Annotated in this window: 60 protein-coding genes (2 of these 60 running past the window's edge); 34 read left to right on the top strand and 26 right to left on the bottom strand. The window is 55.1% G+C overall.

Annotation, left to right across the window (positions count from 1 at the left end; all coding sequences use genetic code 11):
- Positions 1–354, top strand: partial view of a sugar phosphate isomerase/epimerase family protein gene (locus tag BCM02_RS35620; protein ID WP_148927538.1) — the 3' end only. It extends 498 nt beyond the left edge of the window; only the last 354 of its 852 coding nucleotides appear in the window; its start codon lies off the left edge, out of view; its stop codon occupies positions 352–354.
- Positions 355–469: 115 nt separating this feature from the next.
- Positions 470–829, top strand: coding sequence for a response regulator (locus tag BCM02_RS02960; protein ID WP_148927537.1), 360 nt, complete (start codon positions 470–472; stop codon positions 827–829).
- A 106-nt stretch (positions 830–935) separates the two neighbouring features.
- On the opposite strand, the gene BCM02_RS02955 is transcribed toward BCM02_RS02960, so the two are convergent.
- Both BCM02_RS02955 and BCM02_RS02950 read right to left on the bottom strand, forming a co-directional pair.
- Complete coding sequence (locus BCM02_RS02955; protein ID WP_148927536.1) at positions 936–1,592, bottom strand: class I SAM-dependent methyltransferase; 657 nt, start codon at positions 1,590–1,592, stop codon at positions 936–938.
- Positions 1,589–2,563 (bottom strand): CgeB family protein, encoded by a 975-nt coding sequence (locus tag BCM02_RS02950; protein ID WP_187433992.1) that lies wholly within the window; start codon positions 2,561–2,563, stop codon positions 1,589–1,591. Before BCM02_RS02950 ends, BCM02_RS02955 begins: the two co-directional genes overlap by 4 nt.
- Positions 2,564–2,776: 213 nt before the next feature.
- On the opposite strand from BCM02_RS02950, the gene BCM02_RS02945 reads away from it, so the two are divergent.
- The 3 genes from BCM02_RS02945 to BCM02_RS02935 are packed head-to-tail and all read left to right on the top strand — an operon-like array spanning position 2,777 to position 4,669.
- Positions 2,777–3,811 (top strand): glycosyltransferase family protein, encoded by a 1,035-nt coding sequence (locus tag BCM02_RS02945; protein ID WP_148927534.1) that lies wholly within the window; start codon positions 2,777–2,779, stop codon positions 3,809–3,811.
- 37 nt (positions 3,812–3,848) lie between these two features.
- A complete protein-coding gene (locus BCM02_RS02940; protein ID WP_148927533.1) occupies positions 3,849–4,448 on the top strand; it encodes a DUF2642 domain-containing protein in 600 nt (199 codons plus the stop codon).
- A 23-nt stretch (positions 4,449–4,471) separates the two neighbouring features.
- Positions 4,472–4,669 (top strand): hypothetical protein, encoded by a 198-nt coding sequence (locus BCM02_RS02935; protein ID WP_148927532.1) that lies wholly within the window; start codon positions 4,472–4,474, stop codon positions 4,667–4,669.
- A gap of 16 nt (positions 4,670–4,685) precedes the next feature.
- Here the strand turns inward: BCM02_RS02935 and BCM02_RS02930 are convergent, their stop codons facing one another.
- Positions 4,686–5,975: a glycosyltransferase family 2 protein gene (locus BCM02_RS02930; protein ID WP_187433991.1), complete on the bottom strand. Its 1,290-nt coding sequence runs from the start codon at positions 5,973–5,975 to the stop codon at positions 4,686–4,688.
- 259 nt (positions 5,976–6,234) lie between these two features.
- On the opposite strand from BCM02_RS02930, the gene BCM02_RS02925 reads away from it, so the two are divergent.
- Together BCM02_RS02925 and BCM02_RS02920 are read left to right on the top strand one after the other, a co-directional pair.
- Entirely contained in the window at positions 6,235–8,340 is a 2,106-nt protein-coding gene (locus BCM02_RS02925; RefSeq protein WP_148927530.1) for a transglycosylase domain-containing protein, read from the top strand.
- A 224-nt stretch (positions 8,341–8,564) separates the two neighbouring features.
- Positions 8,565–9,290 carry a 3-ketoacyl-ACP reductase gene (locus BCM02_RS02920; protein WP_425466149.1) on the top strand — a complete coding sequence of 242 codons (726 nt, stop codon included), beginning with the start codon at positions 8,565–8,567 and terminating at the stop codon, positions 9,288–9,290.
- Positions 9,291–9,420: 130 nt separating this feature from the next.
- Here the strand turns inward: BCM02_RS02920 and BCM02_RS02915 are convergent, their stop codons facing one another.
- Together BCM02_RS02915 and BCM02_RS02910 are read right to left on the bottom strand one after the other, a co-directional pair.
- A complete protein-coding gene (locus tag BCM02_RS02915) occupies positions 9,421–10,131 on the bottom strand; it encodes a DUF977 family protein (RefSeq protein ID WP_148927529.1) in 711 nt (236 codons plus the stop codon).
- A complete protein-coding gene (locus BCM02_RS02910) occupies positions 10,112–11,740 on the bottom strand; it encodes an ATP-binding protein (RefSeq protein ID WP_148927950.1) in 1,629 nt (542 codons plus the stop codon). Before BCM02_RS02910 ends, BCM02_RS02915 begins: the two co-directional genes overlap by 20 nt.
- A 225-nt stretch (positions 11,741–11,965) precedes the next feature.
- On the opposite strand from BCM02_RS02910, the gene BCM02_RS02905 reads away from it, so the two are divergent.
- The 7 genes from BCM02_RS02905 to BCM02_RS02875 all read left to right on the top strand — a co-directional run bounded on the left by BCM02_RS02905 (position 11,966) and on the right by BCM02_RS02875 (position 17,841).
- Complete coding sequence (locus tag BCM02_RS02905) at positions 11,966–12,976, top strand: Bug family tripartite tricarboxylate transporter substrate binding protein (protein ID WP_425466148.1); 1,011 nt, start codon at positions 11,966–11,968, stop codon at positions 12,974–12,976.
- Positions 12,977–13,047: 71 nt separating this feature from the next.
- Positions 13,048–13,509 (top strand): tripartite tricarboxylate transporter TctB family protein, encoded by a 462-nt coding sequence (locus BCM02_RS02900; RefSeq protein WP_148927527.1) that lies wholly within the window; start codon positions 13,048–13,050, stop codon positions 13,507–13,509.
- 13 nt (positions 13,510–13,522) lie between these two features.
- Positions 13,523–15,049 (top strand): tripartite tricarboxylate transporter permease, encoded by a 1,527-nt coding sequence (locus BCM02_RS02895; RefSeq protein ID WP_148927526.1) that lies wholly within the window; start codon positions 13,523–13,525, stop codon positions 15,047–15,049.
- Positions 15,050–15,094: 45 nt separating this feature from the next.
- Positions 15,095–15,352 (top strand): HPr family phosphocarrier protein, encoded by a 258-nt coding sequence (locus BCM02_RS02890; RefSeq protein ID WP_148927525.1) that lies wholly within the window; start codon positions 15,095–15,097, stop codon positions 15,350–15,352.
- Positions 15,353–15,385: 33 nt separating this feature from the next.
- The gene (locus tag BCM02_RS02885; protein ID WP_148927524.1) at positions 15,386–16,801 is read left to right on the top strand and encodes an NAD-dependent malic enzyme; all 1,416 of its coding nucleotides are present in this window, start codon (positions 15,386–15,388) and stop codon (positions 16,799–16,801) included.
- A 115-nt stretch (positions 16,802–16,916) separates the two neighbouring features.
- The gene (locus BCM02_RS02880) at positions 16,917–17,195 is read left to right on the top strand and encodes a hypothetical protein (RefSeq protein WP_148927523.1); all 279 of its coding nucleotides are present in this window, start codon (positions 16,917–16,919) and stop codon (positions 17,193–17,195) included.
- 103 nt (positions 17,196–17,298) lie between these two features.
- The gene (locus BCM02_RS02875; RefSeq protein ID WP_425466139.1) at positions 17,299–17,841 is read left to right on the top strand and encodes a hypothetical protein; all 543 of its coding nucleotides are present in this window, start codon (positions 17,299–17,301) and stop codon (positions 17,839–17,841) included.
- 88 nt (positions 17,842–17,929) lie between these two features.
- Here BCM02_RS02875 and BCM02_RS02870 read toward each other — a convergent pair whose 3' ends face one another.
- Positions 17,930–19,006: a branched-chain amino acid aminotransferase gene (locus BCM02_RS02870; protein ID WP_148927521.1), complete on the bottom strand. Its 1,077-nt coding sequence runs from the start codon at positions 19,004–19,006 to the stop codon at positions 17,930–17,932.
- A 127-nt stretch (positions 19,007–19,133) separates the two neighbouring features.
- On the opposite strand from BCM02_RS02870, the gene BCM02_RS02865 reads away from it, so the two are divergent.
- Entirely contained in the window at positions 19,134–20,048 is a 915-nt protein-coding gene (locus BCM02_RS02865; RefSeq protein WP_148927520.1) for a LysR family transcriptional regulator, read from the top strand.
- Positions 20,049–20,146: 98 nt separating this feature from the next.
- Complete coding sequence (locus BCM02_RS02860; protein WP_148927519.1) at positions 20,147–20,905, top strand: hypothetical protein; 759 nt, start codon at positions 20,147–20,149, stop codon at positions 20,903–20,905.
- Positions 20,906–21,019: 114 nt separating this feature from the next.
- Here BCM02_RS02860 and BCM02_RS02855 read toward each other — a convergent pair whose 3' ends face one another.
- Entirely contained in the window at positions 21,020–21,820 is an 801-nt protein-coding gene (locus BCM02_RS02855; RefSeq protein WP_148927518.1) for a 3'-5' exonuclease, read from the bottom strand.
- A gap of 149 nt (positions 21,821–21,969) precedes the next feature.
- On the opposite strand from BCM02_RS02855, the gene BCM02_RS02850 reads away from it, so the two are divergent.
- A complete protein-coding gene (locus BCM02_RS02850) occupies positions 21,970–23,187 on the top strand; it encodes an MFS transporter (protein ID WP_148927517.1) in 1,218 nt (405 codons plus the stop codon).
- A 271-nt stretch (positions 23,188–23,458) separates the two neighbouring features.
- Positions 23,459–24,343, top strand: coding sequence for a L,D-transpeptidase family protein (locus tag BCM02_RS02845; RefSeq protein ID WP_246183165.1), 885 nt, complete (start codon positions 23,459–23,461; stop codon positions 24,341–24,343).
- 81 nt (positions 24,344–24,424) lie between these two features.
- Here the strand turns inward: BCM02_RS02845 and BCM02_RS02840 are convergent, their stop codons facing one another.
- Entirely contained in the window at positions 24,425–25,618 is a 1,194-nt protein-coding gene (locus BCM02_RS02840; protein ID WP_148927516.1) for a ParB/RepB/Spo0J family partition protein, read from the bottom strand.
- 252 nt (positions 25,619–25,870) lie between these two features.
- Here BCM02_RS02840 and BCM02_RS02835 point away from each other — a divergent pair, with 252 nt between their 5' ends.
- From BCM02_RS02835 to BCM02_RS02820, 4 genes are all read left to right on the top strand, one after another.
- Positions 25,871–26,215: a hypothetical protein gene (locus BCM02_RS02835; RefSeq protein WP_148927515.1), complete on the top strand. Its 345-nt coding sequence runs from the start codon at positions 25,871–25,873 to the stop codon at positions 26,213–26,215.
- 62 nt (positions 26,216–26,277) lie between these two features.
- Positions 26,278–26,478 (top strand): hypothetical protein, encoded by a 201-nt coding sequence (locus tag BCM02_RS02830; protein WP_148927514.1) that lies wholly within the window; start codon positions 26,278–26,280, stop codon positions 26,476–26,478.
- A gap of 427 nt (positions 26,479–26,905) precedes the next feature.
- Positions 26,906–27,997, top strand: coding sequence for a glucosaminidase domain-containing protein (locus BCM02_RS02825; protein ID WP_187433990.1), 1,092 nt, complete (start codon positions 26,906–26,908; stop codon positions 27,995–27,997).
- Positions 27,998–28,232: 235 nt separating this feature from the next.
- Positions 28,233–29,420, top strand: coding sequence for an MFS transporter (locus tag BCM02_RS02820; protein ID WP_246183164.1), 1,188 nt, complete (start codon positions 28,233–28,235; stop codon positions 29,418–29,420).
- Here BCM02_RS02820 and BCM02_RS02815 read toward each other — a convergent pair.
- Both BCM02_RS02815 and BCM02_RS02810 read right to left on the bottom strand, forming a co-directional pair.
- Positions 29,417–30,001: a class I SAM-dependent methyltransferase gene (locus tag BCM02_RS02815; protein ID WP_148927512.1), complete on the bottom strand. Its 585-nt coding sequence runs from the start codon at positions 29,999–30,001 to the stop codon at positions 29,417–29,419. The two genes, BCM02_RS02820 and BCM02_RS02815, sit on opposite strands and share 4 nt — an antisense overlap.
- A gap of 156 nt (positions 30,002–30,157) precedes the next feature.
- On the bottom strand, positions 30,158–30,364 hold the full coding sequence (locus BCM02_RS02810; protein ID WP_148927511.1) for a DUF1657 domain-containing protein: 207 nt from the start codon (positions 30,362–30,364) through the stop codon (positions 30,158–30,160).
- Between the two features lie 140 nt (positions 30,365–30,504).
- On the opposite strand from BCM02_RS02810, the gene BCM02_RS02805 reads away from it, so the two are divergent.
- From BCM02_RS02805 to BCM02_RS02785, 5 genes are all read left to right on the top strand, one after another.
- Positions 30,505–31,365: a DUF421 domain-containing protein gene (locus BCM02_RS02805; RefSeq protein WP_148927947.1), complete on the top strand. Its 861-nt coding sequence runs from the start codon at positions 30,505–30,507 to the stop codon at positions 31,363–31,365.
- 39 nt (positions 31,366–31,404) lie between these two features.
- Complete coding sequence (gene spoVAC / locus BCM02_RS02800) at positions 31,405–31,863, top strand: stage V sporulation protein AC (protein WP_425466147.1); 459 nt, start codon at positions 31,405–31,407, stop codon at positions 31,861–31,863.
- Between the two features lie 7 nt (positions 31,864–31,870).
- The gene (spoVAD, locus tag BCM02_RS02795; protein WP_148927509.1) at positions 31,871–32,893 is read left to right on the top strand and encodes a stage V sporulation protein AD; all 1,023 of its coding nucleotides are present in this window, start codon (positions 31,871–31,873) and stop codon (positions 32,891–32,893) included.
- Positions 32,893–33,258, top strand: coding sequence for a stage V sporulation protein AE (gene spoVAE, locus BCM02_RS02790; protein ID WP_148927946.1), 366 nt, complete (start codon positions 32,893–32,895; stop codon positions 33,256–33,258). Before spoVAD ends, spoVAE begins: the two co-directional genes overlap by 1 nt.
- Before the next feature lie 312 nt (positions 33,259–33,570).
- The gene (locus BCM02_RS02785; RefSeq protein ID WP_187433989.1) at positions 33,571–34,881 is read left to right on the top strand and encodes a YncE family protein; all 1,311 of its coding nucleotides are present in this window, start codon (positions 33,571–33,573) and stop codon (positions 34,879–34,881) included.
- A 177-nt stretch (positions 34,882–35,058) separates the two neighbouring features.
- Here BCM02_RS02785 and BCM02_RS02780 read toward each other — a convergent pair whose 3' ends face one another.
- Positions 35,059–35,844, bottom strand: a complete 786-nt coding sequence (locus BCM02_RS02780) for an alpha/beta hydrolase (protein ID WP_148927507.1) — start codon at positions 35,842–35,844, stop codon at positions 35,059–35,061.
- Positions 35,845–36,223: 379 nt separating this feature from the next.
- Here BCM02_RS02780 and serC point away from each other — a divergent pair, with 379 nt between their 5' ends.
- Positions 36,224–37,315, top strand: coding sequence for a 3-phosphoserine/phosphohydroxythreonine transaminase (gene serC, locus BCM02_RS02775; protein ID WP_148927506.1), 1,092 nt, complete (start codon positions 36,224–36,226; stop codon positions 37,313–37,315).
- Positions 37,316–37,435: 120 nt separating this feature from the next.
- Positions 37,436–38,428, top strand: a complete 993-nt coding sequence (locus BCM02_RS02770; RefSeq protein WP_148927505.1) for a serine hydrolase domain-containing protein — start codon at positions 37,436–37,438, stop codon at positions 38,426–38,428.
- Between the two features lie 10 nt (positions 38,429–38,438).
- Here the strand turns inward: BCM02_RS02770 and BCM02_RS02765 are convergent, their stop codons facing one another.
- The gene (locus tag BCM02_RS02765; protein ID WP_148927945.1) at positions 38,439–38,813 is read right to left on the bottom strand and encodes a glyoxalase superfamily protein; all 375 of its coding nucleotides are present in this window, start codon (positions 38,811–38,813) and stop codon (positions 38,439–38,441) included.
- Positions 38,814–39,141: 328 nt separating this feature from the next.
- Between BCM02_RS02765 and BCM02_RS02760 the strand changes: the two genes are divergently transcribed.
- Together BCM02_RS02760 and BCM02_RS02755 are read left to right on the top strand one after the other, a co-directional pair.
- Positions 39,142–40,104 carry a D-alanyl-D-alanine carboxypeptidase family protein gene (locus tag BCM02_RS02760; protein WP_246183163.1) on the top strand — a complete coding sequence of 321 codons (963 nt, stop codon included), beginning with the start codon at positions 39,142–39,144 and terminating at the stop codon, positions 40,102–40,104.
- 71 nt (positions 40,105–40,175) lie between these two features.
- Complete coding sequence (locus BCM02_RS02755) at positions 40,176–40,979, top strand: AAC(3) family N-acetyltransferase (RefSeq protein WP_148927943.1); 804 nt, start codon at positions 40,176–40,178, stop codon at positions 40,977–40,979.
- Positions 40,980–41,389: 410 nt separating this feature from the next.
- On the opposite strand, the gene BCM02_RS02750 is transcribed toward BCM02_RS02755, so the two are convergent.
- Entirely contained in the window at positions 41,390–42,643 is a 1,254-nt protein-coding gene (locus tag BCM02_RS02750; protein ID WP_148927504.1) for an MFS transporter, read from the bottom strand.
- A gap of 59 nt (positions 42,644–42,702) precedes the next feature.
- Complete coding sequence (locus tag BCM02_RS02745) at positions 42,703–43,689, bottom strand: LacI family DNA-binding transcriptional regulator (protein ID WP_148927503.1); 987 nt, start codon at positions 43,687–43,689, stop codon at positions 42,703–42,705.
- A gap of 272 nt (positions 43,690–43,961) precedes the next feature.
- On the opposite strand from BCM02_RS02745, the gene msrA reads away from it, so the two are divergent.
- Positions 43,962–44,948, top strand: coding sequence for a peptide-methionine (S)-S-oxide reductase MsrA (gene msrA / locus BCM02_RS02740; protein WP_148927502.1), 987 nt, complete (start codon positions 43,962–43,964; stop codon positions 44,946–44,948).
- 58 nt (positions 44,949–45,006) lie between these two features.
- Here the strand turns inward: msrA and BCM02_RS02735 are convergent, their stop codons facing one another.
- Positions 45,007–45,606 carry a hypothetical protein gene (locus BCM02_RS02735; RefSeq protein ID WP_148927501.1) on the bottom strand — a complete coding sequence of 200 codons (600 nt, stop codon included), beginning with the start codon at positions 45,604–45,606 and terminating at the stop codon, positions 45,007–45,009.
- A 291-nt stretch (positions 45,607–45,897) separates the two neighbouring features.
- Between BCM02_RS02735 and BCM02_RS02730 the strand changes: the two genes are divergently transcribed.
- Positions 45,898–46,398, top strand: a complete 501-nt coding sequence (locus BCM02_RS02730) for a hypothetical protein (RefSeq protein WP_148927500.1) — start codon at positions 45,898–45,900, stop codon at positions 46,396–46,398.
- Positions 46,399–46,697: 299 nt separating this feature from the next.
- Here BCM02_RS02730 and BCM02_RS02725 read toward each other — a convergent pair whose 3' ends face one another.
- From BCM02_RS02725 to BCM02_RS02690, 8 genes are all read right to left on the bottom strand, one after another.
- Positions 46,698–47,075, bottom strand: a complete 378-nt coding sequence (locus tag BCM02_RS02725) for a hypothetical protein (protein WP_148927499.1) — start codon at positions 47,073–47,075, stop codon at positions 46,698–46,700.
- 166 nt (positions 47,076–47,241) lie between these two features.
- A complete protein-coding gene (locus tag BCM02_RS02720; RefSeq protein WP_148927498.1) occupies positions 47,242–47,436 on the bottom strand; it encodes a hypothetical protein in 195 nt (64 codons plus the stop codon).
- Positions 47,437–47,498: 62 nt separating this feature from the next.
- Positions 47,499–48,071 (bottom strand): GNAT family N-acetyltransferase, encoded by a 573-nt coding sequence (locus BCM02_RS02715; protein WP_148927497.1) that lies wholly within the window; start codon positions 48,069–48,071, stop codon positions 47,499–47,501.
- A gap of 238 nt (positions 48,072–48,309) precedes the next feature.
- Positions 48,310–49,155: an AraC family transcriptional regulator gene (locus tag BCM02_RS02710; protein ID WP_148927496.1), complete on the bottom strand. Its 846-nt coding sequence runs from the start codon at positions 49,153–49,155 to the stop codon at positions 48,310–48,312.
- Positions 49,156–49,443: 288 nt separating this feature from the next.
- A complete protein-coding gene (locus BCM02_RS02705; protein ID WP_148927495.1) occupies positions 49,444–50,040 on the bottom strand; it encodes a DUF4304 domain-containing protein in 597 nt (198 codons plus the stop codon).
- A gap of 205 nt (positions 50,041–50,245) precedes the next feature.
- The gene (locus BCM02_RS02700; RefSeq protein WP_148927494.1) at positions 50,246–50,701 is read right to left on the bottom strand and encodes a hypothetical protein; all 456 of its coding nucleotides are present in this window, start codon (positions 50,699–50,701) and stop codon (positions 50,246–50,248) included.
- A 47-nt stretch (positions 50,702–50,748) separates the two neighbouring features.
- Positions 50,749–51,216, bottom strand: coding sequence for a hypothetical protein (locus BCM02_RS02695; protein ID WP_148927493.1), 468 nt, complete (start codon positions 51,214–51,216; stop codon positions 50,749–50,751).
- Positions 51,217–51,406: 190 nt separating this feature from the next.
- Positions 51,407–51,946 carry a HEAT repeat domain-containing protein gene (locus tag BCM02_RS02690; RefSeq protein WP_148927492.1) on the bottom strand — a complete coding sequence of 180 codons (540 nt, stop codon included), beginning with the start codon at positions 51,944–51,946 and terminating at the stop codon, positions 51,407–51,409.
- A gap of 338 nt (positions 51,947–52,284) precedes the next feature.
- Between BCM02_RS02690 and BCM02_RS02685 the strand changes: the two genes are divergently transcribed.
- Positions 52,285–53,508, top strand: coding sequence for an IS110 family RNA-guided transposase (locus BCM02_RS02685; protein WP_148927491.1), 1,224 nt, complete (start codon positions 52,285–52,287; stop codon positions 53,506–53,508).
- A 167-nt stretch (positions 53,509–53,675) separates the two neighbouring features.
- Here the strand turns inward: BCM02_RS02685 and BCM02_RS02680 are convergent, their stop codons facing one another.
- The 3 genes in view from BCM02_RS02680 to BCM02_RS02670 are tightly spaced (each overlapping or abutting the next) and all read right to left on the bottom strand, a layout consistent with a single transcriptional unit that may run on beyond the window.
- Positions 53,676–54,146 (bottom strand): hypothetical protein, encoded by a 471-nt coding sequence (locus tag BCM02_RS02680; RefSeq protein ID WP_148927490.1) that lies wholly within the window; start codon positions 54,144–54,146, stop codon positions 53,676–53,678.
- Positions 54,115–56,241: a site-specific integrase gene (locus tag BCM02_RS02675; protein ID WP_148927489.1), complete on the bottom strand. Its 2,127-nt coding sequence runs from the start codon at positions 56,239–56,241 to the stop codon at positions 54,115–54,117. The genes BCM02_RS02680 and BCM02_RS02675 overlap by 32 nt, the downstream gene beginning before the upstream one ends.
- A protein-coding gene (locus tag BCM02_RS02670; protein WP_246183162.1) for a tyrosine-type recombinase/integrase crosses the window boundary here: on the bottom strand, positions 56,242–57,024 show its 3' portion. Its footprint extends 576 nt past the window's final position; the window shows 783 of its 1,359 coding nt (coding positions 577–1,359); the start codon falls outside the window, past its right edge; its stop codon occupies positions 56,242–56,244.

The following is a 57,024-nucleotide window of genomic DNA, read 5'->3' as shown; positions in this document are numbered from 1 at the left end:
AACTTTAAGGCATTAACGATTCGTGCCGTTAACGGCGTTGAACTCGTCCGGAATGCCGAAGGCAAGCTTGGTTATATTACGGATTTCGGCAATTATCGCGGAGAAGGCAAGTTCGAGGAGATCGCGATGACCGCGCCGCTAAGCCAATCGGTCCACGTGAAGGCGCAGGACGATTCGGATGGGCGACCGGACGCCGATGAACTCCGGCGCTGCCTGGATGTCGCGCATCGCAGCGGTTTCGACGGCGCGTACGTGCTAATTTACGACGGTCCGGGCGACATGTGGCAGGGCTTGGAACGGCTACAACCGCTGGTGGAACCGTATGTCGCGGGTGAGCGCGGCGCCGGTAAATAACGCGTCCTTCAGCAAAATGTGGAAGCTTGGACAGCGTACAATTTTCACCCGCATTCCGGTTACACTAGTCCCAAACAAACAACATGACACTTCATCTCAGGGGGAACGGGAACATATGGCGAAAATATTAGTCGTCGACGACGCAGCTTTCATGCGGCTCATGCTGAAGGACATCTTGACGAAGGGCGGACATGAAGTCGTCGGCGAAGCGGAGAATGGCCTAGTCGCGGTCGAGCGGTATAACAACCTCAAGCCGGATTTGGTCACGATGGACATTACGATGCCGGAGATGGAGGGCATTGACGCCGTAAAGGAAATCCGCAAAACCGATCCGTCCGCCCGCATCGTCATGTGCTCCGCAATGGGTCAGCAAATGATGGTCGTGCAAGCGATTCAAGCCGGCGCGAAGGACTTCATCGTCAAGCCGTTCCAGCCGGACCGCGTGCTGGATTCGGTGAAGAAAGCGTTAGGTTAACGGAGAAGCCGCGTTATTCTTGGTTCGCACCGTCTATCGTATACAGCTCGAACAGGCACCTGGACATCGTCCGGGTGCCTGTTCGCGTTATGCCGCGCCTTGCTCGCTAGTCTTTGCGGAGTACAGCGCGGAAGCAATAGATGCCGCCCCACATGGTCGTATAGACCGCATTCGCCGGCAACGCGAAATCCGTCTCTCCCGCGAAAGCCAAGCCTGCCTGCTCCATATGCCGCTGGAACCGGCCGAGATCGATGTGCGGGTAATCGAACGTGAGGATGATTCGTCCGCCAGGACGCAGCACTCGCCGAAATTCAAGCAGCGCCGTCAGCTGGTCGGCTTCGGGCATCTCCTCGAGCACCGAGATGCAGAAGACTTTGTCGAAGTAGTCGTCCGCGTAAGGGAGCTGCATCAAGTTGCCTTGTTTCAGCCTGACAAGGGGCAAATAGCGAGACTCGACCAATGCCGCGACGTCGGGTCCGAACCAGCTGCCGGCGATCTCCGCGAGCAGGCCTTCCGGCGAGGCGATCAGCGGGTTCAAGTCGCAGGCATGCGCTTCGCGCGCCGCCGTGCCGACATAGAATTTGAACGGATGGACGATGCCCGCGGCCGCATCGAGCACGACGTCTTCGCTGCCGACGAATTGCTTGGCCCATTCATATTCATACAGCCGGCTCCACCAGACGTCCGGGAACCTGTACAGCAGCACGTCGCTGTTCGGATCGTCGGTCGTGAAGAACCGGGAGCGGTTCAAGTCTTCCGTCATCGTCCGTTCACCTGCTTTCCGTGTAATTGCGCCAGCTTGGCTTCAATCTCCCGCGCGCGGTGCGCATACGTGTGATGGGCGTAGACGAATTCCCGGCCTTGCCGTCTGATGCGCTCTGCTTCATCCGGATGCGATTGATAATACCGGTACAACTCCACCGTCTCCTCGGCCGAAGTGGACCATACAAGATGCTTATGGTTATCGAACATCGCCTCCATCGCCGTCGTATGCTGCGTGAAGAACAAGCCGCCGCAACCCAGCACCTCGAAGCTGCGCATCGCTTGCATCGTCCTCGAACCGTTAATGCTGTGTAAGCCAAGCACGAATGGGGTGGACGCGCACAAATCCGGCCAGTGGATATAGCTTAAGTATCCTCGATACAACGCGGGATCGATCGTATAGGAAATTCGGCCATTAATCCAATTCTCGTCTCCGTAAAAGGCGATCGGATAGCCGGCGGCAAGCAGCGGATCGATCATGATCGCAAGTCCCGCCTTGCGATTGGCATGCGCTTCGTAATTGTTGCCGACGAACGCGAGCTCATGACGGAATTCCGGCCGATACCGCCCGGTAGCGTGGAACGACGGATTACAGGCGAACGGGACGCAGATCGCCTCGACGCCATTCGGCGCATAGACTTCCCGCAGCCATTCCTCGCAGGTGGTCAGCGTCAGTATCGAAGCCCGTCCATAAGCGAGGGAAAGGTTGGACGCGACCGGATCCTCGATGGCCCAATATAGATGCGGAACGCCGCATTCTTCGATTAGGGGAAGCAGCAGTTTCTCCCTACCGACGCCGCCTTCGGTCAGCAGATAGTCGGGCTTGAAGTCCGCGATGCGTCTTCGGATCCCATCCGGATGATTGTCTTCGGGCGGAAGGATGTCGGTCACCCAGCCGATGTCGCGAAACCCCGGCGCCAGGCCGAACGAAATAATCGGCGCCCAATTCAAAAATAAAATCCTCAGGTCCATCCCTCCCTCATGCGAACGAATCGCGAATGTCCATAGCCATTGTATGTTTCTCGGTTCGAGTTGACTTGGCCATGGCCCCAGGCGGCGAAAATGCCGTATTTGCCTACCCGGGACATAGGCGGACAGCCTGCTAGGTGGATGCACAGTCGCATGCCGGCTCTTCCTCATATCGTGTAGAATCCCAGAAAATGTCGTAGAGGGGGCTTAGGCTCAGTGGATACCGCCATCACCATCGTTTATCCGCCCGCGATCGATTACCGGTTCATGCATCAGCGTCCGCAGCAAATGATGAAGGCGTTCGCCCAAGCCGGCGCGAACGTCGTGTTCATCAATCCGGCGGATTTATATGAACAGCAGGAACCTGTCTTTTATCCGTTCGAGGAGCTGCCTAACTTCGTCGTCATCCATCGATCGGTCGACTTCAAGCCTTTCGTCAAAGGGCGATTGGTGTTTTGGTGCGCCGTGAACCAAGGCTGGTTCATCGATTGCTACGATCATGATCTGGCCGTCTTCGACTCCTGCGATCTGGCCAAAGGCGAATTCTCGGCCTGGAAGGACGTCGTTCCGGTCATGGAACGCAAGACGCAGTTGACCTTCGCTTCTGCCGAGGCGATCTACCGCGAGCACGCGGAGCGGGGAATCGCGACGGTGCTGCTGCCGAACGGAGCGGATTTCGCGCATTTCAAGCCGGCGGAGAAGCGGCTTGCGCGTCCGGCGGATCTGCCCGATACGGATGGACGGCCGCTCGTCGGCTATTACGGCGCGGTATCGGCTTGGCTTGATGTCGAGTTGATTTACGCGGCGGCGGAGCGGTTCGACGTCGTCGTCATCGGCGCAAGCCCGCTCTATAACCGGGATATCCGTCATCGGAACGTAACCGTGCTGCCGATCAAGGATTACCGGGAACTGCCCGCTTATCTCAGCTGGTTCGATGCGGCGCTCATTCCGTTCCTGCTCACCGAGATGATCGAAGGATGCGATCCGGTCAAATTCTACGAATATATTTCCGCGGGCAAACCGGTCGTCGCCTCGGACATGACGGAGCTGCGAAAGTTTCGTTCGCTTGTCTATACGGCCAATACGGCTACGATTGCCGACGTCACGGCCCGGGCGATCGCGGAGGATCATCCGATACGCGTCCGTTGGCGGCAGAAGCACGCGCAGCGCAATTCGTGGCTCAGCCGGGCGCGCGTGGCGCTCGCTCACATTCAAATGAAGCTTGATTTGGCGAAACCCAGCATCCGTTAAAACTCATTCTATTAATTGGCGAGGAGTGACATCGGTCATGGCTACACCGGAAGGAAAGGAACGGCCGGCATTATCCGCCGGCGAATTGAAGCGATACACGCTGCAGCGGAGCGAAGGGAGAGCCGTGGTTGGAACGGTGGTCGCCCGAGGCATCTCCGTCAAAGCGAAGCGCAGAAGACAGCGCGCGCTCTCGTGGAAACGGGCGCTAAACCGTTTGCGCGGCCAAGCGCTGCAATGGATAAAAGACGTCAGCGATTCCGTGGAAAGTCTGACGAAATCCGTCTCCGGCCTGACGGCTCACGCCGTTCGCGCCGGCAACGAGATCACCTCGCTGCACAGACGAGTGGACGCGCTCGACTTGGAAGAGGAGGCCTATGCCGCGCGGATTACCGGCGAGCTGGCGGTCATCCAAAATCGGCTGGGGGTGCTGGCCCGGGAGGTCGCGGCGCTGACGCCTCGGGAGACGGTCATCGCCAATTTGCTTCAGTCCCGGATTAACACGGCGATTATTATCGAGACGGATGCCGGCCCGGTCGCGGGGACGCTCATCGAGGTCGGCGTCGATTACGTCGCGATCGCGGAAGCATCCGGCGCGGTCGTGTTGATTCCCACGAGTCAGATCAGCTCATTCCAGTAAGAAGGATAAGGAGGAGAAGGAGAATGGATTTTCTATCGGCGCTTACCAGATATGTCGGGCGCAGGGTGGAGGTATTCCAAACGACGCAATACGTGAGCGGGATTCTCATTGGCGTCGGCGATGGATTCTTCCACATTCAAACGAGCGGTACGGCCTATGGCGGAGAGCCGCCGACGACGATCAGCGCCGCGAGAACGGAATTGGTGCGCATCATCGCATAGCCGATTATTAACCCGGTCAGCGCATGATTTCGCTCTCGGCCCAGCGTCGCCATTGCTCATAGCGCGAGCCGCCTTGGCGCGAGCTGCTTCCTTCTCGGATCCGTCGATGATAGAGCGGTTGATCGACGTAGGCGCTGCGGTACTGCCTAGTCATCGCGACCAATATGCCGATATCCTCGAACCAGCGGCCATCGAACGGATCATCGACGCGCCAGCCGCCTCGTTCTCTCAGCGCGGCAATGTTGTAGGCGCGGACCGCAACCGTCTCGCCGCTTCGAATCAGCCGAGCGGGGTCGAGCTGGCGCGCCTCGAGGCTGCGTCCCGCATAGATCAGCTCGCCGCCCGGACGTTCGCGCCAACGGTGATGGCCCGAGTAGATTACTTGCGGCGCGGACGATTCGGAACGGATGGCGAACGCCAGCTGATCCAGACATTCCGGGGTCAGCCAGTCGTCGGCGTCCAGTTCGACGAGCCATTCTCCGGAAGCATGGGCCAATCCGGTGTTCAACGCTGCGGATTTGCCGCGATTAACAGGGTGGGCGAGACGTTTGATTCGCGGATGCTCGCGAACCATCGCCAGCACCGCCGCCGTGTCATCCCGGGAGCCGTCGTCCACGAGAACGAGCTCCCAGCGGTCATTCGTCTGCGTCATTACGCTGCGAATGGCCCCTTCTACATAGCGCGCTTCATTGTATACGCAGAGTACGACCGAGAACAACGGCGCGCGTTTGGGTTCGCTTCGTTCGGGCGGGCGGGCGAAAACGAGCGGAGCCGCGGCGAGATCGGCTTCGTCGGAGCGGCGCCATCGCGGTGGTCTGACGGGCGAAGGCGCCCATGACGAGCCGTCCCATTCCGGCCATTGCCACGACTGAGCACCGAGCGCGTTCGCCAGCAAAGGGAGCGCATACCGTTCAAGCGGGAACGAGCGGCGATCGGGAAATCCGTTGAATTCTGAACCGGAGACGGCCGAGGAGCGCCATACGATGGGTCCCCGAAGCTTGATTCGCAGCTCATCTTGGCCGTCATTCGCGCGAACTACCGGCAGTGCGCCGGCAGCCGTGTCCGGTAATCGCAGGACAAGCTCCTCCAGCCGCGCGCCGAAATCCATCGCAAGCCGTTCGCCGGCCAGCAACGTGACGAACCATTGGCAGGGCTGGCTCCTTAGCGCTTCATTCATGATTTTCCCGACATCTCCGGTTACGATATGAACCTCGTAACGTTGAAGCAGCGAGGAGGCTAGTAGTTCCTTTCTTGTCCTCTCGGCTTCCGCCGGTCTTTCGTCGACATTAAGAATAAACGCGTGCATGCTCGTCGCTGTACCTCCCCGTCGCTCGTCAAGCGGGCTATTTATTCTCATCTTATTCCGGCAGGCGGCTTCGGGGGACTCCATAGCCTCTGTTTCATCTTCTTCCGAATCGTGTATGTACCTGTGACGCTCCCGGACGACGCCAAGTTGACGGCATTTGGTCGCGACGTACCGAAAAACGGACGTTCTTCCGAACGTTTGTGGTAGCGCAAGGTGAATCGGCTATCTATATTTGAACAATCGAACAGGGGGCAAGCAGATGAGAGAGAAACAGAACCGGTCCGCGATGCCCGGCAGGACCATGCTCGCGCGCGTCGGCACCCTGCTGCTGGCCGGATCGGTAATCAGCGGCGCCGCCGGATTTGGCGCATTCAAGATGATGGTGGCAGCGCAAGACGTGAGCACGTTAAGCGAACCGCTCCATAGCGCGACGGTCATTATGGATAAAAATGGCAAAGAAGCGAGCCGCGTCTCGCTGAATAAAGTCGAGCCGGCAACCTTCGCCGAACTGCCGGAACATCTCGTTGCGGCCGTCGTCGCGGTCGAAGATAAGCGGTTCTTCGAGCATGACGGGGCGGACCTGCGCTCCATTAGCCGCGCCGTGTACGCGAACCTGAACGCCGGCGGCAAAGCGGAGGGAGGCAGCACGATCACCCAGCAGCTGGCGAAGAACGTCTTTCTCTCCCATGAGAAGACGTGGACCCGCAAGTGGAACGAGCTGCTGCTCGCGCAGAAGATCGAAACGGAGTACGGCAAGGAGCAGATCTTCGAACTGTACATGAATCATATCTACTTCGGCGAAGGCGCATGGGGGATCAAGCGCGCGGCGAGCGTGTATTTCGGCAAAGGCGTCAAGCAGCTTACGCTAGCCGAATCCGCGCTGCTGGCGGGCATTATCAAGGCCCCGTCCGCGCTTACCCCGAAGAAACATCCGGAAGAAGCGAAAACGCGCCGAAACATCGTCCTGGATCTGATGAAGGAGCAAGGACGAATCGACGCCGAGCAATACGCGGCGGCCATTATGGAGCCGATTAAGCTGCTGGAGGAGAAGCCGGATCGGACGGAAGCGATCCGTTATCCGTATTATGTCGACGAAGTCATTCGCGAAGCGACGGAAGTATACGGTTTGTCGGAAGAAGAAGTGCTGCACGGGGGACTTCGCATCTATACCGCGCTCGATCCCGCGATGCAGCAGGCGGTCGAGCGAACTTACGCGAATGAAGAGCTATTCCCCGCAAGCGCGGGCGATCAGCTCATTCAGAGCGCCGCGGTCCTTGTCGATCCGCGAGACGGAAGCATCCGCGCGCTCGTCGGCGGAAGGGGCGAAGCGGGCTTCCGCAGCTTGAACCGGGCGACCCAGATGAAACGCCAGCCAGGTTCGACGATGAAGCCGATCGCCGTCTACGCGCCCGCGCTGGAGAAGGGGCGTCATCCCGGAACGATCATTGTCGACGAACCGGTCGATTTCGGCGGTTACTCGCCGAAGAATGCGGACGGTCAATACCACGGAGCCGTGACGCTCTACGACGCGCTCATTCATTCGTATAACGTCCCGGCGGTCAAGACCTTGAACGAGATCGGAATCGAGGCCGGAATAGCATCCGCCAAGAAGTTCGGTCTAGCTTTAGCCGAGGGGGACAGGGCGCTCGGACTCGCGCTCGGCGGTCTACAAGAGGGCGTGTCGCCGCTGGCTATGGCCGAGGCGTTCGGCGCGCTCGCCAGCAGCGGCTCCCGCAATTCTTCCTACACGATCACGCGTATCGAGAACGAATCGGGCGACGTGTTGGCGAGCCGGGCGGAGACGGCTCCGGTGCAAGCCGTGTCGTCCGAGACGGCCCGCACGATGACGGCGATGCTGGAAGGCGTCGTACGCGAAGGAACGGGCAAGTCCGCGGCGCTCGAAGGGCGCCCCGTGGCCGGCAAGACCGGCACGACGCAGATGCCCGGCACGAACGGCGACGGCGCGAAGGATAACTGGTTCGTCGGCTATACGCCGCAGCTGGCCGCCGCCGTCTGGCTCGGCTACGATCGATCCGACGCCGATCATTATTTGACCACCACGTCGAAAGCCGCGGCGGCCGTATTTCGTTCCATCATGACCGGCGCGCTCGCGAACGAACCGGTCCTTGCGTTCCAGCCCGTCAGCGGCGTGCCGCCTATCAAGCCGCGGCCAGCGAAGCAGCGCCAAGACGAAGACGAAGACGAGGATGAGCGGGAAGTCCGCGAATGGTTGAAGGAGCTCGAGAACCACGACAAAAAGCGCGAACAGGAATTCGAGAAGTTCAGGAAAGAAATCGAGAAGAAGAAGAAGAACGAGTGGAAAGAAAAACGCGGCGGAAAAGGAAAACATGACGACGAAGATTAAAGCTTAAACGTTATGTCCGATGCCGGTGCTTCGTCTTAAGGCGAAGCACCGGCATCGGGCCGTTATGATCCCGAAGAAGGCTGTCGAACGGCAAGATTGAGCAGCGTTGAACGCATTGTCTCCGCCTTATTCGATGGGAGACAATTTGGAGCGGCGGTCGCCCTGTGATAAACTGGATGGGGTTGTTCGGCTATTACCGGGGCTTGCCCCAATCAGAAGGAGTGATCTTATTGACTGCATTACAACAGCAAACCGCAATCATAACCGGCGCAGGCAAAGGTATCGGACGGTCCACGGCGATCGCGCTCGCGAAAGAAGGCGTGCATCTCGGTCTCATCGCGCGCGGCGAATCCGATCTCGCCGCGCTCAAGGATGAACTTGCGGCATTCGGCGTGAACGCATATTACGCGACGGCCGACGTGTCGGTCAAGGAGCAGGTCGATGCCGCGGTAACCGAATTGATCGGCAAGCTCGGACGCCTCGATATTCTGATCAACAATGCGGGAATCGCGTCGTTCGGCAAGGTGATCGACATGGACCCGCAGGAGTGGGAACGCATTATCCAGGTCAATCTGATGGGTACCTATTACGTGACGCGCGCCGCGCTGCCGACGATGCTGGAGCAGAACGGCGGCGCGATTATTAACGTGGCGTCCACGGCAGGTCTGAGCGGGTTTGCGACAGGTTCGGCCTATTGCGCATCGAAGTTCGCTGTCATGGGACTTACCGAGGCGCTCATGCAGGAGGTGCGCAAATCGAATATTCGCGTCACGGCGCTCACGCCGAGCACGGTGAATACCGAGTTGGCCACGAACGCGGGATTGAAAATCGGCGACGAAGATCGGATGATGCAGCCGGAGGACGTGGCGGAGCTCATTACGGCCGCGCTGAAGCTGCCTGCGCGCGTCTTCGTCAAAGCGGCCGGGATTTGGACGACGAACCCGCAGTAATTTTGATTTAGGGCATTAACTATAAAGACGACCACGAAAAAACTCGTCATGCGAGGGGGAAAGCCCGCGCTTGACGAGTTTTTTCGTTAATCATGATGCGTTTAATCACGATGTCATTTAATGCGGTTAATCATGATCGTTTCTTCGTTCTGTACACTCGCTCCGGTCGTCCGACTACGCCGTACGACAAATCCGCATAGGCATCGCCTTGACCGACAAGATGCTCCAAATAGCGGCGGCTCGTGGAGCGACTGGCGCCGATCAGCTTCGCGACCTGCTCGGCCGTCATGCCGATGCTATCGGAAGCGAGCGCTTGCACGACTTTGTCGAGCGTCAGCCGATCGATACCCTTGGGCGTCAGGACGTGCATCTCGCCGCTCTCGAATCGCGGTGTGCCGACCGTTAGTCGGTCCACGTCCGATTGGCTCAACGAAGCGGTTCGCGAGAGACGGTCCAGGTCCGTCCGGAATGCCGAATAACGAACCAGCGTCTCCTTGAGCCGGTTAAATACGAGCGGCTTCATGATATAGTCGAACGCGCCGCCGCGGATCGCTTCGCGCACGGCTTCGCTCTCGCGGGCGGCCGTGATCATAATCACGTCGGTCTCGCGGTGCTGGGCGCGTATATGATGTAGCATCGAGAGGCCGTTCGACCCGGGAAAGTAGATGTCGAGCAGGACGAGCTGCGGGTTCAGCACTTCCAGCTGCGCGGCCGCCTGCGGCTCGTCGGTGGCGATGCCTACGACGCGGAAGCCTTCGATTTGCTCCACGAACCTTCGGTTGATCTCCGCGATTTTGACATCATCCTCGATGATGAGCACCTCAATGGCCGGATTCGTCATGACTTTCATGCTCCTTTGGCGCCGCATTCTTTCGCTTGGGGATGGCTGCCGTAAAGTGGGCGCCTCCCATCGGGCTGCGGTCGTACGTAATATAGCCGTTCAACTTGCGGACGGCATGTTCGACCAACGACAGGCCGATGCCCCGGTGTTCGCCTTGCTTGGTCGAGAAGCCGCTGCGGAATATCGAATCGCCGAGGTCATCCGAGATGCCCGCTCCGTTATCCTCGCATTCGATGATCAAGTCTTCGCCCAAATCGGTCAGGAACAGCGCGACCTCGCCTTCTTGATCGGGATGGCGCTCGAGCGCGGCATCCATGGCGTTGTCGACGAGGTTGCCGATGATCGTCACGAGATGAGCGCGGTCCACATGCGCCGGAATATCGCGGAACGAGCTCTCCTCGTCGAGACGGAAAGCGATTCGCAGCTCGCTGGCGTGGTTATACTTGCCGATGATGAGGCCGCCGATGACCGGATCCGGGATCTCGCGCATGATGAAGTGGATCAGATTCTGATGGACGTCCGCTTCTTTGCTGATCAGATCGATCGCTTCCTGGTACGACTCCAGCTGGATCAAGCCGGAGATCACGTACAGCTTGTTCGAGAACTCATGGGTCTGCGCGCGCAGCGACTCGGCGAAGCGCTTCACCTGCGACAGCTCTTCGGCCAGACGATACAGCTCGGATTTGCTGCGGAAGCTGGAGACGGCGCCGGTGACGCGATCGTGGAAATCCCGGATGGGCACGCGGTTGGCGATAACCTCCTGATCGCCGATGACGAGTTCGCGGTCCGATTGCGGCATGCCGGTGCGCACGACCTCCATTAAGCCGGTGTTCGGAATAAGCTCCTCGATGTGGCGGCCGATGACGCTCTCGCTGTCCGGAATATGCATGAGCCGGTTCGCGTACCGGTTCGCCAACGTCACGCGGCCTTCCTGGTCGATCGCGATAACGCCCTCGCGGATCGATTCGAGAATCGCCTTCTTCTCCGTATACAGCTCGCCGATCTCCTTCGGCTCGAGCCCGTGTATGGAACGTCGCACGCTGCGGGCGATCAGCACCGAACCGATCGCCCCGATGATCAAGGCGATGCAGGAGACGGTCAGCACCTCCGTCTGATAGGCGTCCGCGATCACGTCGATCTCGTCGGTCAGGAAACCGACCGAGACGATGCCGATGACGGCGCCGTCCTTATCGAAGATCGGCGCTTTGCCGCGAAGGGAAGGGCCCATGGAGCCGGTCGCCCGGGAGATGATCGAGCGACCTTCAAGCACGGGCCCGTTGTCGCCGCCGACCATCCGGCCGCCGATCCGCCCGGGAATCGGGTGCGCGTAACGGATGCCTTCCCGGTTGCCGATGACGATATATTGCGCGCCGGTCTTCGCGCGGGCGGACTCGGCGATCGGCTGGATGCGCGCGGAAGGATCGGGATCGTTGAACGCATCTCGGATCTCCGGCATAATCGCGATCGTCTCGGCGACGGTTAACGCGCGCGCGCCGATCTGTTTATCTAATAAAGTCGTGATGACGACGTAGAAGATGCCGCCCAGGCTGACCGTGACGAACGCGAGCAGGGAACAGAGGAGCAGGATAAGCTTCGTTTGCAGCCGCATGGCGCCAGCGCCTTTCATAAGAAGTGCTCTTATTGTAACACAACATGTAACCGCTATCTTGAGGTCTGGCCGTGAACAAAATGAACAAAATGCCCGAAATCGCGTTATTTTCGTTTATGTCCTTAACATTCTCATTTGCGGCGGCGGATGTTATTCTGAAAGCGCTTCAAAGAAAGCGTATACAAAAATGAAACGCTACCCTGGGAGGGCTTATACATGAAAAGAATGCTCACGAAAACATGGAAAATCGCGCCGGTGCTCGTGCTCGCCGTAAGTCTTGCCGCATGCGGAAGCGCCAAGAACGGGGAGAGCGGCGGCGCCTCCTATCCGGATAAGGCGCTGACGATCGTCGCACCGTCGGGAGCGGGCGGCGGCTGGGATATGACGGCGCGCACGATCGTGAAGGTGCTCACCGAGACGAAAGCGACCGACAAGCCGATAACCGTCGAGAACAAGCCGGGCGGAGGGGGCGCGGTGTTCATGGCCGAATACGCGACCAAGGACGCGAAGGACAACTACAAACTGTTCGTCAATTCGCCGCCGATTCTGATCAACCATCTGAAGAAGGAAGGCAATTCGCCTTACGGCTATGGGGACACGACGCCGCTTGCGCAGCTGACGAAGGATTACGGGGCCATCGCCGTATCGGCGGACTCGAAGTACAACGACCTGAAGACGCTGCTCGACGACTTGAAAGCGGATCCGACGGCCTTCACCGTCGCGGGCGGTTCGGCGCCGGGCTCCATGGACCATCTCGTGTCGATTCTGCCGGCCTTTAAGTACGGCATCGATCCGAAGAGCGTGAAGTACGTCTCCTACGACGGCGGCGGCGAAGCGATCACGGCTCTGCTCGGCGGCAACGCGGACGTGCTGGGTACGGACGCCTCTTCCCTGGATCAATACGTGAAGGCCGGCAAAATCAAAGTGCTCGCCGTCGAATCGCCGGAGCGCCTGGGCGGCAGCCTGGCGGAAGTGCCTACGCTCAAAGAATTGGGCATCGACGCGGAATTTCTGATCTGGCGCGGCATCTTCGGTCCGAAGGAGATGAGCGCGGACGCGAAGGCATTCTGGGACGGCGCGCTGACAACGATGACCGAATCCGAAGCGTGGAAATCGGAGCTTACGGCCAACAACTGGCAGAGCGACTACAAAGATTCGGAAGCGTTCAAGACGTTCCTTGCGGAGCAGGAAGGCCAGCTGAAGGAAATGCTGACGGCGCTTGGCATGCAAAAGTAGACAAACAACCGCACGAGGGAGAGCATCGTACCCGATCGCTCTCCCCCGAGCGTTCATAGAGGAGTGAGAAGATGAATCATTCGTTCGACCGTTACGCCGGCATCGTCTTTTGCGCGATCGGCATCGCATTCATCATCGGCAGTCGCGGCATTACGGCAAGTTCGTATGGCAGCAACGTCGGGGCCAATGTCTTCCCGATGTTCCTTGGAGGGTTCCTATCGCTGATGAGCGCCAGGCTCATCTATGAGACGTTCCGCAGGCAGAAGCAGGAACGGCGCAAGACTAACCTCGACTATAAGCGGTTCGGCATTATTTTCGTATCGGCCGTGTTATATGCGTTATTGCTGGAGCCGGTTGGCTTCGTAATCACGACGTTCGCGTTCCTCATGATCGGCTTCCAGACGATGGAGCGCGGCAAGTTGTGGAAATCCGCGGTCATCGCCGGCCTATTCTCGTACGGCGTCTATTATCTCTATGTCAATGTGCTGGAAGGGTCGCTGCCCGGCTTTCCGGCGTGGTTAGGCTTATCCTAGGAGGCGAACGCGCATGAGCACCATCGATTACTTGCTGAACGGCCTAAGCACGGCCATGCAATGGCAAAATCTCGTCTTCGTCTTCCTCGGCGTCTTGATCGGCACCGTCGTCGGCGTTCTGCCGGGCATCGGACCGATGAGCGGCGTCGCGCTGCTCATCCCGATTACCGCATCCTTGACCTCCGGCTTAAGCGCGGAAGAAGCGGCGACGAGCTCGATTATTTTGCTGGCGGGCGTCTATTACGGCGCGATGTACGGCGGCTCGACCACCTCGATTCTGCTCAATACGCCGGGGGAATCCTCATCCGTCGTCACGACGCTGGACGGCTATCAGATGGCCAAGCAGGGGAGGGCGGGCGCCGCGCTCGCCATCGCCGCGATCGGCTCGTTCTCGGCAGGACTGATCTCGCTGATCGGCCTGATCTTCCTGGCCCGACCGCTGTCCGCGGTCGCGATCAAATTCGGTCCGGCCGAATACTTCTCGCTGATGGTGCTGGGCTTGCTCGCGATTAGCGGATTAGCCGGCAAATCGATGGTCAAGTCGCTCATGATGACCGCCTTCGGCTTGCTGCTCGCCACGATCGGCATCGACAGCGTATCGGGCGTCGAACGGTTCACGTTCGGCCTGCCGGAGCTGTATCAGGGCTTAGAGTTTCTGACGATCGCCGTCGGGTTGTTCGCGGTCGGCGAAGTGTTCAAGACGATTCTCGAACGGGACAACAACGATGGGGAAATCGCGAAGATCAACCGCATCCTGCCCACCAAGCAAGACTTGAAGGACAGCGCGGCTCCGATCGCGCGCGGTTCCGTACTCGGCTTCTTCATCGGCTTGTTGCCCGGCGCAGGCGCGATTCTCGCCTCGTTCTTCGCTTATGTCATGGAGAAGAAGCTCAGTCGCGACCCGTCCAAATTCGGCAAAGGCGCGATCGAAGGCGTCGCCGCGCCGGAATCGGCGAACAACGCGGCATCGGGCGGCGCGATGATTCCGCTGCTTAGTCTCGGCATCCCTTCGTCGGGCACGACGGCGATTTTGATGGGCGCATTCATTATGTATAACGTCCAGCCGGGTCCGCTTCTGTTCCAGGACCATCCTCAGATCGCCTGGGGCGTCATCGCCAGCATGTTTGTCGGCAACCTGATGCTGCTGCTGCTCAATATGCCGCTCGTCAAAATTTTCGCGAAAGTCATCGAGACGCCGGCCAAGTATTTAATTCCGTTAATCGTTGTCTTCTCCGTATTCGGCGTCTATGCGGTACAGTATTCTGTCTTCGACCTTATGCTCATCATGGCATGCGGCGTCATTGGGTACGTGCTCCAGAAGAACGACTTTCCGCTGGCTCCGCTCGTGCTCGGTCTCATTCTCGGTCCGATGATGGAGAATAACATGCGCAGAGCGCTGACGATCTCTAACGGCGACTTCATGATCTTCCTGCAAAAGCCGGTGTCGCTGGCGTTCCTGATTATCGGTCTGCTATGGGTGACGATCCCGCTCGTGCTGAAGCTGCGCGGCAAGAAGGTGCTCGTGAACGAAGAAGGCTAGTTCGAAGTTTTGCAAATACAGCTTTATGAACGGAGGCGTTCAAGGATGGACGGATTAGGCACGCGAGCGATCGTGGATATCAATCAGACGGCGAACCGGTTCCGGTCGAGCATCGTGATGAAGGCCGGCAGCCGGATTATCGACGTCAAAAGCATCCTAGGGCTTAGTTTCTCGCTGCTCGGACACGACCGCTATGAGCTGGATATTCACGGGCCGGACGAGGAAGTGGCGAGAGATGCCATGCTGGACGTGTTCCGCAAGCATGACTTGGCGGCCGTATTAACCGCGGCGCAAGACGAATAGGGGAACGAGAACGAATAGAAGGGCGGAGAGCGCATGGCCATGCCAAAAAGCGCAAGCAGCAATATCGTCATCCGGGTGGAAATGGAGAAGGACGCCGCCGCATTCGGCCGCATCGCGACGGCAATCGGCAATTGGGGCGGGGATATCGTCGCCATCGACGTGAGCGGCGGCGGGAAGGCCGTCACCGTCCGGGATTTGACCGTGAATATCGTCGACGCGCACAGCAAAGACATGATCGTGCAAGTACTGGAATCGCTGCCCGGCGTGCGCGTACTGCAAGTATCGGACCAGACGTTCCTCATGCATCTCGGCGGGAAGATCGAAGTGACGCCCAAGATCGTCATCAAAACGCGGGACGACCTGTCCCGCGTCTACACGCCCGGCGTGGCGAACGTCTGCATGGCGATTCGCGAGAATCCCGACAGCGCGCACAAACTGACGATCAAACGCAATACTGTCGCCGTCGTGTCGGACGGCAGCGCCGTGCTCGGGCTCGGCAACATCGGGCCGCTCGCCGCGATGCCGGTCATGGAAGGGAAGGCAATGCTGTTCAAGCAGCTCGCCGGGGTCGACGCGTTCCCGATCTGTCTGGACACGCAGGATACCGAGGAGATCATCGCGACGATCAAGCGGATCGCGCCGGCTTTCGGCGGCATCAACCTGGAGGATATCTCGTCTCCACGCTGCTTCGAGATCGAGCAGCGCCTGATCGAGGAGCTGGACATTCCGGTCTTCCACGACGATCAACACGGGACGGCGGTCGTCTTGCTGGCCGGCCTCATCAACGCGGTTAAGATCGTCGGCAAGCGACTGGAGGATTGCAAGGTGGTGCTGTGCGGCGTCGGCGCAGCGGGGATCGCGTGCACGAAAATATTGCAGGCGGCCGGCGTCACCCGAATCGTCGGCGTTGATCGCGAGGGCGCTATCGTGCGCGGCAGGGACTACGCTCATGCTGCTTGGCGATGGTATGCCGAGCATACGAATCCGGACATGGAGAGCGGCTCGCTGTCCGATGTGCTGGAAGGCGCGGACATCTTCATCGGCGTATCCGGCCCCGGCGTGCTGAAACGTGAAGATCTGCAACGCATGGCTGCCGATCCGATCGTCTTCGCTATGGCGAATCCGACGCCGGAAATTTCGCCCGAGGAAGCGGAAGGGCTCGTCCGCGTCATGGCAACGGGACGCTCCGATTACCCGAATCAGATCAACAACGTTCTGTGCTTCCCGGGCTTGTTCCGAGGCGTACTCGATTGCCGCGCTTCGCGGGTAACGGAATCGATGAAGCTGGCGGCCGCCCGCGCGATCGCGTCCGTCGTTAGCGACGAAGAATTGAGCGAGCTTTACATTATACCGGGTGTGTTCAATCCGCATGTGGCCGAACGGGTGAAGGAAGCCGTCATTCAAGCAGCCTATGCTTCCGGCGTCGCCAGACGTAGGGAACGGGGATAAAAGAAGCGCATTTTCGCGTTCGTCGCGGAGATGCGCTTTGTTATAGTGCAGAATAAGTTAGCGTTCCCTCCCTCATACTACACACATCTTAGCGAGCGCAGGACGGAGTGGAAAGATGAAGGAGCGGTTCTACGCGACGGTGGAATGCGCGGAGCGATACGGCACGGCGAACAAGCAGTTCGAATTGTACTGCGAATTCGGCAAGATGCCGTCCATCGGCGATTACGTCGAAGCATTCCGGCGCAAAGGGCACGAGCTCGAGATCACCGATTTCATCACGATGACCTTCAAGCCGGTCAATCCAAGCCAATCGCCGGTAATCGCTTATAGGGTGATCCGGGCGCTGAAGGATCATAGCTTTACGGCGGATCAGCTTCGCATGAAACCTCTCTGACGACCTGCGCCAATAGCGCGGGTCTATTTTTGTTCATGGTTTGATCCAACCATCGGAGTGCGGGTACAATACGGGTAAGAAGCAAGGGATAGGAGGGATGGGCGTGAACAAAATCGCTAGATCCGTCGAATTCGGCTATGAGCCGACGAATGACAGCCGGAAGGGAACTTTGATCTACTATGATGCGTTCGATGATCATGCGAGCTCGGTCGGGTTAAATGAAGCGGCCGCTTACGCGGAGGAACGGAATTACGAGAAATTCGTGCTGTATCCGATCCATGAAGAGACGGCGAAGCGGATGGGCATCGCCTCGGCGCGTCCTTATCACAGAAGGCTGGACGACCTGCACGAGTGGAAGCGCGATGCGCATCTTCCCGATATTCTGATCGAAGGGCTCGATGGCAAAAGGAAGAAGTACACGCCGATCGATACCGCGCTTCGCCATATGGCCGACATTTACCCCAAGCCGTTCTTCCTCCTGATGACGCCGGAGATGGCGAACCGGTTCGCGTCGTATTCTTCCTTCGAGGAGTGGATTACGCGGCTTCGTCTCGTACTGACGGAGCGGCCGGAGGCGCCGCATCCGAAGCTGGTTCAGGCGAGCAGGCGTTGGGATACGCTGCGGGACGAGGCGAAGAATTCGTAATATCGCGGTTAACGCGGAGTAAGCAAAAAAACCACCGGCGCCGCTGCTATCGAGCAGGTTGCCGGTGGTTTTCGCTTTTGTCGACGGATTAGGCTTGCGGAACTTCGACCGTCCAGCCGAACGGATCGGGCAGCGTGCCGTTCTGAATGCCGGTGAGCGTCTCGTACAGCTTGCTGGAGAGCTCGCCCGTCTTGCCGCCGTTGATGGTCAGACGCTCGTCCCGCCAGTTCAGCTCGCCGACCGGGGAGATGACGGCCGCGGTACCCGTGCCGAACGCTTCTTCGAGCGCGCCGGTGCGTCCCGCTTCGTAAATCTCTTCGATCGTGATCGGACGTTCGATGACCGGAATGCCCCAGCTCTTGATTAGCTGAATCATCGAATCGCGCGTGATGCCGGCCAGGATGCTGCCGTTCAGCGCAGGCGTATGCACTTCGCCGTTAATCTTGAAGAAGACGTTCATGCTGCCGACTTCCTCGATGTAGCTGCGATGCACGCCGTCCAGCCACAGAATCTGCGAATAGCCTTTCTTGGACGCCGCTTCCTGGGCGTTCAAGCCGGCCGCGTAGTTGCCCGCCGTCTTCGCTTCGCCGACGCCGCCTTTGACCGCGCGGACGTGGTCGGACTCGACGAAGATCTTCACCGGGTTAATGCCTTCCGCGTAATAGGCGCCGACAGGGGACATGATGATCATGAATTTGTAGTGCGTCGATGGCGCCACGCCGAGCGCGGCTTGCGTCGCAATGACGAACGGGCGAATGTAGAGCGACGTGCCCGGCGCGTCCGGAATCCAATCCTGGTCAACGCGCACGAGCGCCTTGAGCGCTTCGAGAGCAAGCTCGCCGTCGACGTCGGGAATGCTGAGACGCGCGTTCGACAAGTTCAGACGCTGGAAGTTCTTCTGCGGACGGAACAGCTGGATGCGTCCGTCTGCCGTCCGGTAAGCCTTGAGGCCTTCGAAGATGGTTTGTCCGTAATGGAATACCTTCGCGGCCGGATCGAGCGTTATCGGACCATAGGGAACGATGCGGGCGTCATGCCAGCCTTTGTCGACCGAGTAGTCGAGGATGAACATGTGATCGGTGTAATGGATCCCGAAGCCCAGTTTGTCCGAAGCGGGCTTCTCTTTCTTGTGCGGGGTTAGCGTGATGTCGATCTGGTAGGCCATGCAGCGTTCTCTCCTTTGGATGTCGTTTCACTATATTGAATGCTACCACTCCTTGGGGTATATTAAAAATATCTATTTGATGTGATTCATATACCCAAAAGGTATGGGTGAAGGAGTGCAACGCGAGTTGGATTTGCGTCAATTGAAATATTTTGTCACCATAGCGCAAGAAGAGCAAATTACCCGGGCCGCCAAGCTTCTGAACATGGAGCAGCCGCCGCTCAGCCGGCAGCTCAAGCAGATGGAGGAGGAGCTCGGCGTCACGCTGTTCGACCGCAACGGCAAACGGCTCAAGCTGACCGACGCCGGCGAACTGCTGCGGGTGAAGGCCGAGACGCTGCTCCTCCAATTCGACGAAGCGATGAAGGAAGTGAAGGAGCGGGAGCAGGCCGTGCAGGGCGTGCTGTCGATCGGCTCCGTCGTCTCCTGCATCTCGCTGCTGCCGAAGCGAATCGAGACGTTCCGCCGCCGTTATCCGCATACGACGTTCAAGATCGCCGAGGGCGATCATTTCTATCTCGGCGAGCTGCTGGACAAGCGGTCGATCGAACTGGTCGTCGCGCGGCTGCCTTTTGAAGCGATGACCCGGGCGACCGCGTATCAAGTATTACCGCTGCCTTCCGATCCCTTCGTCGTTGTTATTCCTAGCGCATGGGCGCGCTATTCGGACAAGCGGTCGATCCGCATGAAGGAGCTGGCCGATTTCCCGTTCCTGACGCTGAAGACCGACAAGACGCACCGTATGCATCAACAGGTGGTGAGCGCCTGCAAGCGCCACGGCTTCGAGCCGGACATTATATGCGAATGCTCCAGCGTCGCGATCATCATGTCGCTGATCGCCGAGGGAATCGGGGCGACGGTATTCCCCAAATCGGTCATGTCGTCCTTCCCGTCCACGATCGTCAAAATGCTCGACATCGAGGACGCGGATTTCCAGTCGGATGTCGGCATATTATGGCTGAAAGACCGTTACCTGTCGAAATCCGCCCAGCTGTTCATCGACAGCTTCCGAGATCCCGACAACCACGGCGTCCTTCGCTAGGCGCCAGGGAATGAATGCCAACGCAACCGTCCATACTATACGCCATGATGGCTGATTGACCGGTCCAATCGTTTTGTTGAAAGCGGTGAAATGCGAATATGATGGAGAAAGCAATCATCGAAGGTTGGGATGTGTATCTGCTCGCCGGCATCGGCTCGACGAGAGCGTTCTTCACGGACTGCAAGGCAGAGCTCGCCGCCAGGCTCTCCCGCGCCGGGAAGGAGCCGGCCATTCGCGAGCTGTTCCCTTACGGAGATCAGACGCAGAGCATGGTTCGCCAAATTTACGACGTGCATGGCGATCTCTCCCGGGTCCGCTCGGCCCGGCTTGGCGGAAGATCCGCGGCGCAGCAGGTGAGAGAACGCTCGCTCGGCAAGCCCGTCCTGCTGATCGGCCATAGCGGAGGAGGCGTCGCCGCTTATCAGGCGGCGAGCATGCTTGCGGACGAAGGCGATATTCCGGACTTCCGCGTCGTGCAGCTCGGTTCCCCGAGGGTGCCGATTCGCCAAGAGCATAAGAGCCGCGTCAGTTACTTCTACGCCGTCGACGAGGCGCTGAAATATCGCGATCCGATAACCCGCATCGGCACATGGGGCGGCTGGAGCCGCAGCAAGCTCGGACTGTTGTATTGGGACCGGCGCAAATATGCCCCGGCCCAAGTCGCCACGCTCACGCTGCTCGGCGGTCATCCGCATTACTTTCGCAGCCGGGCGCCATATGTGCATCATGAACGGGGCTCGAACCTATCGCTGACGCTGAACGCGATACTGGGAGCCGGCGCTGTTGCCGAAGCGCGAGAAGCCGCTGCGGATGCATACGGCGCCGCCATCACCGCGAATGCCATACCGGAGAGCTGACAGAAAGGATAAGAACGCAGGCGTATGCCGACGTAGCCCGAGATGCAAAATAACCCTACCGTTCCAACAACGGCAGGGTTATTTCTTGTCGTCTTGCGCAGGAGAGACGCCGTGTTACGCATTCGTATCGGCGGTCTCCGGCTTCTCGCGCACCGGCTTATCCGACACCGGTTTGGCCAGTTCTTCGTGAAAATATTGCTCCAGCTCCGCGGATTTGCGCGGATCGGTCAGCGCGATACGGTCCTTCAAATATTTCTCCACGAGCGTCTCCCATTGCGGCGTTTGCCGCTGGGCGCGCATGGAGCGGATCGCGTTCTTCACCATCCGGCGTTCCTTGGAATTGGAATACGCGTCCTTGAATTGCTGGCTCCGGGTAAAGTCCAACCCGCCCGCGATGGCGCGAAGAATTTTCGCGGTCATGATCGCGTCGTCCAGCGCCCGGTGGGCGGAGCCTTCCGCTTCGATCGCGAGCTCGGCGAGCGCCGCCTCGACGCTGACGTCGTTGGTCACGTTTTTGACCCGGAGGTAGCCCTTCAGCAAATCGAAATACGTCGCGGCCATCCAGAAGGCATCGTCTTGCTTGTGCATGCGCGTATCGTAGATGATGCGCTTCAAATCCTCGCCGCCCCAGGTAATAAGGAGGAAGGATTCGCTCTTGGACAGCCAGGCGATGAAATCGGCGCTCACTTTGCGGAATCCGGGCGCAATATCGATGTCGGCTTGGGGGATGCCGGTTTTCTTCTTGATGAAATTGTTCAGCTTGGCGAAGTACACCGGCTTGATGAGCGAGGTGAACGTGTCAATCTGATTCATATCGGCGTCCAGACGCACCGCGCCGATCTCGATGACTTCCATCGGCAGCTCGCTTGCGAATTTCCGGCCGTTAAATTCGATGTCCAACACAATATAGTCCACTAGTGAAGCCTCCTGGGTATGATCCGATACAAGGACTGTATAGGTTCACGCATTCAAACTTGATTGCTTCATTTTAACAGAAAGTGAACGCGAAGTGGGATTTCTTCGCCGCCCGTACGCAAAATACCTTACCGAAAGGGGCAATCCGCATGGGAATCGCCGCTTTAATGAAGGAGAAGAAGTCGCGCAAACTGCTGTTAAGCGCGGGACTGAGTTGGCTGTTCGACGCGATGGACGTGGGGATGGTATCGTTCGTCGTCGCGGCGCTGGCGGTGGAATGGGGCTTAAGCGCCCATCAAATCGGCCTGATCAGCGCGATCAACGCGATCGGGATGGCTGCCGGTGCCGCTTGCGCCGGCATATTGGCCGATAAATACGGCCGCGCGAACGTGCTCATCCTTACGCTGCTGATATTCTCGGCGGCCAGCGGCTTGTCGGCGCTAGCGGGCAGCTTCGCGGTGTTGTGCATCCTGCGTTTCGTCACCGGCTTCGGTCTGGGAGGCGAGCTGCCGGTCGCCTCGACGCTCGTGTCGGAGTCGGTGCCGGCAAAGGACAGAGGACGCGCGGTCGTGCTGCTCGAGAGCTTCTGGGCGCTAGGGTGGATCGTTGCCGCGCTCATCGCGTATTTCGTCATTCCGGATTACGGCTGGCGCGCGGCGTTCGTCATCGGCGCCGCTCCCGCGCTCTACGCGCTCTATCTGCGGAAGGCAATCAAGGATCCGCCAACCTTCGAACGGGCCAGAAGCGCAAAGCTCACGATCCGGCAACGGGTCGCGGCCGTCTGGTCGGCGGAGTATAAGACCTCGACGCTCATGCTGTGGATATTATGGTTCATGGTCGTATTTTCCTACTACGGCATGTTTCTGTGGCTGCCGACGCTTATGTTGAAGAAAGGGTTCACGCTGGTCAAGAGCTTCGAATACGTGCTTGTGATCACGCTCGCCCAGCTGCCGGGCTACTTCACGGCGGCTTACTTCATCGAACGATTCGGCCGCAAATTCGTGCTCGTCTTCTACCTGCTCATGACCGCGGTCAGCGCGATCTGGTTCGCGCTCTCCGACTCCCCCGGCATGATCATAACGGCCGGCATGAGCTTGTCCTTCTTCAATCTTGGCGCATGGGGAGGCATGTATGCCTATACGCCGGAGCTGTATAAATCCGAGGTGCGATCGACCGGCGTCGGATTGGCGGCTTCATTCGGCCGGATCGGCGGTGTCATCGGCCCGTATCTGGTCGGCGCGCTGATCGAGGGCGGCGTCTCCATCTTGTCGATCTTCATCATCTTCTTCGGCGCGATTCTCCTCGGCGCCGCCGCCGTGCTGTTCCTTGGGAAGGAGACGAAAGGGCTCGATCCGGACGCGGCGTAATAACGAGCAACGACGTCGCGCCTCAAACCTTATCGAGACCGATATTGGACAAACCGTCTCAATTTATTGGCAAATGCTTGCAACATAGACAAGTCCTCGACCGTCAGGAGCTTAAACGCCTGGCGGTTCTTTGCGTTCGCCTCGCGCGGCGGATAAAGTTTAACGTTTCTTTAGCGACCGAACTGTCGTAAGAGAACGTAAATGACAATATATTGATTATCGTTGAAATTCAAGAATGGTGTCGAATAATCGAGAGGAGTGAGAGGGCTTTTTGCATCCGTTTACACGCAAATGGGTAATGGTGATGATAGCGATGCTCGTGTGCTGCGCGGCGATGTTCCCGGCTGCCGCCCAAGCTGGTTCCGCGCAGGAGGATCTCATCATCGTCAACAAGAAGACGAACAAACTGGCGTATTTCAGCGGCGGCGAGCTGGTGAAGGAGTTTCGCGTCGCGACCGGCAAGACCCCGAGCTTGACGCCCGAGGGCAGCTTCAAGATCGTCAACAAGATTAAGAACCGCCCTTATTATAAGGAGCATATCCCGGGCGGCGATCCCGCCAACCCGCTCGGCGACCGATGGCTAGGCCTGGACGTGAACGGAACGAAGGGAACGACCTATGCGATCCATGGCAACAACAACAAGAAGTCGATCGGCAAATACGTCAGTGCGGGCTGTATCCGCATGTACAACGACGACATTCATTGGTTGTTCGGGGAAATCAAGACCGGGACGGTCGCGTTCATCACGTCCTCGAAGCTGTCGTTCGAGGAGCTGGCGATCAAGCACGGCTACGCGCTCGGCGTGCAGCGGTTCGACGGGACGCTCGTCGTGAACGGCGCGGAAGTGCCGCTGGAACGGCAGCTGCTGAACGCGAACAGCCGTATCTACATGCCGATGCGCGAGTGCTTTGAGATTCTCGGCGCGACCGTGGTCTGGGATGAAGCGACGCGGACCGCGACGGCAACGATCGCAGGCCGGGTCATTACGTACGTGCCGGGCGAAAGCAAAGCCTACGTCGACGGCGAGGCCGTCGCCATCGATCCGAGCCGGTGGGAGAACGAATCGATCATGCTTCCGCTGCGGGGCATCTCCGGATTGCTTGGGTATCAAGTCGAATGGGATTCGAAGAGCAAAGCTATTATTCTAACTTCTTAAATTGGGTTCCAAACACAAAAAGCGTTCCGCTCCGCTATCGGAGGGAACGCTTTGTTGTTGTTGCGCGAGTATCGCGTTTGTCTAGGACGATAACGTGCCGGAGGAGAGCGCATCCTTCGCGTTCGTCCAGATTTGCCGGCTTGTCTCCAGGCGAAGGAGCAGCTCGTCGATCCGGGTGGCCAGTTCCAGCGCTTCATCGCCGGACAGACCGGCAAGCACGCGAAGCTCGGCGTCCGCGACCGCCGCTTGGGATGCGGCGGCTTGAAGCGTCTTCTCCAGCTTGGCTTTGAGCGCGCTCAATTCGGGCGATATCGCAGCCGCGGCGGGATTGGCAACGCCGAATTGCAGCTCGGGCTGCGAGGCGATCACCGGTTGCGATGGTGAGGAAGCCGCGACAGCCGATATCCCGTTTTCTTGCGCTGCGGCCGACGTCGCTGCCTGCTGTGATGCCGCTTGCTTCGACTGTTCCTGCGCCTGCGCGGCCGCAAGCTCTGCCGCTTCCTGCTGTTTGCGCAGCCGCTCTTCTTCCTGGGCGGCTTTGGCTTTCGCCGCTTCGGCGCGGTATTTCTTGTTCTGCTCGAAGGTGGCCCACGTCTCGAGCAGCTCATGGCCGCTCTTGAACAGCAGCTTGTCCTTCGTCGCGTCGGACATTTCCTTATCCTTGAACAGCTTCGCGATTCGCTTGACGTCGCTAACCGGCAGCGCGTCGCGAGCGACGATGAGCGCGAGCGGGTCGCGATGCTCCATCGGCAGATCCTTCAAAGGGAGGAGCTGATCCTCGGTCAATACGCCGGAGCGAATTTCCGTTCCGCTGACGATCAGCTTCTTGACCGCCTTGCCGAATTTCAACAGCTCGCATTTGTTCTTAATATACGCTTCGGTCTTGCCGAGCTTGCCCGCCAGGAACTTGACGGAACTATTGAACTTGCCGCCGTTCAGCAGCTTATTGAACGCCTCTGCCTCCTCGATCGGGGAGAAGCCTTCGCGCGTCAAATTCTCGGCGATCTGCTCCAAGTAGATTTCCGTTTCGTCCGTTACGTCCGTCACGATGCACGGAATCGTCTCTTTGCCGAGCATGACGCTCGCCTTATAGCGGCGGTTGCCGTAGATGATTTTATAACGGCCGTCGCCCGTGTCCCGGACTTTGATCGGCGATAGCAGGCCAATCTCCTCGATGCTGCGCATCAGCTCCTGCAGCGCTTCTTCGCCAAACTGGTAACGCGGCTGATCCTTGTCTTCGTCGATCAGCGCAAGGGGAAGGTTCGTAATATCCATGATTGCGTTGACTCCTATCTTCTTGGCAAATAGGCCAGGCCGTGCCAGCCTGAGCCGAACATACGTTATTATACGGGAAACCGGACGGGGTGGGTAGAGGCGCGCGCAAAAGAGAGGCGATACTTGACGGGAGCGCGATGGCTAGTCGCTGGAACTGAACTTCGATAGCTGGAGAATTTATTTTTGGCGGCCAGTGAACATTCTCGGCTGCTTGCGCGTCCTAAGGACATCAACGAAACGGAGGGATTCAACATGACGAGAACGATTGAATACGGTACGGAGCAGGTTGTCCTTCATTTGAAGGGTCTTCTGAGCGTCGGCGCATTGAAGCGCGAGGTGAGCATTCCATATAAGCAAATTAAACGAATCGCGCTCGAGGATTTCAAAGTGTCGATGCTGCAGTTCCGCGTCGGCACGTCCATCGCGGATATTCGTCAAGGTCGCTTCCTGATCGATGGTCGCTGGTGCTTCGTCTCCTACGAGGACCACCAAGATGTCGTCGTTATCGAGTTGGAAGGCCATGACTTCGCCAAGGTCGTCTTCCAGATCGACGATCCGGAGGACGTCATCGCGCGGATCGAAGCGCATCTCGGATAAGCGCCGGGCGATTCGATTGCCTCCGATGCGTGTAAATACGTATCAAACAGGAGGTGTTGTCCATGACGCAACCACAGTTGTATGATACGAACAAGGTACCCGAGATCGATCCGAAGTCCGTTCCGGAAATGCCGGACAACAAGCAGCCGGAGATCGTGCGCGAGGAACATCGCGAGATCGAGCAGCGCGAAATAACCGAAATTCCCGAGACGGAACTGCCTGAATTACCGGAGTTGCCCGAGAACCGCTACAAGAAGAGCTAGAGCTAATTGATCATAGTAGGACTCCAAAACCCGCCTTTGCGCGGGTTTTTTGCCATTTCGGCTTGTATTGCAAAAGCGCGCCGCGCTGAATGCTGCATGCCCAATCTTTGGATTGGGCACGCAAACCAATCCGCTTTATGGTTGCTGAATGCTGCATGCCCAATCTTTGGATTGGGCACGCAAACCAATCAGCTTTATGGTTGCTGAATGCTGCATGCCCAATCTTTGGATTGGGCACGCAAACCAATCAGCTTTAGTCGGCCAATGTTCGCCCTAATACGCGCCAGACCTGACTTTCGACGCCCCAAATCTGCCACGCGCTACCAAAAGTCGCACCGATGGTGAACATATATCCACGGACAAGAGCGTATAGTGAGTAAATGTAACCGTAAGCTGTAACCTAATCTTAATGGAAGAGGTGAAAGTCTTGCGTAAAAAGCGTTTACATTTCTCATTCTTAAGCGCGATTAGCGTCGTATTGCTGTTATCCATGGGCATGACCTTCGTAATCTCACATAACCGGGTAAATTCGAAAGAAGCGATTGTTTCGTCCGAAGCGGTTCGGCCCGTCGCCTTGGCGGCGCCAACGTCCTATGCGGCGCAAGCGCCTGCCATCCTCGGCGCATCAACCGCCAATTCGGCGCAAGCCGCCGCGCAGCCCCGTGCGGAAGCGGGACGTGCCGCAAGCTCGTCCGGCGCGACAGCGGCTGCAAGCTCGGCAAAGCCTTCGCTGCTGAACGCGAAGACGGCTGCCGCCGCTCCCGTCGTCTACCGCGTGACCGCCTATTATCTGAACGTGCGGGCGAACGGGTACAGCACCTCGAAGATTCTCGGCACCGTGAAGCAGGGCACCGAGCTGCGCGTCGAGAAAGTAACGGACAAAGGTTGGCTGCGGCTGGAAGGCGGCGGCTACGTCCACGGCGGTTACGCCAAACCGGTCGGAGCGTCCGCGCAAACGGCTGCGGCTGTCCTGAAGCGCCCGGCCGCAGTAACCAAGACGGATGCGATGCTGGTCAAGGCCGCGCCGGCGAAGCCTGCCGTCATGCGTCTTGCCCCCGTGAAGCCCGCCAAGCCATCCGAGCCGAGTCAACCGAAGTCGCTGGTGAAGTCGGTATCCGGGCTTAGCGTCGCGCATATCGCCGAAATTTTCGAGAATACCGCACTGGAAGGGCATGGATTGGAAGAGGAAATACTGGCCATCGAAGCGGAATACGGCATTAACGCTTACTTTACCATCGCGGTCATGAAGCTGGAGAGCGGCAACGGAAAAAGCAAGATCGCGAAGAACAAAAACAATTTGTTCGGCCTGAACGCCATTGACGGCGATCGATACAACAAAGCGCTCAAATTCGAAACGAAACGCGCCAGTGTCCGCAAGTTCGGCCAGCTCATCTCCAAGAGCTATATCGGGAAGGGTTATACGACGATTGAGAAAATCGCGCGCAAATATTGTCCCGCCAACCCGAAGTGGCCGAGTCTCGTGACCAAAATCATGAAAGCTGACTATCGAAAATTATAGAACCCCCGGCGAAGCCGAGCCGGCGCGTTCCATTCATACATAGAGCAAGGCCGACAGACAAGACATACATAACGCGCAGTACGCAAAGCCGGAAGCAGACGATCGATCGTCTGCTTCCGGCTTTGTTCTGCTTTTCGCTTTTTTTTGGCCTTGAACGGTTTATGCGTTCTCCGTTACAATGATGAGATGTCTGTCTCCAACTCTATTCTATTTGTCGCAAGGAGTGTTATCCCGTTTGTCGCTTCTTAGATCTGCATCAACGCAAGTTTCCGCCTCGTATCGTTTCGCATGTCTGCTGCTCGTCGTCGTCGTGGCGGGCTCGAGCCAAGGGCTGCTGCTGCCGCTCTTATCGATTCTGCTCGAGCGGCAGGGCATCTCGCCGGATATGAACGGCATGAATTCGACCGCGCTGTACATCGGCGTATTCGCGACGATGTTCTTCATCGAGAAGCCGGTCGGCAAATACGGCTTCAAGCCCGTCATCTTGACCGGAGCTTTGCTCGTGACCGCGGCGATGCTCTTGTTCCCCGTCAGCGGTGCGCTTTGGTTTTGGTTCATTCTGCGGCTGCTGATCGGCATCGGCGATAGCTCGCTTCACTATGCGAGCCAGCTGTGGATCGTCAGCTCCGCGCCGGCCGACCGCAGAGGCCGCTACATCTCGCTATACGGCATGGCATACGGCGTCGGCTTCAGCATCGGGCCGCTCGGCATCAACCTGCTGCCGCTCGGCGAAGCGGCGCCGTTCTTGATCGTCGGCTTGTTCTTCCTCATCGTCGCCGTGATGCTGCTGCGTATTCCGAACGAATCGCCGGAGCGCGCGCCAAGCGGGGAAGCCGCGCAGAACCGGTTCTCGCGCACGTACCGGCTCGCCTGGTTCGTGCTTATCCCAAGCTTGCTCTACGGACTGATGGAAGCGTCCATGAACAGCAGCTTCCCGCTGTACGGATTGCGCATCGATCTGTCCCAGAGCTGGATATCGTTGCTCTTGATGTCGTTCGGCATCGGCAGCTTGATTCTTCAACTGCCGCTCGGCATGCTGAGCGACCGGATCGGCCGCAAGCCCGTGCTGATGGGCTGCGCGCTGGCGGGTTCGCTGGCGTTCTTCCTTGTCCCGCTGGCCGGCGGGAACGAATACGCGCTGTTCGCGCTCTTCGTCGCGGGCGGGGGGCTGGTCGGCTCGTTCTATTCGCTCGGACTTGCCTACGCGGCGGACATTCTGCCCAAGCCGATTCTGTCGACGGCGAACGTGATCGCCTCGATCCACTTCAGCATCGGGAGCATTCTCGGGCCGTCCATCGGGGGATACGGCATCCGGTATGTGTCCGACCATAGCGTGTTCATGCTGCTCGGCGGCGCATTCCTGCTGTTCGGGCTGCTCGGATTGCTGTTCCGTCCGAAGCCCGAAGCGGCGCAGACGGCTTAGTCCGGCTTGAGGTTCTTCCAGGCCAGCAGCGCATCGATCGGCGGGTGATCCGCCCCGAAGCTCTCGACGAACGACTGATTGGTCGCATCATGGAATTCTGTCATGACCAGCACATCATACCCGAGCGCCTCGAATTCTTCCGGCTCCCAGCCGCTATAGTGCGATTGATAGCGATCGCCTTCCAGGCCGTAGTGGTCGACCGACTGCGGGAAGAAACCGCGCGGGGTGAACACGATGATGCCCTCGCGCGCCAGCTGCTCGGCTTTGCGGAGCAGAATCAGACCCGCTTCCTTGTTGAAATGCTCGATTGCGTCGATGAGCGTCACGATGCCGAACGTCTTCGGCAGGAACAGTCGGTCGATGTCCTGGGCGTCGGCGTGCAGCGGAATAATGTGCGGCGAGGTATAGTAGCGATTTTCCAAAAAAGGTCTGTGGATATCGAGCGCGACAATGAGCGGCGAACGGTATTGCTCCAGCAGGATGCCGAGGCCGCTCCCCAAATCAAGCACGGGCGCCTTCGGATTCAGCAGCGTATTGATGTGATGGACGATATCGCGGTCTTTCGTATAATATTTCGCCATGTCCGGCCTCCTTCGACAGTTGCAAGGGTCCATACGATTAGTGTATCGTTCAAGGCGACAATCTGACTGTGCCGTTACCCCGTATATGCAAAAAGAACCCGAATCACCGCGAGGTGGTCCGGGTTCTTCGCGTTGGGACGATTACCGACGCTTACCTTAGAAGCCTTTGTATTGCGGCTCTTCGTTCTCCAGCTGCTGGACGCGGCCGGCGACTTGATCGACGATCGATTGCGTTTGCTGCGCGGCTTGCGCGTACATATCCTTGGCTTCCTGGTTCTGGGTCGCGAGCGCGAACGATTCGAGGCTGGCCTGCGCGCTCTTAAGCGACGCGAGCGTCGTTTTCACTTGATTGGCAACGGTCATGACGTCATCCTCCTTTCGCGTATATCCAACGACTAACATCCCCAACCTGACCGAATAAATTCATCCCACTTTCTCATATTCCTGGACATCGGGCGCAGAATAAGGGCGTGGTTAGGAGGTGACAGGAGGACAGGATGGACATCCAGAATTGGGTTCATATTTTATTCCGTTCGCTCGGCGCGGTCGTGATGCTGTTCGTGCTCACCCGCATTCTCGGCAAAAAGCAAATTTCGCAGCTGACGTTCTTCGAATATGTGACAGGCATCGCGCTAGGCGAAATCGCCGGCTTTCTGTCCACGGACGTGGAGAACTCGTATTTGCACGGGATCGTCGCCTTATCCGTATGGTTCTTCATCCCGTTCCTCGGCGAATTGGTCACGCTGCGCAGCAAGACGCTCCGGGAGTGGTTCGAAGGCAAAGGAACGGTGCTGATCAAGGAAGGCAAAGTGCTCGAGGACAATTTGAAGAAAGAACGGTATACGGCGGACGAACTGCTCGAGCAGCTGCGGACCAAGAGCGTGTTCCGCGTGGCGGACGTCGAATTCGCGACGCTGGAGGCGAGCGGCGAACTGTCCGTATTGCTCAAGAAGGAGAATCAGCCGCTCACGCCCGCCATGCTCGGCATCAAGGTCGCCCCGGAAGAAGAGCCGCAGACGGTAATTATGGACGGGAACATACTGGACGAGCCGCTCGCCGCCATGGGACTTAACCGGGGCTGGCTGCATACGGAGCTGGAGAAGCAGGGCTTTCTGCTCGAGAACGTGTTCCTGGGTCAGGTGGATGCCGCGCATCAATTGTACTTGGACTTATACGATGATCAGGTTCAAGTGCCGGAGCCGCAGACGAAAGCCGTGCTGATGGCAACGCTGAAGAAGTGCGGAGCGGATCTCGAGCTGTTCGCGCTCAGCGTGGAGAACAACGAAGCAAGGCGGATGTACGGGAATTGCGCGAATGCCATGAACGCGGTCATCCGCGACATGACGCCGCTGCTGGAGAGGTAGAAAGGAGGACGTAAGATGAGCTTTGCGTCCAGAAGCAAAATGAAAAAGGTGACGCCGGTCCAGCGCGACTACCAGCTGCTCGCCCAGTCGATCGAACCGACGCGACCGATCGCGCGCAATTGTATGAGAGCGTTCATTGCGGGCGGCGCGATCTGCTTCGTCGGCGAGGCATTGATGAAGGTATTCCAGCGTTACTTCGGCTTCACGGAACAGACGGCGGGCAATCCGACCGTCGCCGTGCTGATTCTGCTCTCCGTAATCCTGACCGCCTTCGGCGTATACGACAAAATCGCGCAATGGGCGGGAGCGGGCAGCGCCGTGCCGGTAACGGGATTCGCCAATTCGCTGTGCTCCGCGGCCATCGAGCACAAGAGCGAAGGACTCGTGCTCGGCACGGGCGGCAATATGTTTAAACTGGCCGGCTCGGTCATCGTATTCGGCACCGTCTCGGCGTTCGCGGTCGGCATCGTCCACTGGATAATCGGGATAAAGGGGTGAACGGCACATGCTGCAAGGGCATCAGAGCTGGCAATTCGAGAACAAGCCCGTCATCATTTCGGCCTCGTCGGTCGTCGGACCCGACGAATCCGAGGGTCCGCTCGCGGAAGAATTCGATATCGGCCACGGGGATCTCATGATTGGTCAGAAGAGCTGGGAGCAAGCCGAGAAGAAGCTGCTCGAGGACGCGGCGACGCACGCGATCGAGCGGGCGAATCTGACGAAGGAACAAATCCAATTCTACATCGGCGGCGATCTGATGAATCAGACGATCAGCAACGGATTCGCCGCGCGTACGCTCGGCATCCCGTATTTGGGCGTGTTCGGCGCCTGCTCGACGTCGATGGAAAGTTTGGCGCTCGCCGCACATATCGTGAACGCGGGTTCGGCAAAATATGTAATGGCCGGAACCTGCAGCCACAATTGCACGAGCGAGAAGCAATTCCGCTATCCGACCGAATACGGGTCGCAAAAACCGCCCACCGCGCAGTATACGGTTACGGGTGCCGGCGTCGCGATTGTCGCGCCGCAGGGGGAAGGCCCCGTCGTGACCCGCGCCACCATCGGGCGGGTCGTCGACATGGGCATCACCGATCCGTTCAATATGGGAGCGGCGATGGCTCCGGCGGCCGTCGAGACGATCGGCGCGCATTTTCGCGACTTTTGCATCACCCCGGGTTACTATGACCTGATCGTCACGGGAGATCTCGGCCAAGTCGGCTACGATATCGCGAATGCTTTGTTCGAGAAACATCGGTTTCCGATCGGGGAAACCGAGTACAAGGATTGCGGACTGATGATCTACGACCGGACAAAGCAGACCTTCGTCAATTCGGGCGGCAGCGGCTGCGCCTGCTCGGCCACCGTGACGTACGGCCATTTGCTCAAGCAGCTGAAGCGCGGCGCGCTGAACCGGATACTCGTCGTGGCGACGGGCGCGCTGTTCTCGCCCTTGTCCTTTCAACAAGGCGAGAGCATTCCGTGCATCGCACACGCGGTCGCCATCGAGAACGGAGGCGGCTCGACATGATGGATTTCGTCTGGGCCGTCTTGGTCGGAGGCGCGATCTGCGTCATCGGCCAGTTAATGATGGATGTCGGCAAGCTGACGCCGGCTCATACGATGACGATTCTCGTCATTGCCGGCGCGGTGCTCGACGGGATCTCGTTCGGCGGCGTCAGCCTATACGACCGGTTCATCGATTTCGCCGGCGCCGGCGCGACCGTGCCGATCACGAGTTTCGGCAACGCGCTCGTCCACGGCGCGACGAAGGAGCTGCAGGATAACGGATGGATCGGCATCCTTACCGGGATCTTCGAGCTGACGAGCGCCGGCATTACCGCGGCGATCGTATTCTCGTTCCTGGCCGCGCTGGTCGCCAGACCGCGCGGTTGAGCGGCCAATGGCGCTTGGAGCAACCCTATCCCTAGATTGCGAATCCATAATGGAGATTAACAACCGGCTGTCGCGCAACGCGATAGCTTTTTTTGCGCTGATTTAGCACATGTTGACGCGTTTACGACCCCTATTACGCTCCAACCGGACAAGCCGATTCTTGTCTAACATGTTCGGACAGGTTGCCGCATATAGATAGAGTTCAGGCGGCGCCAGCTGCGCGGAAGGAATTCGGGGAATCGGAAGGCCAAAGGCCGGGTTCGCGCTCTCCTTTCGCTCATACGATGGAGCATGAAAGGGGAGGGGCAGTCCATGCCGGTATTGGATTCGGGTCTATTGTTCAATCGGACCGAGCAGCGAACGGTGAAGCTCGTCGTGTCGGTCTCCAATATGGGATTGCAGTCCGCTGCGGTCCGCGTCGAGCTGTACACGGCCGACTTGCCCGGCGGCGCGGACGGCTACGGCGCGCTGCGGTTCGCCAGCCGCAAGTACATCCGCCTGTCGTCGTGCGGACGCGACGGATCGGTGTTCGCGGGCAGCTTCGACACGGCGGCGCTGTCCAACTTCGGCGTGCGGCTGACGGCCGACGGTCCAGGCGCCGGGGAGCTGACCGCCACGGTGGCGGAACAATCCGCCGGCGGCGACTATATGCAGCGGCATCTGCTCCAGACGGGTCTTGTACGCATGGACGACTACCAGCTTGCCTACGTGGCCAATCACGCCGAGCATACGATAACCGTTCTCCAGACCGCGACGCATACGCGCTTGGCGACGATCGCGCTGCCAAAGGGATGCCGTCCGCGATTTATGGCGGCTGCCCCGGACGGCGGCTCCGTGTTCGTAACGTGTCAAGGGGATCGCACGGTCAAGCGGCTGCGCTCGCTCTCGTATGATGCCGCCTCCGATATCCGGTTCCCGCGCCAAGCGGTGCCGTATGCGATCGCGCTAACGCCGGACGGAGACCGGCTCTTCGTCTCGACGCTGCTGGAGGACGCGATTCATATTATCGATGCCGAGAGCGGCGCGATTCTGCACGCGGTGCCGCTGCCCGAATCTTGCGACGCGTCGGCGATCGCGATCTCGCCGGACGGGGCCAAGGTGTACGTCTGTCTGACCGCCGCATCCAAAATCGTCATCTTGGATGCGGACTCCGGCGACATCCGGACGATTATCCGCTTATCGGAAGGGAGCCAGCCTTCCTCCGTGGCGTTCTCGCCCAGCGGCGAGCTCGTCTACATCACGGACGTGCACCATAACGGCGTGCTCGTGCTCCATACCGAAGGCCACGGCGTGGCGGCCAGGCTCGATACGGGCGTTGGAAGCAAGCCGCATGCGATCGTCTTTACCCCCGACGGTTCCTTGGCGTATGTGGCGAACCGCGAAGGGGACGAGATTACGGTCATCAACACGGCCCGACAGGAGGTGCTGACGAGCATCGAATTGCCCAGCGGCAGCAGCGCCAATGGGATGACGGTGTCCAGCGACGGGTCGAAAGTGTACGTCCCGCTGCTCTCGTTCGGTTATGTGGCGGTCATCGACGTCCAGAGTCAGCAACCGGTCGCGATCGTGCCTTCGGGAAGCTTCCCGTCTTCGGTCGTCATTACGAGCTCTCCGCCGGTGTAGGCAGGCGCCGGACCAATCGGGCACGAAGGATCGACAATTGCTAGATGATCGCAAAGCAGATTTCCAGTCGAATCGCAAAAAACAAAGGCCGCGCAAGCGTCATCGCTTGGCGGCCAATTTTGCATAGGCTAGGTTGCACCCTTTATTCTGTACCTCTTCCTTGATTTAAGCAGTTCCTTAAGACTCTTTCTTGGTCAGCGGAAGCCAGTTCAGCACGCGCTGGATTTGACGGTCCCAGTAGCCCCACTCATGCTCGCCCGGTCCTTCTTCATAGGTGAGCGGCAGTCCAAGCTCCAGCGCCTCGTCGCGAAACCGCGCATTGTCGTCGTAGAGGAAATCTTCCGTCCCGCAGCACTGGTACAGCAACGGGAGACGGTCGTTTCCTTCGGCCGCGCGCTGTTTGGCTAGTTCGAAGAGGTCGTTCCCGCTGCCGTTAAAGTCGCTCGCGCTGCCGAAGATGCGCGAGGCTTCTTCTTTGTTCTGCTCGATGAAGAAGCGGGCGTCGAGCGCGCCGGACAAACTTGCGGCCGCCGTGAACCGATCCGGATGCGACAGCGCAAGCTTGAACGCGCCGTAGCCGCCCATCGACAACCCGGCCGCGAAATTGTCTTCTCGCTTATCCGAGATCGGGAAGAAGGAGCGGGCTAGCGCCGGCAGTTCTTCGCTTATGAAATCCCAGTAATTGTAGCCCTGCTTCATGTTCGCGTAGAAGCTGCGGCCGACGGCCGGCATGACCACGGCGATGCCGAGCGAGGCGACGTATCGCTCGATCGAGGTGCGGCGCAGCCAGATCGTATGATCGTCGGACAAGCCGTGGAGCAAATACAGCACCGGATGGCGCGCCTCGCCTGAGCTGGCGGATGCCATGCCGATCTGCGTTGTCGTCCGCTGCGGCAGGATGACGTTCATCGAGACGGATACGCCCAGCGTCTCGGAATAAAAGTCGCATTGCATGAGTGCCATGTAATCGAAAGCCTCCTTCTGCATAAAGCAGCGTAGTTCAAGATGGCCATACTCGTCCATTGTACCACGATTACCCAACAGCGGATTGACATTGAATCTGCGACGAGTATAATCAGGATTAACTTTACACCGTCATAACGCCTATGAAGAGCATCCAACTCGGAGGCGTTCTCGTCAAGCGCGCGATGCTAGCCGCATCCGTTAGCCTAAGTGAACCGGGTTTCGCCCGTTATAGCGGACCAAAGCGGGTCGGACCCGCCGATACAGTCGGCAGCCGATCAAGTTGGGTGGCACCGCGAGCAGACGCTCCTCGTCCCAATTCAGGGATGATGGAGCGTCTTTAGTTTAACTATTGACTCGCGAAAGGCGGAGAAGAACGATGAACAGACGGCATAATTTCAATCCGGGACCGGCGGCGCTGCCGCTGGAGGTGCTTACGCAAGCGCGCGAAGAAGCAGTCGAATACGGAAATCGGGGAATGTCCCTCATGGAGATGTCGCACCGCTCGCCGGAAGTGGAACGCATGGTCGAGGAGACGAGAGAACTGCTTCTGGGGCTGCTTGGGCTCGATGACCGCTACGAGGCGCTATTCATGGCCGGCGGGGCGAGCGCGCAGTTCGGGTTCATTCCGATGAATCTCGCGTCCGCGGAGGCGCCGGGCAACTATGTGCTGAGCGGAAGCTTCGCCGAGAAGGCATATCTAGAAGCAATGCGAGCAGGCGCTGCCGTCGCCGCCGCCTCGTCCAAGCAGACGGGCTGGCGCGCGATTCCGAAGCTTGCGGACATTCAGCTCGCGGAGCACGCGGCTTATTTGCACATGACGACCAACAATACGATCGAAGGCACGCAGCTGCGCGAACTGCCCGACGTATCCGCGAACGTGCCGCTCATCGGCGACATGACGAGCGATATCCTGAGCAGGCCTTTCGATTACGCGCGCTTCGGCTTAATCTATGCGTCGGCGCAGAAGAACCTCGGTCCGGCCGGCGTGACGGCCGTCATCATACGCCGGGATCTAATCGAACGCAGCGCCAAGGCCGACATCCCGCATATTTTCCGATACGATACGTTCGCCCAGCACGATTCGCTCTATAACACGCCGCCCGTTCACGCGATATGGATGATGAAGCTCATGCTGGAATGGACGCGGAACCAGGGAAGCTCCGAGGTTCTCGGCGAGCGGAACGCGCGGAAAGCCTGCCTGCTGTACGACGCGATCGACGCTAGCGGGGGTTTCTATGAAGGGATAGCCGCCGCAGAGAATCGGTCGATGATGAATATCACGTGGAAGCTGACGGATGAGCGGCTGGAGGCGTCGTTCCTAGCGCAGGCGGAGAAGAACGGCTTCGAGGGACTAGCCGGACACCGGAGCGTCGGCGGCTTGCGGGCTTCGATCTATAATGCGGTTCCGGAGGAATCCTGCGCCGCGTTGGCGTCGTTCCTTCGCGAGTTCGTCCGCAATCATGGCTGATCGGAGCGCTCCGATCAGTGGACTACCGGACGGAAGGCTCTTCTGGGAACGACGGCCGTGTTCATGATATAGGCAGCGGTGGTAAAAGATAAGCAAAACCGGCACAAGGAGCTGATAACGATGCAATCGACGCTAACCGATCCGCTCCAAGCCGAAGCGCGTCCCGATGCCTTCGGCTTCGCCGGCCGTCGGCTTGAAGACCTGCAAGCCGCATGCGCGGCATGGAAAATCAAAGACGTCGTCGTCGTGAAGGACGGCCAGCTCGCGCTCGATGTTCACGAGAGCGGCCAAGACCGCCTGGGCGCGATCTACTCCTGCACGAAGAGCGTCCTCTCGGCGCTGATCGGCATCGCGCTGGCGCGCGGAGAGATCGGCAGCCTGGACGACGCGGCGCTCGATTATTTCGAAGACATCCGGCTCGCGGATGACGATCCGCGGAAGCGGGATATCCGCATTCGGCATCTGTTGACTATGACGCCGGGTTTCGACTGGCCGGAATTCGACAAACCATACTGGGCGATGAAGCGTACCGGGGATTGGGTTCAATATGTATGGGAGCGTCCGATCGGCCATGTGCCCGGCGAGGTGTTCACGTACAACTCGGGCGGGTCGCATCTCTTGTCCGCGATATTAAGTAAGGCAACAGGTATGAGCGTCTACGAATATGCCGATCTTCATCTCTTCCGCAAGCTCGGCTTTCGCAAGCCAAGATGGAACGAATCGGGCGGCGTGCACGAAGGCGGGGCCGGCATGCACCTGACGAGCCGGGACATGGCGAGATTCGGGCTGCTGTATTTGAACGGAGGCCGCTGGGCAGGCGAACAGGTCGTGCCCGAGTCTTGGGTACGCGAATCGCTCCAGACGCATCACAAAGGCTTCAGCCATTACGAGCCCCCGATCTTCGGCGCCTACGGCTATCATTGGTGGGTATCGCCGCAAGCGCATAACGGCCATATCGATTGTTATTTTGCGAAAGGATACGGCGGGCAGTACATATTCGTCGTACCGGAGCTTGAACTCGTCGCGGCGCTGCGGAAGGAACCGACGGACAAGAGCGAAGCGATCTATGCGAAGAAGCTGCTGTTCGAGCATGTACTGCCGGTCATGGGGTGAAATCTAGCTGCTAGTTAGCTTCCGACGTGGCTGCCGGCTGGCTGAATACGATTCGGTTGCCGAACGGATCGGTAACCGTCACGTCCAAGCTCCCCCAAGGCGTCTCCTCCAAGCCCGGCTTGGCAAAGCGGTAATTCGAGGCATGCAGCTGGCCGTGGAAAGCGCGAATGCCGTTCACATGCACGATGATCGCCGATCCCGGCGTCGCATCGCCGTGGTGCTCGGATAGATGCAAGGCAAGTCCGTCACGCGATACTTGCATGTAGAGCGGGAAGTTCTCCTCGAAGCGGTGCTCCCAGTCTTTCTGGAATCCGAGATATTCGCAGTAGAACTCGATTGCCTTCGGGATATCGAAAATGCGCAAAATAGGGACGATGGCTTTCATCTCGCAAGCGGAGCTAGCAGTTGACAAGGGAATCACTCTCCATCACATAGAATTGAACGGTGCAGGCTTATCGTGTCATTGATGCTCCTTGGCTGTCAAGCGACGGCAGACGTATCTCTTGGCTAGTTATACGGTTTGGCAGTAAGACAGGTTGGCGCGCGCTTCGCGTACGTCGCCTGTCTTTTTTGACATGCTCGCCAGCGACGCAGACGATTCCGGTGCAACTTTCGCGGCTTGTAAATCGTCTTACCGCATAGGAAGAAGCGGACTTGACGCTTAGAGCGGTTCGATCGCGTTAGAACGAAGCGGAATAGGAGGAAGGTCGTTCATGAATCGGATGAGAAAATGGAGAAAACCGGTCGCCGCGCTGCTCGCTGCCGCCGCCGGCTTCTACCTGATCTCGCATTGGGACGCCCTGCAGGCGAAGGCGCCTCGCGTTATCGCCAAGCTGACGGATGCCATGGCGGGCGGAGCGGGCCGCGGCGCCTACGTCGGTCAGTTGAATAGCGAAGCGGCCGTCTTGGTCGACGAACGGACAGGCGTCGTCTTGTATGCCAAGAACGAGCATGAACGGCTCTATCCGGCCAGCACGACGAAATTACTTACCGCCTTAATCGTTCTCGAGCGACACGACCCGAACGAGTCGGTCACGATCGGCGATGAAGCGGTCAGCCGGCTGCCCGACGAGAGCACGGCCGGCTTGAAACAAGGGGACCGCATGACCGTACGGGACTTGATCGCCGCCATGATGCTTCCTTCGGGTAACGATGCCGCGCGGACCTTGGCCCGATATGCGGCCGAGCGCGATGCGGGTCGAGCGTTGACGCGGACGGACAGCCAAGCGTATTTCGCCGGCATGATGAACGATCGGGCGGCAGCGCTCGGCGCGGACGATTCGCATTTCGTCAATTCGCACGGGCTTCATCACGCCCAGCATTACACTACGGCTGCAGACCTGGCCATCATCGCGCGCAAAGCGAGAGGGAACGCCCTGCTTCGCGAGATTGTCGCCGAGAACGAATATCGCGCCGGACAAGCAGACGAGCCGCAGACGTTCGTGAATCGGAACAAGCTGCTTCAGCCGGACAGCGGCTATTATTTTCACGGCGCGGACGGCATGAAGACAGGCTACACCGCCGAAGCGGGCTACTGTCTCGTCGCCTCCGCCAAGCGAGGAAGCGGCAGTTACATCGCCGTCGTGCTTAAGTCCCAGTCCGATCAGGTGTGGCTGGACGCGCAGAAGCTGCTCGCGTACGGATTCGAACGCAAGAAGAGCGGTTCGGCAAGTTGACGGTTTTCCTTTCTCCGTTATATGGTGGAGAGAAACATGCTTGTATGCCATAGAAGGAGAAGATTTCGTTGATGACATTCGATGAATATAAAGCCCCGCTTAGCGCGTCGTCGATCGCGGAGGCGCTGCGGATGCTTGGCGTACGCGAAGGCGATACGTTGATCGTTCATTCGTCGTTGAAGGCGTTCAACCGCTTCCTGATCGGAGGCGCGCCTGCCGTGCTTCTAGGCGTCGAGTCGGCGGCAGGGGACGGCGGGACGGTCGTCATGCCCGCGCACAGCGGCGATCTCTCCGATCCGGAACGGTGGGAGAATCCGCCGGTTCCGAAGGAATGGTGGGCGGACATCAGGGCGAATATGCCGGCGTTCGATCGGGATCTAACGCCAACGTTCGGCATCGGCGCGGTGGCGGAGACGTTCCGCAAGCAAGCGGGTACGCTGCGAAGCGGGCATCCGCAAGTTTCGTTCTGCGCGCGCGGGCCGAAAGCGGAATGGTACACCGGCGAGCATCCGTTTGACGACGGGCTGGGCGAGCGATCGCCGTTGGCTAAGTTATATGAAGACGACGCGCGCATACTGATGCTTGGAACCGGTCATGATCGCAATACAACGCTGCACTTGGCGGAATACCGCGCCCGTTACGGCAGCAAATCGTTCCAAACGAACGGAGCCCCCGTGTTCGTGGACGGCATACGGGAGTGGCGGACGTTTCATGATATCGCGCTGTCAACCGAGGATTTCGAAGCGATCGGGCATGCGTTCGAGCAAGAGCGCGACGAGGTGTCGAAGCGCGAAATCGGAGATGCCGTCGCCAAGCTGATGCCCGTCCGGTCGCTCGTGGATTTCGCGGTGTACTGGATGGAGAGATATCGATAGAGAAGCTGATTGGTTTGCATTCCCAATCCAAAGATTGGGAATGCAGCATTCAGTAAGGGATACCAGCCTCCTTTCCGCATCGCGGGATCAGGAGGCTGGTTTGCGGGGCAGGGGAAGAGCGGCCTGCGATTGGGCCGCGTCAGAAGTGGCTTATTGAGAAGGGAGGAGGCGGGCATATGGCGAAATCGGATCTTCGCGAGGTTGAGGACATCTTCGTCGCCTATCGGAAGGAGAATTCATCCGGAATATATATATATAAGTTTACATAATTATGTTTATGGAGTGTAGCTAATCGTGTCATTCGCGGACAGTTTCGTCCGGTTCGCCGCTTGTTGAATGTCCGGCGATTCCGAGCCAAGAACAAGAATGAATAGCATGAGTAGCGTAGAATGCGGCGTGCCATAGGATTGTTATTGATATCCCCGGATCGCCTTGAGCCCAAACCATGCTGCCGTGGCAGCCGCAATCAAGCCGAATCCGCTAACCAGCAGCACGTTCGAAGCTCCATAGCCATCCGCTAGCGCGGCCATGATCGTAAGTCCCAGCGGGGGCGCCACGCTCGTAAGCGAGCCCAATATGCCGAACATGCGTCCCTGAAGCTCGGAGGGCACTTCGATGCGCATGATCACGTTGACGAGCATCGTACAGAACGAGAAGAACGTGCCGACCGCGAGAATGATCGGAATTGCGCCCAGGGCATTCGGCATGATCGCGATCGCGATATACAACGGCCCCATCGCCAGCAGGCTGCCGAGAATCCATATGCCGCGATTCCTGGGCCGTCGGGACAAGCCCATGATCGTCATCGCGCCAAGCGCATAACCAAGCGGAATGGCTGCTTCGATGAGTCCGAAATGCACGGGGCTAGCTTGCCAGACTTTGACCGCCATGACTTGAATAAGCATAAGATTGGCCACGAAGAACAACAGGACGATCGTCGTCAGGAACGTAACGCCTCTGGCGAACGGATCGGACCATACCCGCCGGATGCCTTCCAGCCAATCTTGGCGAAAGCTGGATTTCTCCGCTTGCACGCGCTTCGCTTGCGGGAATTGTCCTGCCGCGAGCACGAGCAGAGCTGACAAGCCAAACAGGATGGCATCGGTTACGATCGCCGTCACGCCGCCGAACTGCGCCACGATATAGCCCCCAATCGCCAGTCCCGATATTCGGGCCGCGTTGTCGGCGATATTCATGATGCCGGCCGCTTGCTGAACGCGATCCCGCCCGACCAAATCCGTAATGCTAGCTTGCGAGGATGGGGATTGCAGCAAGCCCGCGACGGCGGACAGGGCGGAAAGCGCAACGATCCAGACGAATGGCTGATCCAGCTTCAGCATGACGATGGCGATTCCAAGCACGATTACGAACCGTACCGAGTCGCATAGCATGATCAAATGCCTGCGGTTCAACCGGTCGGCGATCGTTCCGGCAACGGATCCGAGCAGCAGGCTCACCACCATATGAGTGACGGTGATCAGCGACATCTTGGCCGCGCTGCCCGTCGTTTGAAGCACCCATAGGTTCAGGGCAATGCTGTGAAAGCAATTGCCGAACACCGACAAGGTAGATCCGGTGAAGAGCAGCATGAACTTGCGATTGCGATGCAGAGGTTTGGAACTTACGGGTAACGCAGACGTATCCGGTGAGGTCGGAGCGAACATGGGTCATCGACAACTCCTTTGCTTAATCGTTTAAGTTGCGGGAAGGAAAGGCAGACGAGTTACACGGAGGACTTATCGTCTGCCGGAATCCATACCATTTTGGGCGAACGTTCGGGTAGGGTATGGCTCAAATGTTGCATCATTAACCGACATGCCACTTCAGCTTTATCCGGCCGAAGGAAGACGGTCTTAATCGAGGAGGGCAGCAAACTTTCCATACCGTTCACGCAAACGACGGCCAAACGCTCGTGTGCGATATAGCCAGACGCAATGACGCCCAGCAGCTCGCCAACGACAAGCACGTCGCGACGTTCCTCGGCCAGTCGGTCTAGGTAAGCGGCGATATCCGTTATGTTGTGGTACATCACCTGTAGGCATTGAATATGTTCCGTACTAGCGAGACTAGATAGACTCTCCTGAATGAGCCTATTCATGCCGCGATTGTGGAACTGTTCGGCAAGCAGCGCAACAGGCTTCGCATGTTCAGCATCGAGCGGAAGCCGGCGATTAGCGAGCAAGGAATGCGCTTGACGCAGCAGGTCGCCTAAGTCCGGTACTACTTTATGAAATAGATTATCTTCGATGATGCTGTCGATCACGACGAGCGGCACGCCCATCGGGAATCGTTCCGAGATCGCGTAGAAGGCCGACTCCTGGACATCCAGCAGGAACACGCCGTCCAACTTGCGTTCGAGCACGATATCAAGTTGAGGATCATTCGCATCGAGCGATGCCACGAGGACATGATAACCTTGCGCGGTCAGCAATATTTCGAGCTCTGCGATGAATTGTTGACGCGGAACGGTTCGCCAATAGGCCTCGTGGGGCAGCCGGTTAACCAAGATTCCGATCATCTTCGTCTGACCCTTCACGAGGGATTTGGCCATCAGATTCGGCACGTAATTCAACCGTTTCGCCGTCTCGCGAACGAGGCGTTTCGTATCGTCGGGGATTTTCTGATTTTGCACGTCGTTCAGAATATAGCTGACGGTCGCGACGGATACGCCGGCTTCGCGGGCGATGTCTTTCATCGTTGTTTTTTTCAAGCGTTCACCTCTTCGCTCATCACTTAATCGTTTAAGCAAAAAGATAGCATGGATTTGGCGTGATGTCTAGAGGACGTCGGGCAGGTCTGTTTATTAGACTCTGTTTCGCTCAATACCGGTGTGTAGGTAGGGACGTGAAAATCAGCAGCAATAATGGTTAACATAACTATGTTTAAGTAAACTAATTATGATTTGCGATCTTGGCCAAGTTTTAACTCCAAGCGAATCTGGTGTATCATGAGAGAAGACTATTGAGAAGGAGGTCCTTGGCTATGCAACAATCCCAATCCCCATCGCCGCGCGAAGAGCTGGCAGTCTTCGCCGGAGGATGCTTCTGGTGCATGGTAACCCCGTTCGAAGAAATGCCCGGCGTCATCCGCGTCACTTCCGGATATATCGGCGGACATACCGAGAGTCCAACCTATGAGCAGGTGTGCAGCGAGACGACCGGCCATGCCGAAGCGGTGCAGATTGCATACGATCCGGCGCTTATGCCATACGAGAAACTGCTGGATATCTTCTGGCGCAGCGTTGATCCGACCGATGAAGGCGGCCAGTTCTTTGACCGCGGTTCGTCGTATCGCACGGGCATTTTCTATTATACGGAGGAACAGCGCCAACAGGCCGAAGCTTCCAAGGAAGCGCTCGCCGGCAGTGGCCGATTCTCGAAGCCGATCGTCACCGAGATCGTGCCGGCGACAACCTTTTATTCCGCGGAAGAGTACCATCAGGATTACCACAAGAAGAATCCGTTCCGCTATAAAATGTATCGGAAAGGCTCGGGCCGCGACGCCTTCCTGAAGGCGCATTGGAACAACGATCTGGATAAAGCCGAGCTGAAGAAGCGCTTGACCAACCTGCAATACGAGGTCACGCAGAATAGCGCGACCGAACCGCCGTTCCGCAACGAGTTCTGGAATAATCACGAAGAAGGCTTGTACGTGGACATCGTCTCCGGCGATCCGCTCTTCACGTCCATGGACAAATACGATTCGGGCTGCGGTTGGCCAAGCTTCACGAAGCCGATCGCGCAAGGCACGGTCACTGAGCATGAAGACTTAGCCCATGGCATGGTACGCATCGAAGTCCGCAGCAGTCAGGCGGATTCCCACCTCGGCCACGTATTCGACGACGGGCCGATCGAGACCGGAGGCTTGCGTTACTGCATTAATTCGGCCGCGCTCCGATTTATTCCGAAATCGGCTTTGGAGCAAGAAGGGTACGGCGCTTACCGGAAGCTTTTTGACGAAGAAGAATAGAACGGAACACAAAAACACGCCAGCGCTGGCGTGTTTTTTGTCTGTAATCGGGATAATTCTAGCAAACCGAGAATAGAACTTGAAAGTCGGGCACCGCGCAAGGCGTCGAGAACGGCGCGCAGTAGCCGACGACAAAGCCGAAGAAATTCGCGGCCGGCCAAATGAGATACACGTCCGTGAACGTGAAGGCCAGCGTCCATTGAAAGTAACAGGAACCCGGGATGACGCGTTCTTCGTCCGGACGCGAGGTGAAGCTGCCCGTTTGCGCAAGCTGCAGGGCGTGCTGAAGCGATTGCGGACGCTGTTGAATGAAGAGACGGAGCAGCCCTGGATTCGATTTGAGCAGCTGATATACGCCTAACAATGCCACCGGCGGCGCGCCTTGCGGTCTCGGGTGAGAGGCGAGGATGCCCGTCAGATTGGCTTGCGTCAGCGTACCCGGTTGAATCGGCGGGACAAGCCCTCCCGACTGCTGGGGGAACGGGAACGGCGTCAACGTGCCAGGGACGAACGGCAGCGAACCGGATGACGGCGGCGGCGTTAACGTACCCGGTACGAACGGCTGACCAGGAGAGAAGGGATTAATAGGCGGCGAGAGCGGGAATTGGGACGGCGTTTGAAAGCCGCGCGGCGCGTAAGCAGGGGTGTTATCCATCAAAATGACAAGCTCCTTTCCGATTGGGCGTGTATTTGTCAGCATAGCGTATGCAGGCGGCAACCCAATGGTTCGAACCAGGGAGGGGATTTAACAATTTCTTGAGGCGGTTGTAACCTTTTTGAAACATATCGGACCGATGCTTCGTTTATAGTGGTAATAACGGGCGATGAATCTTGTAACGCCGGAGACGTGCTGTTCTATTCTGGGAACACGCCGGTTCGGTTGGTTCAAACGCTTGAACAAGCGGTAATGAGACTTAATGCTGTACACATGAAGGAGATGGGTGTTTCTATGAAGAAATCGGCAATCGGCGCAGCAGTATTGCTAACGGGTCTAGTCGTCTTTATTTCCGCTGCCTACGCAGTTGGCGATAATTACCAGCCTGTGAAACAGACACCTGACACGGAGACCGCTTATGTTACGCATTTGAACGGCAATCAATTGACCACCGATGCGATCCAATGGTACGAAGGCCAAGACGCCGACCGGATTTTTCTGGAACGCGAACCGGATTCAGGTCTAGATGCAGCACCGGATGGTTATTATATAGTGAACGACGACGAATCGATCCGAACGATCAACGTCGATCCGAACGCGCAAGTCTTGATGCAGATCTACGATAAATCCGGCAATCCCGAAGATCTTGATGTTGCATGGAACGAATCCATTTCGTTCAAAGAGTTCGCGGATGCGCTGAGTAAAACGGATGTACTGGATCTGAAAAGTTTTCCGTATCATTTGACGATCGAAAACGGAGTTGTAACGAAAATTGTGCAGCAGTATGTGCCTTAAGAGAGAGTTTCGAATCCAGCCAGATGGCTGGATTCTTTTATGGATATGATACTTTTACACAAAACCCGTATTTTATACATATGTCTACAATTCGGCATAAAGCCTTATTCCATAAGCTTTCGTATATAATGTCATACATTATATACGACTTTCTCAAATCTGCAGTTTATAAGTTTCGTTTCCGTCTCTTTACAGTTTATAAGTTCGTCTCTTTAGTGCCCGTTAACGCAACGACGGCAGCCGATCTTTCTGGCCGGCTGCCGATGGCTATCGTTCCTCTATAGCATTTAATGTTCAGGCTACACAATTCTGTTAACGTCATATTGCTTCGCTACAATCCAACCATTTAATCCGTATGAAGAATAGATCACATAATATAGATATCCTTCTTTCATAAGTCGAACCGATAATTCATCGACGCTATCATAGTACAATGGCCAGCAATAGGCTTTTTGTTTCTCCAACAGCTCTTTATTATTCTCAAAAAATTGGTTCAACCTATATTCTTGAATGTCCAAGATAATACTTCCCTCTAGGGTTTCGAATTGATGAGCTAGTACATCTTCAAATGAAACTTCCACTCGTTCGGAGTTACTGGCTTCCGTGTATAGAATTATTTTGTGATATTTTAGATCAACCAGATAAGATGTGATCTCGTTATCATGAATGCTAATCATTTGGCACCTCCTTAATAAGGATATTTTACACTCTTTTCAAGGATGGTTCATTCATTGACGTAAACTGCTAGTTAGCGCAGCGAAGGCAGCCGATTTTGTGGCCGGCTGCCTTCGGGTCATCATTAAGCTATCGTCTTCCGTTAGTTCAACCAGAGAAATGAATAATTCACTCTTTTATACTGAAAATTTCTTTTATTTTATCAATTTTAATTTCAAGCAAACCTTCTTTAGTGTCTACATGCAGGACATTTTCATTAAACGTATAGGCCCTTCCACTAAAGACCTTACCGTTACTGTCGATTACTGTAATTTTACGGTTTCCCTCAACAGTCCATTCTATAAATTGTATCTTGTTAGACATTATTTCAATTACCTCCACTAACTCCTTTTCTCTGTCTGATTGAACTATAGTCTCCCGATAGCTTAACGCTTGGAGTAATCCTCTTTAAGGAGCCCGTAAATTTCCAAATCCACAATTCCTTTTCCTGACCAAATAGTGGCTTGTCTTAATGTTCCTTCTTTTATAAAACCATTTTTCAGTAATACTTTTTTTGATTCATGATTTAGAGGCATGACTTCAGCCTGTATTCTGTTTGTGTTTACGGTTTCGAATAGGTATTTGATTAGTAAATTGACGGATTTTGTTGTGATTCCTTTCCCCCAGGCTGATTCCGCTAAAAAATAACCAATCGTCACCATACTTACCTTTTGATTAAAGTCCATTGCTTCTATAATGCCCACCATTTTATCAGGCTCTTCCTTAGTGAAAATCCCCCATTTTACACGTGCCTTTTTAATATAATCCCGTTCAAAGTGTCCTATCATAGTTTTTACAGTCTCTATATTGTGCTTTGGAATAATACCGCAATATTCAAATACACGTTCATTGTTGTATATCGCAAATACGTCCTCTAGGTTATTTAACTCAACCTTTCTAAGCGATACATCATTTGATTCTAGGACAGGGAATTGCTCAAAAACTATTTGAATGTTCATTTCAAAACGACTCCTTGTATTTTAGATACTTTCACATTAGTTTTTAGAAGGGGATAAATCTCTCTTAATGTTGCTAAACATGTGCTGGTTATTGCTATTTCTTGCATGTCATCTTCAAATATTTCTACTGTTATCCACTCGATTCAGTGCATCAATTGAGAAACGGCAGCCGCTCTGTGGCCGGCCGCCGCTGTGTCAAGATTGAGCTATCGTTCTCGTTACTTCAATAATAAGCTATTCACTTTTCAATGATGGGTACCCATAGCTCATGTTTGATCTTATGTCCCGGTCCTAAAAAATGCTCTATACAAGGTTGGTTTGCAAGCTCGTATCCGGACGTAGGAAGCCATTCTGAATATAACCTTTTCCAAGCATCAACAACATTAGGGAATACAGCATAAGTGCTTGGGGCAATTCTAATCTCCTCCATATCGGAAGGTGGTTTAGAGTCGTACCGTACTCCCATAAAGTAATCGAATACCTCATCCGTGATAGCCGCCTCTTTGCCGCAAATGCCGACAAGACTTTCCAACTTGCATTTAGGACTTACCCAGGACATGTCTATCAAGGCTTGTTTGAAGCCATCCTCGTTGGATTTTCTCCATAAAGCAGGAATTTCCTTAAATGCACGAGAGGTTTTTACACTTTGACGCTTTCCCACAAAACGCAATTCCGTTTCCATTCTTTCGATTTGATAGTCCAATTCTACATCCCCTTTAATTGTGATTTGAAAGGAGATTCGAGGATAGGCTTTTAACTGCACACCTTTTTCTCTAACTGAGTGGGGTGTGACACTGTGAAGCTTCTTGAACGCCCTTGAAAAAGCATCAGATGAGTCATACCCATATTTCAAAGCAATATCAATGATTTTGGCATCACTTGTTTGAATATCAAAGGCCGCTTTGGTAAGGCGTCTACGACGGATATATTCTGAAAGAGATATTCCTAATATGGATGAAAACATCCTTGAAAAGTGAAACTCCGAGCAGCAGGCTGCTTGAGCAACTGAAGAATATTCGATTTTATCATCTAGATGGTTTTCAATATAATCTACCGCCGCATGAAATCTATCAAGCCAATCCATATTCGCTCCCTCCTTTCAAAAATAATTATAGTGGGATAACTTTTCGTATACCCTGCAAACCATGCCTAAAAATGCAGGGTATCTTTATTTATATATTTCGCTAGCCAATCATTGCTATCCTCCCGTTAGCACAACGACGACAGCCGACCTTTCTGGCCGGCTGCCGTCGTTGATTGTTGAGCTATCGTTCGCCGTTAGCGTAACGAAAACAGCAGCTTGTCTTCGAGTGGCCGACAGCTGCTATCTTTATTGAATCCCGTTAATACGCCTTCAGCCAGCCATGGACAATTAGTACGAAATGCCGAGCCTTTTAAGGATATTCAGATGGAATTCTGCCTTAGTATTGTGATATTTTTTTATTAGCTTATCTTTACTCGCTTCCTCGTAACCATTGAGATACAGATAAACGGCTACTCCATCATAATCAGGATGATACATATCCAAATCTAATTTATTGTATCGCTCGACAAAGTTTAATTTTTCTACGCCAAGTAAATATGTTTTAAAATACTCAAAATCCTCTAACATATCTACTTTCATTTGCGAGATATCTTTTCCTTCTTCAAAGATATAGGACCGCTCATATTTCTTCCAATCTCCTCTGATATCTCCGATCCTTTTTCTTTCCAGGCAATGATACTCCTTCGGAAACTTGGGACGTTCTTCAACCCCCCATAGAATGTCATGCACAGACTGAATGAATATCCCTGAATTAAACCATACCCTCTTATGATCAGATGTATTATATTTACTTGAATCCACATTAAAACAAATACCATGATTTTCTAACTGTTTAAAAACGCTCCTGCCTTGACGACGATATTTATTTTGTTTGAACCACTGGAGAATTTCTTCTTTTATGATAGTCTCTAATTCATCTTGCATTTTTCTCCGCCCTTTATCAATCTTGTATGTTCAATAAAATAATAGCACTTTCTATGCATTTCAACTATCTAGCCCGAGCTATCCTGCGCCCGTTAGCGCAACGACGACAGCCGATCTTTCTGGCCGGCTGCCGTCGTTGATTGTTGAGCTATCGTCTCCAGTTAGCGTAACAATGCCTCATACTCCAGAAAAGTTCGTGCAATAACTACTCCCTTGGTACTTCAAGTAACCATGGGAGAATTGCTTTGAATTCGAGTTGGATTACTGGATCTGGAAAGTCATCAGGCACACACCTAAGTTCAAGGCTACTAAAGCCAAATTCAAACTCATTTATCTTAAATAAATTCAGTTCCTCCCATTTATCATCAACGTAATCAGGCCCGTCAAGTATTCTTCCAACTAAATGATAAAAACCCATGTAGATTACGCTACCTTCTTTGGACACTCCAAAGTCCATAAATTCCCCTTCTTTTGACGGGTCAATCCCCAGACCTTCAAAAAACTCAAGTAGTTCATTAGAAAATTGTTTACAGTTGAATCTATAATTCATGCATGAAGTACATGTACAATCATCATCTATTTTATGATTTGAATAATACTCCTTTGTTTTTGAATAATCCACCTCAATTTCCCAATCAGTAATTACTATCCTCTTAGTCAATTGTAGCTCCCCTTGTACGCGGTGTTCTTTAAGCAATAGTTCCTTCCTTAGCCTAATGGTCTAGTCGCACTAATGAGTTGGTTCTGTTGATCGAGTTCGTTTAAAGCATCACTAACCACATCATGAGTGAAGCTTTTTACGATTATCAAGTTTTCGAAGAACAAAACGCTACCATCTAAATTCCGATCTATATAATCAGCAAGACCTGCTTTTGTACAAATCGAACACCAGCGTTTTTCTCCAGTACTGAACGTTACTGTGATCTCTATATGCTCCAAAGAGTTCTCGCTCTCGTCTTGAATCTCATCATCAAATTTCCAGCTTTCAACTATAGGCACACAGCAGCTAGCATCTTCAAAATAATACTTACGAAACCATCTTGTTCGGTTATTATCGCCTTTGATTTTCACTTGTTCTTTATCAAGATCTTCGTCCAACGCTTCATATATTTTCCCGCGTGTCAAAGCTTCTCTATAGATACCTACGCTAGTACAAACGAACATCTTCGATGACATTTAAGGTCACCTTTCCGAAATTTGAATTGAATTACTCACAACTTGATTTTAACACATATTGGAACTATCCTGCCCAATAGCTTAATGAAGACAGGGAGTAGCTGCCGCGGCAAATTACTCCCTGGTTTGGTTCAACTATCGTTCCTCGATAGCTTAATCGTCTCTTCATTGAAATCAGAAAGTGTTTATGTTATTCGTAGGTAAATCGACCAAAATTCTCAATAGTGAATCTAATTGACTCCACTACCTTTGGGTTATTTTCTGTTTTAAGATGGTCCTCTAATATAGGGATCATATCAGCCCGCGATAACCTAAACGTAATGTCCGCTACTTTGCTCCTGACCTTTACACTTTTGTCCTTCAGAGCTGCTTTAAGCAAGCAAGGTATGACATCCTCATGAGGTTTATCAATTAATGCCGTTAATATATTGAATCTTACCTTTGAATTACTGTCATGTATCAGATTGAAAAACACCTGCTTAGCCTCTGGATAATGATATGTGAGTTGAGCAAGTCTTCCACCAGCTACATCAACAACATACTTATAATTAGTCTTCATGGCGGTAATGAACGGTTCCAATAACGCATCAGACAAGTAATTTTGGGCATTTATTTCGATGATTGAATCAATCATCCTATAGCATAACTCTCTTTGAGTTGGATCTGTAACCATATAGTCAACAGAAGCGTATTCTTTATCTTTTGAAAACATAAATATTGGCTTTTTCATTATTCAAATTATCCTTTTATAATTGGAGTAGTTTCTGGCTATTCTCCCATCACAATAATAATACCACATATTAGAACTAAACTGCCCGTTAGCCATCCATGCCCCTGCCGGGGCACCACAGAGTAATGAAAATTTTTATGCGGCGTTTTATACTATTCTTACGGCTGGTGAGGAAGGTCGTTAAGCTATGGTGTCGCGAACCCATCCGTTAGTCTGACTACAACGATCACGGTGCACCACGGTATGTCGCTCCTTTTTGGAAGCACGCGGGGTAGAGTAATCCTTTTCTGGTTGTTGCGCCAGTCCTCAATTTCAATTGCCGTAGAAAGGTGAATGCTATGGATATCCTGATCGAGCGCGCTTGCGGTTTGGATGTTCACAAGAAGTCCATTACTGCTTGCGTCATGACTTCTGAAGGAAAGGAGATTAAGACGTTTCGTACGCACACCGTTTTCCTGCTCGACTTGATCGACTGGATTAAGCAGCATCGCTGCACGCATGTGGCTATGGAGAGTACAGGCGTTTACTGGAAGCCCATCGTCAACCTGCTTGAAGCCGAAGAGATTACTTTCCTTGTCGTCAACGCCCAGCACATCAAGGCGGTTCCCGGCAGGAAGACGGATGTGAAGGATGCGGAGTGGATCTGTAACCTCCTGCGTCACGGACTGCTCAAGCCCAGCTATATCCCGGACCGTAACCAACGTGAACTTCGCGAATTAGTTCGCTACCGTCGTAGCCTGATTCAGGAACGCTCCCGCGAACATAACCGGGTCCAAAAGGTCTTGGAAGGCGCCAATATTAAGCTTGCTGCCGTTGTCTCCGATATTATGGGCGTGAGCAGCCGCGATATGATGGGGGCCATGATCGAAGGCGAAGAAGATCCGGAAAAACTGGCCGCCTTTGCTCGGCGGACGCTAAAGAAAAAGAAAGAAGAGCTGGAATTAGCCTTGCGCGGCAACATGAGTGCCCACCAGCGGATCATGCTGAAAACCATGCTTACGCACGTTGATTTTTTGAATGAGCAAATTCTCGAACTGGATACGGAGGTAGCCAAACGGCTCGACCCTTTTCAGCAAGACATTGAGCGGCTAGATACGATCCCAGGGGTCGGCCGGCGTACCGCCGAACAAATCTTAGCCGAAGTTGGGACTGACATCGCTTCACGCTTCCCATCTGCCGCTCATCTCTGTTCATGGGCAGGACTAGTTCCAGGGCAAAACGAAAGTGCCGGAAAACGTAAATCCTCGAAAACGCGCAAAGGCAACAAATATCTCCGAGCGGCACTGATTGAAGTCGCCCACTCCGTATGCAGATCCGACAATTACCTAGGAGCCCAATACCGGCGCATCGCCGCCCGAAAAGGCCGACACCGAGCAGCAGTGGCAGTCGCCCACTCCATTATGATCATTGCTTACCATCTTCTCATACGCAAAGAGGACTACAAGGATTTAGGTAGCCATTACTTTGAGCAGCGACAGCAAGAAGCGATTGTTAGACAGGCCGTACGAAGGCTCGAGAATCTTGGTTTTCAGGTCGCTCTTTCTAATTCGGAAGCTTCTTAACCTTCCTGTTGTTTCATATTTCCCTCAGAAAGAAGCACAGTTTTTAAAAACCATTAAAGCTGGGCTTAGTTTCGTGCTGCCATTTTTGGGTTTGTGCTAAGAGTAATTTTCGGGGTAGCTTAACGCCTGCTGCTATTTAGCTTACTAATTTAGATCGACTAATATAATCATTGAAATTTCTCGAACTCATTTTTTAACCAAATCTGATTCTGCTGAGCAACATATTGTTCTAGCCGTATCAGATGTTCCACCAGCTCGGCCTTTGTGGACTGCATATAACGCTGTCTAACGCGCTCTAGGTCACGGTTAATCTTGATCTGCTTGAATGAGTCCATATCGTCCAGGAGCTGCTTTACAGACCTTTTACGCGGCTTATACGGCTTGGCAGTTCGGTACTGAACGAAATAATCATGGAGTTCACTATTTTTACGAATCGTATTAGGGTGAATGCCTTCACCATCCGGATCCAACTCCCGAGTTAGTTCCGATACAGTACGATAAGAAACGGGATTATTATCTTTAACAAGCTTATCGATGGCATTGATTCCTAACTCTACGGATCTGTTTTTTCGTTGCTCGTATCTGACCTGAAGCCAAGATAACTCATTATTTACGGGCGATTCTGATTTCTGGCGCATGTTTTTCATCCTTCTGGTATCTTTCAATTAATTGTATCTCTTTGAGCTCATTTCGAGCGCGGTTCTTAGTTATCTTCATCTTTTGAGCTTCCAGTGGCAGTCCAAGTTTTTCAAATCGCTTCTCACTTTCATCTGCCCAATCGTAAAGAGCTGTTATTTCATCTTTAAACTCTGGCCGTGGAACCTTTGCTGCACAACCGATACATGCCATTTTACTAGGACAAACGGAATCAATCGTACAGATGCCTCCGACTACTTTTGAAAGAGTTCCTACTTTCTCGCGGTAGTCATCATATATTTCTTGAAGTTCCTCTGGCCCACGCAATATCCCCTTCTGAATATCGATTTGAGTGACCCAGTTTTCATGCAGACTATTTATCGAATCGGAAACTTGCTGAGATGTTGGAGCTGAATAGTACGCGGTTACCTCAACATCCTTCTGGTGAAGGAGAGATTTTACGATATCAAGTGGGATCTTTTCGTTTTGCACAGCGTGTGTCGCAAATGCGTGACGAAGTAAATGAGATTTCACAATTACCTGGTTACCCTCTGCAGTTTGAATAATGATCCCGTGGAGTAAGAACCTAAGGATAGCGTTAATTGAAAAAACGTTGATATGTCTCGAATTATACTGAAAAATGTATTTTCGAGCATTAAGAAGATGTTTTCGACTCTCAACATCATATTCAACCTCTGGTATCCCGTCGTTACCGTAAGACTCTTTCAACATCTTTACAATTTCAGTCATAAACTTAAATACATCTTCCGGCATGTAGTAATTCTCAGGTTCCTCTCGTCCTTTAGGCGTAAGTCGAAAAATATAATTTTTCCGTGGCGGAGAAGCGCTCTTATCGACGGTTATGACGCAGCACTCTTTGTCATAACTGATCTGAAGGAGTTCATTTATTCTGGCGCCAGAAGAAGTAATGATATCTAACGCGAAACGAGCGAACATGCAGGCGGCGAAAATCGGCTCAATACTAACGAACACTTTATTAGTTGTACGCTGTTTTTTTGTTAGATATAAGCCCTGCATAAGCAAACCAGGATTACGCGGAAGAAACGGTGCAATGGTTTTCCCATCCGTCTCCATCTCATAGCCCCAATGATTAAGGTATTCGATTACTTTTGCTCGATGTTCGTCTGTTGTGTACTCGGAATTCCATTGCCCTAATACTCGGAGCCGTAAGAGATCAATAAACCATGGGCCATCCCCGTCAGATCCATCATCCAATTTCTCAGCTTTGATGTATTCCATGAAGTACTGCTTTTCGAGGTTATACCGGTAAAAGTGCTCCCCATCTATAGATTTCTCATAGCTTGAAAAATCCCAGAGTTTAAAGTACCATCTTTCATTTGCATATTCAGATTCATCGTAATAAAAATCAATAGGCAAAGTAAGCCCGTTGTCCTTAACGGACTGTATGGCCTTCCTAAAAGCCTCACGTAGTCTATTGACCTGATTCCATCTTAGATGGCCAATCGCCCTAATTTCGGGCAGCAAAGGCGTTATGGCAGAAGTATCTTCTTTCCTTTTATTCTTTGCATTTGTTATTGCTTTAGTACGCGCACTAAAGTCTCTATTGTCGAACGGGAGATTCGGCAGTAGATAAAGGGCGAGGTCAGCCTGAAGGTCATCGGTAAACTGAGTTCCAATCCACTTCTTCAAATTGAATATGAAAGTATTATAAGTAGTTAGTAGGCTCTGCCGCTGCCGATCGGAGTGCTCAGGCAAGATCTGTCCAGTCAAGTACATTTCGACATGGTGAGGCAATAAGTCCTCGACCTTTGATATATTGAAATGAGTAAAAAGATCGCGAAAACGTGCGTTTAAGACCGACGTAATGTTCATGATTGATGACGGGGTCAGTCTCCGATCAGTAATACAAAGAACCGCCAATGCAAAGTGATTCGCCCATGGGTGACCAACACACTGTTTGGCTAGGTATTTGAGGTTTTTCTCCTCAACTTGGTCCCAATAGAAGTTTCCATTATGGTCGGTTAAAAACAGTAACTTGTCAGCGATCTTCCCAAATAGAAGTTTAGCCCAAAGCTTATGTTGAATTTCATCGGGTATATCTAAGATGTTGGTCACTTAATCATTCATTCCTTCGTAAAAGTCATTTAGCCACTCTGATTCTGGATCGGTCGTTATACTCTCTTCAGATTTAACCGGCGTTCTGTGAATTGGCTCTGGTTTAGCCCCATCTTTGATTGACTTAAAGAACGCTTTTTCGCGCTTGGTATAGTTCTCTTGAAGCTGTTCATGTAGATCACGAAACTTCTGTTCATCATAATAATGCTCGTATACAGCTAAAGTATCTGGATCACGCCACTTCATGTACTCGATTAGCTGCTTCTTCTTGTTTTCAATCTCAGCATTGGTATTCGAGTTCTCATAAATCCCTCGAAGCATCGATGTAACAAACCAGTGCCTGGCTTTGTGTGGATTAAGCTTAATTTCAGCACTTGTTGTGATTCGAGCCCAATTCGAATAAAAAGCAGAGTAGGTATATGCTGAGCCTCGAGTAGACAGAAATAAAGGCTCCTTGTCAGGCAAATCATGAAACTTAGCTTGAGTTTCAGCTGCTTGTCTTCGCTCTGTATTAACATATCTAATCAGCAACTTTAACGTCTCTGGAGAGATCCGAATGAACTTAATCCTTTTTTTATAGCTCCCCTTATTACTTGCGGCTAACTCATGTATATCTGTACGCTTCCGATAATCGCCCACGGTCAACTCTAATATTTCTGATATTCTGGCGCCTGTCTCAAACATAAAACGAGTAATGATTTCGTCTCGTAATCGCCAATTATTTAGGCTCCCCGAATGATATATCCGATAGGGTAAATCCCAATCTCCAATTATCTCCGGAAC

Source organism: Paenibacillus methanolicus (assembly GCF_008124765.1).
Lineage (GTDB): Bacteria > Bacillota > Bacilli > Paenibacillales > Paenibacillaceae > Paenibacillus_Z > Paenibacillus_Z methanolicus.
This window is presented reverse-complemented; position numbering and strand designations above follow the sequence as displayed.

Coding starts and splice junctions, on each gene's coding strand:
- BCM02_RS02910 (WP_148927950.1), bottom strand. CDS start 11,740: ATGCGGCTGCAAACGAAGCTTATCCTGCTCCTCTGTTCCCTGCTCGCG.
- BCM02_RS02950 (WP_187433992.1), bottom strand. CDS start 2,563: ATGGACCTGAGGATTTTATTTTTGAATTGGGCGCCGATTATTTCGTTC.
- BCM02_RS02705 (WP_148927495.1), bottom strand. CDS start 50,040: ATGCAAGATGAATTAGAGACTATCATAAAAGAAGAAATTCTCCAGTGG.
- BCM02_RS02905 (WP_425466148.1), top strand. CDS start 11,966: ATGCTCACGAAAACATGGAAAATCGCGCCGGTGCTCGTGCTCGCCGTA.
- BCM02_RS02755 (WP_148927943.1), top strand. CDS start 40,176: ATGACATTCGATGAATATAAAGCCCCGCTTAGCGCGTCGTCGATCGCG.
- BCM02_RS02680 (WP_148927490.1), bottom strand. CDS start 54,146: ATGCGCCAGAAATCAGAATCGCCCGTAAATAATGAGTTATCTTGGCTT.
- spoVAC (WP_425466147.1), top strand. CDS start 31,405: ATGAAAAAGGTGACGCCGGTCCAGCGCGACTACCAGCTGCTCGCCCAG.
- spoVAD (WP_148927509.1), top strand. CDS start 31,871: ATGCTGCAAGGGCATCAGAGCTGGCAATTCGAGAACAAGCCCGTCATC.
- BCM02_RS02890 (WP_148927525.1), top strand. CDS start 15,095: ATGGACGGATTAGGCACGCGAGCGATCGTGGATATCAATCAGACGGCG.
- spoVAE (WP_148927946.1), top strand. CDS start 32,893: ATGGATTTCGTCTGGGCCGTCTTGGTCGGAGGCGCGATCTGCGTCATC.
- BCM02_RS02725 (WP_148927499.1), bottom strand. CDS start 47,075: ATGATTAGCATTCATGATAACGAGATCACATCTTATCTGGTTGATCTA.
- BCM02_RS02720 (WP_148927498.1), bottom strand. CDS start 47,436: ATGTCTAACAAGATACAATTTATAGAATGGACTGTTGAGGGAAACCGT.
- BCM02_RS02765 (WP_148927945.1), bottom strand. CDS start 38,813: ATGAAAGCCATCGTCCCTATTTTGCGCATTTTCGATATCCCGAAGGCA.
- BCM02_RS02900 (WP_148927527.1), top strand. CDS start 13,048: ATGAATCATTCGTTCGACCGTTACGCCGGCATCGTCTTTTGCGCGATC.
- BCM02_RS02850 (WP_148927517.1), top strand. CDS start 21,970: ATGGGAATCGCCGCTTTAATGAAGGAGAAGAAGTCGCGCAAACTGCTG.
- BCM02_RS02930 (WP_187433991.1), bottom strand. CDS start 5,975: ATGCACGCGTTTATTCTTAATGTCGACGAAAGACCGGCGGAAGCCGAG.
- BCM02_RS02935 (WP_148927532.1), top strand. CDS start 4,472: ATGGATTTTCTATCGGCGCTTACCAGATATGTCGGGCGCAGGGTGGAG.
- BCM02_RS02780 (WP_148927507.1), bottom strand. CDS start 35,844: ATGGCACTCATGCAATGCGACTTTTATTCCGAGACGCTGGGCGTATCC.
- BCM02_RS02915 (WP_148927529.1), bottom strand. CDS start 10,131: ATGACGAATCCGGCCATTGAGGTGCTCATCATCGAGGATGATGTCAAA.
- BCM02_RS02960 (WP_148927537.1), top strand. CDS start 470: ATGGCGAAAATATTAGTCGTCGACGACGCAGCTTTCATGCGGCTCATG.
- BCM02_RS02885 (WP_148927524.1), top strand. CDS start 15,386: ATGGCCATGCCAAAAAGCGCAAGCAGCAATATCGTCATCCGGGTGGAA.
- serC (WP_148927506.1), top strand. CDS start 36,224: ATGAACAGACGGCATAATTTCAATCCGGGACCGGCGGCGCTGCCGCTG.
- BCM02_RS02695 (WP_148927493.1), bottom strand. CDS start 51,216: ATGTCATCGAAGATGTTCGTTTGTACTAGCGTAGGTATCTATAGAGAA.
- BCM02_RS02750 (WP_148927504.1), bottom strand. CDS start 42,643: ATGTTCGCTCCGACCTCACCGGATACGTCTGCGTTACCCGTAAGTTCC.
- BCM02_RS02925 (WP_148927530.1), top strand. CDS start 6,235: ATGAGAGAGAAACAGAACCGGTCCGCGATGCCCGGCAGGACCATGCTC.
- BCM02_RS02730 (WP_148927500.1), top strand. CDS start 45,898: ATGAAGAAATCGGCAATCGGCGCAGCAGTATTGCTAACGGGTCTAGTC.
- BCM02_RS02870 (WP_148927521.1), bottom strand. CDS start 19,006: ATGGCCTACCAGATCGACATCACGCTAACCCCGCACAAGAAAGAGAAG.
- BCM02_RS02830 (WP_148927514.1), top strand. CDS start 26,278: ATGACGCAACCACAGTTGTATGATACGAACAAGGTACCCGAGATCGAT.
- BCM02_RS02715 (WP_148927497.1), bottom strand. CDS start 48,071: ATGAACATTCAAATAGTTTTTGAGCAATTCCCTGTCCTAGAATCAAAT.
- BCM02_RS02840 (WP_148927516.1), bottom strand. CDS start 25,618: ATGGATATTACGAACCTTCCCCTTGCGCTGATCGACGAAGACAAGGAT.
- BCM02_RS02785 (WP_187433989.1), top strand. CDS start 33,571: ATGCCGGTATTGGATTCGGGTCTATTGTTCAATCGGACCGAGCAGCGA.
- BCM02_RS02815 (WP_148927512.1), bottom strand. CDS start 30,001: ATGGCGAAATATTATACGAAAGACCGCGATATCGTCCATCACATCAAT.
- BCM02_RS02710 (WP_148927496.1), bottom strand. CDS start 49,155: ATGGATTGGCTTGATAGATTTCATGCGGCGGTAGATTATATTGAAAAC.
- BCM02_RS02690 (WP_148927492.1), bottom strand. CDS start 51,946: ATGAAAAAGCCAATATTTATGTTTTCAAAAGATAAAGAATACGCTTCT.
- BCM02_RS02895 (WP_148927526.1), top strand. CDS start 13,523: ATGAGCACCATCGATTACTTGCTGAACGGCCTAAGCACGGCCATGCAA.
- msrA (WP_148927502.1), top strand. CDS start 43,962: ATGCAACAATCCCAATCCCCATCGCCGCGCGAAGAGCTGGCAGTCTTC.
- BCM02_RS02880 (WP_148927523.1), top strand. CDS start 16,917: ATGAAGGAGCGGTTCTACGCGACGGTGGAATGCGCGGAGCGATACGGC.
- BCM02_RS02835 (WP_148927515.1), top strand. CDS start 25,871: ATGACGAGAACGATTGAATACGGTACGGAGCAGGTTGTCCTTCATTTG.
- BCM02_RS02860 (WP_148927519.1), top strand. CDS start 20,147: ATGATGGAGAAAGCAATCATCGAAGGTTGGGATGTGTATCTGCTCGCC.
- BCM02_RS02810 (WP_148927511.1), bottom strand. CDS start 30,364: ATGACCGTTGCCAATCAAGTGAAAACGACGCTCGCGTCGCTTAAGAGC.
- BCM02_RS02770 (WP_148927505.1), top strand. CDS start 37,436: ATGCAATCGACGCTAACCGATCCGCTCCAAGCCGAAGCGCGTCCCGAT.
- BCM02_RS02685 (WP_148927491.1), top strand. CDS start 52,285: ATGGATATCCTGATCGAGCGCGCTTGCGGTTTGGATGTTCACAAGAAG.
- BCM02_RS02940 (WP_148927533.1), top strand. CDS start 3,849: ATGGCTACACCGGAAGGAAAGGAACGGCCGGCATTATCCGCCGGCGAA.
- BCM02_RS02955 (WP_148927536.1), bottom strand. CDS start 1,592: ATGACGGAAGACTTGAACCGCTCCCGGTTCTTCACGACCGACGATCCG.
- BCM02_RS02760 (WP_246183163.1), top strand. CDS start 39,142: ATGAATCGGATGAGAAAATGGAGAAAACCGGTCGCCGCGCTGCTCGCT.